Origin of the sequence: Christiangramia crocea (assembly GCF_022410465.1) — a bacterium.
GTDB classification, from domain to species: domain Bacteria; phylum Bacteroidota; class Bacteroidia; order Flavobacteriales; family Flavobacteriaceae; genus Christiangramia; species Christiangramia crocea.
This window is the reverse complement of sequence record NZ_JAJSON010000016.1, coordinates 57,672-115,342: the sequence shown is the minus strand read 5'-3', so window position 1 is coordinate 115,342 and position 57,671 is coordinate 57,672. Positions and strand designations below refer to the sequence as shown.

57 protein-coding genes (2 of these 57 cut by a window edge) are annotated in these 57,671 nt (G+C 40.5%); 27 read left to right on the top strand and 30 right to left on the bottom strand.

Going from position 1 to position 57,671, the window contains the following annotated elements; genetic code table 11:
- On the bottom strand, window positions 1-2,578 hold the 5' portion of the coding sequence (mfd, locus tag LU635_RS06500) for a transcription-repair coupling factor (RefSeq protein WP_240097384.1). Its footprint begins 803 nt before the window's first position; only the first 2,578 of its 3,381 coding nucleotides appear in the window; it begins with the start codon at window positions 2,576-2,578; its stop codon lies off the left edge, out of view.
- Between the two features lie 140 nt (window positions 2,579-2,718).
- Here mfd and LU635_RS06495 point away from each other — a divergent pair, with 140 nt between their 5' ends.
- On the top strand, window positions 2,719-4,074 hold the full coding sequence (locus LU635_RS06495) for a dihydrolipoyl dehydrogenase family protein (RefSeq protein ID WP_240097382.1): 1,356 nt from the start codon (window positions 2,719-2,721) through the stop codon (window positions 4,072-4,074).
- Here the strand turns inward: LU635_RS06495 and LU635_RS06490 are convergent.
- From LU635_RS06490 to LU635_RS06465, 6 genes are all read right to left on the bottom strand, one after another.
- The gene (locus LU635_RS06490) at window positions 4,071-4,868 is read right to left on the bottom strand and encodes a tryptophan-rich sensory protein (RefSeq protein ID WP_240097380.1); all 798 of its coding nucleotides are present in this window, start codon (window positions 4,866-4,868) and stop codon (window positions 4,071-4,073) included. The two genes, LU635_RS06495 and LU635_RS06490, sit on opposite strands and share 4 nt — an antisense overlap.
- A 12-nt stretch (window positions 4,869-4,880) precedes the next feature.
- Window positions 4,881-5,516 (bottom strand): ligase-associated DNA damage response endonuclease PdeM, encoded by a 636-nt coding sequence (gene pdeM / locus LU635_RS06485; RefSeq protein ID WP_240097378.1) that lies wholly within the window; start codon window positions 5,514-5,516, stop codon window positions 4,881-4,883.
- Window position 5,517: 1 nt separating this feature from the next.
- Window positions 5,518-6,675: a methionine aminotransferase gene (locus LU635_RS06480; protein WP_423738486.1), complete on the bottom strand. Its 1,158-nt coding sequence runs from the start codon at window positions 6,673-6,675 to the stop codon at window positions 5,518-5,520.
- Between the two features lie 79 nt (window positions 6,676-6,754).
- Complete coding sequence (locus LU635_RS06475; protein WP_240097376.1) at window positions 6,755-7,498, bottom strand: succinate dehydrogenase/fumarate reductase iron-sulfur subunit; 744 nt, start codon at window positions 7,496-7,498, stop codon at window positions 6,755-6,757.
- Between the two features lie 68 nt (window positions 7,499-7,566).
- Complete coding sequence (locus tag LU635_RS06470) at window positions 7,567-9,570, bottom strand: fumarate reductase/succinate dehydrogenase flavoprotein subunit (RefSeq protein WP_240097374.1); 2,004 nt, start codon at window positions 9,568-9,570, stop codon at window positions 7,567-7,569.
- A 3-nt stretch (window positions 9,571-9,573) separates the two neighbouring features.
- Window positions 9,574-10,290: a succinate dehydrogenase cytochrome b subunit gene (locus LU635_RS06465; protein WP_240097373.1), complete on the bottom strand. Its 717-nt coding sequence runs from the start codon at window positions 10,288-10,290 to the stop codon at window positions 9,574-9,576.
- A 266-nt stretch (window positions 10,291-10,556) separates the two neighbouring features.
- Between LU635_RS06465 and LU635_RS06460 the strand changes: the two genes are divergently transcribed.
- From LU635_RS06460 to LU635_RS06450, 3 genes are read left to right on the top strand one after another with little or no spacing between them, the layout of a single operon-like run.
- On the top strand, window positions 10,557-11,066 hold the full coding sequence (locus tag LU635_RS06460; RefSeq protein ID WP_240097370.1) for a DinB family protein: 510 nt from the start codon (window positions 10,557-10,559) through the stop codon (window positions 11,064-11,066).
- A 7-nt stretch (window positions 11,067-11,073) separates the two neighbouring features.
- Entirely contained in the window at window positions 11,074-11,997 is a 924-nt protein-coding gene (locus LU635_RS06455) for a DnaJ C-terminal domain-containing protein (protein WP_240097368.1), read from the top strand.
- Window positions 11,994-12,284, top strand: a complete 291-nt coding sequence (locus LU635_RS06450) for a chaperone modulator CbpM (RefSeq protein WP_240097366.1) — start codon at window positions 11,994-11,996, stop codon at window positions 12,282-12,284. Before LU635_RS06455 ends, LU635_RS06450 begins: the two co-directional genes overlap by 4 nt.
- Here the strand turns inward: LU635_RS06450 and LU635_RS06445 are convergent.
- From LU635_RS06445 to LU635_RS06435, 3 genes are read right to left on the bottom strand one after another with little or no spacing between them, the layout of a single operon-like run.
- A complete protein-coding gene (locus LU635_RS06445) occupies window positions 12,275-13,618 on the bottom strand; it encodes a GntP family permease (RefSeq protein ID WP_240097364.1) in 1,344 nt (447 codons plus the stop codon). The two genes, LU635_RS06450 and LU635_RS06445, sit on opposite strands and share 10 nt — an antisense overlap.
- Window positions 13,619-14,746, bottom strand: a complete 1,128-nt coding sequence (locus LU635_RS06440; RefSeq protein WP_240097362.1) for a glycerate kinase — start codon at window positions 14,744-14,746, stop codon at window positions 13,619-13,621.
- A gap of 13 nt (window positions 14,747-14,759) precedes the next feature.
- Window positions 14,760-17,678, bottom strand: a complete 2,919-nt coding sequence (locus LU635_RS06435) for a VPS10 domain-containing protein (protein WP_240097360.1) — start codon at window positions 17,676-17,678, stop codon at window positions 14,760-14,762.
- A gap of 119 nt (window positions 17,679-17,797) precedes the next feature.
- Between LU635_RS06435 and LU635_RS06430 the strand changes: the two genes are divergently transcribed.
- The 3 genes from LU635_RS06430 (at window position 17,798) to LU635_RS06420 (ending at window position 20,273) form a co-directional block, all read left to right on the top strand.
- Window positions 17,798-19,090, top strand: a complete 1,293-nt coding sequence (locus tag LU635_RS06430; RefSeq protein WP_240097358.1) for an aminopeptidase P family protein — start codon at window positions 17,798-17,800, stop codon at window positions 19,088-19,090.
- Between the two features lie 79 nt (window positions 19,091-19,169).
- A complete protein-coding gene (locus LU635_RS06425) occupies window positions 19,170-19,949 on the top strand; it encodes an alpha/beta fold hydrolase (protein ID WP_240097356.1) in 780 nt (259 codons plus the stop codon).
- Window positions 19,950-20,021: 72 nt separating this feature from the next.
- A complete protein-coding gene (locus LU635_RS06420) occupies window positions 20,022-20,273 on the top strand; it encodes a hypothetical protein (RefSeq protein WP_240097354.1) in 252 nt (83 codons plus the stop codon).
- Here the strand turns inward: LU635_RS06420 and thiL are convergent.
- Window positions 20,270-21,325, bottom strand: coding sequence for a thiamine-phosphate kinase (gene thiL / locus LU635_RS06415; protein ID WP_240097352.1), 1,056 nt, complete (start codon window positions 21,323-21,325; stop codon window positions 20,270-20,272). The genes LU635_RS06420 and thiL overlap by 4 nt on opposite strands.
- 224 nt (window positions 21,326-21,549) lie before the next feature.
- Between thiL and LU635_RS06410 the strand changes: the two genes are divergently transcribed.
- The 14 genes from LU635_RS06410 to LU635_RS06345 all read left to right on the top strand — a co-directional run bounded on the left by LU635_RS06410 (window position 21,550) and on the right by LU635_RS06345 (window position 32,829).
- Complete coding sequence (locus tag LU635_RS06410; RefSeq protein ID WP_240097350.1) at window positions 21,550-21,879, top strand: HesB/IscA family protein; 330 nt, start codon at window positions 21,550-21,552, stop codon at window positions 21,877-21,879.
- Between the two features lie 136 nt (window positions 21,880-22,015).
- A complete protein-coding gene (locus LU635_RS17260; RefSeq protein ID WP_341482119.1) occupies window positions 22,016-22,114 on the top strand; it encodes a four helix bundle protein in 99 nt (32 codons plus the stop codon).
- Between the two features lie 187 nt (window positions 22,115-22,301).
- Complete coding sequence (gene sufB / locus LU635_RS06400; protein ID WP_240097348.1) at window positions 22,302-23,747, top strand: Fe-S cluster assembly protein SufB; 1,446 nt, start codon at window positions 22,302-22,304, stop codon at window positions 23,745-23,747.
- A 22-nt stretch (window positions 23,748-23,769) separates the two neighbouring features.
- Window positions 23,770-24,156, top strand: a complete 387-nt coding sequence (locus LU635_RS06395; protein WP_240097346.1) for a hypothetical protein — start codon at window positions 23,770-23,772, stop codon at window positions 24,154-24,156.
- 49 nt (window positions 24,157-24,205) lie between these two features.
- Window positions 24,206-24,958: a Fe-S cluster assembly ATPase SufC gene (gene sufC / locus LU635_RS06390; RefSeq protein WP_240097775.1), complete on the top strand. Its 753-nt coding sequence runs from the start codon at window positions 24,206-24,208 to the stop codon at window positions 24,956-24,958.
- Window positions 24,959-25,048: 90 nt separating this feature from the next.
- Entirely contained in the window at window positions 25,049-26,362 is a 1,314-nt protein-coding gene (sufD, locus tag LU635_RS06385; protein ID WP_240097344.1) for a Fe-S cluster assembly protein SufD, read from the top strand.
- Between the two features lie 24 nt (window positions 26,363-26,386).
- On the top strand, window positions 26,387-27,625 hold the full coding sequence (locus tag LU635_RS06380; RefSeq protein ID WP_240097343.1) for an aminotransferase class V-fold PLP-dependent enzyme: 1,239 nt from the start codon (window positions 26,387-26,389) through the stop codon (window positions 27,623-27,625).
- Window positions 27,626-27,733: 108 nt separating this feature from the next.
- A complete protein-coding gene (locus LU635_RS06375) occupies window positions 27,734-28,156 on the top strand; it encodes a SufE family protein (protein WP_240097341.1) in 423 nt (140 codons plus the stop codon).
- A gap of 1 nt (window position 28,157) precedes the next feature.
- Window positions 28,158-28,481 carry a DUF59 domain-containing protein gene (locus tag LU635_RS06370; RefSeq protein ID WP_240097339.1) on the top strand — a complete coding sequence of 108 codons (324 nt, stop codon included), beginning with the start codon at window positions 28,158-28,160 and terminating at the stop codon, window positions 28,479-28,481.
- A gap of 9 nt (window positions 28,482-28,490) precedes the next feature.
- Window positions 28,491-29,009 (top strand): DUF2480 family protein, encoded by a 519-nt coding sequence (locus LU635_RS06365; RefSeq protein ID WP_240097337.1) that lies wholly within the window; start codon window positions 28,491-28,493, stop codon window positions 29,007-29,009.
- Window positions 29,006-29,908 carry a DUF3078 domain-containing protein gene (locus LU635_RS06360; RefSeq protein WP_240097336.1) on the top strand — a complete coding sequence of 301 codons (903 nt, stop codon included), beginning with the start codon at window positions 29,006-29,008 and terminating at the stop codon, window positions 29,906-29,908. Before LU635_RS06365 ends, LU635_RS06360 begins: the two co-directional genes overlap by 4 nt.
- A gap of 134 nt (window positions 29,909-30,042) precedes the next feature.
- Complete coding sequence (gene hflX, locus LU635_RS06355) at window positions 30,043-31,263, top strand: GTPase HflX (protein WP_240097334.1); 1,221 nt, start codon at window positions 30,043-30,045, stop codon at window positions 31,261-31,263.
- 69 nt (window positions 31,264-31,332) lie between these two features.
- Window positions 31,333-32,058 carry a hypothetical protein gene (locus tag LU635_RS06350; RefSeq protein WP_240097332.1) on the top strand — a complete coding sequence of 242 codons (726 nt, stop codon included), beginning with the start codon at window positions 31,333-31,335 and terminating at the stop codon, window positions 32,056-32,058.
- A gap of 162 nt (window positions 32,059-32,220) precedes the next feature.
- Window positions 32,221-32,829 carry a hypothetical protein gene (locus LU635_RS06345; protein WP_240097330.1) on the top strand — a complete coding sequence of 203 codons (609 nt, stop codon included), beginning with the start codon at window positions 32,221-32,223 and terminating at the stop codon, window positions 32,827-32,829.
- A 5-nt stretch (window positions 32,830-32,834) separates the two neighbouring features.
- On the opposite strand, the gene LU635_RS06340 is transcribed toward LU635_RS06345, so the two are convergent.
- Both LU635_RS06340 and LU635_RS06335 read right to left on the bottom strand, forming a co-directional pair.
- Window positions 32,835-33,638: an NAD(P)H-binding protein gene (locus tag LU635_RS06340; protein WP_240097328.1), complete on the bottom strand. Its 804-nt coding sequence runs from the start codon at window positions 33,636-33,638 to the stop codon at window positions 32,835-32,837.
- Between the two features lies 1 nt (window position 33,639).
- On the bottom strand, window positions 33,640-35,961 hold the full coding sequence (locus LU635_RS06335; RefSeq protein WP_240097326.1) for a M20/M25/M40 family metallo-hydrolase: 2,322 nt from the start codon (window positions 35,959-35,961) through the stop codon (window positions 33,640-33,642).
- A gap of 125 nt (window positions 35,962-36,086) precedes the next feature.
- Between LU635_RS06335 and LU635_RS06330 the strand changes: the two genes are divergently transcribed.
- The gene (locus LU635_RS06330) at window positions 36,087-36,551 is read left to right on the top strand and encodes a CBS domain-containing protein (RefSeq protein WP_240097324.1); all 465 of its coding nucleotides are present in this window, start codon (window positions 36,087-36,089) and stop codon (window positions 36,549-36,551) included.
- Window position 36,552: 1 nt separating this feature from the next.
- Here the strand turns inward: LU635_RS06330 and LU635_RS06325 are convergent, their stop codons facing one another.
- The 5 genes from LU635_RS06325 to LU635_RS06305 form a co-directional block, all read right to left on the bottom strand.
- Window positions 36,553-36,873, bottom strand: a complete 321-nt coding sequence (locus LU635_RS06325) for a gamma-glutamylcyclotransferase family protein (RefSeq protein ID WP_240097322.1) — start codon at window positions 36,871-36,873, stop codon at window positions 36,553-36,555.
- Between the two features lie 10 nt (window positions 36,874-36,883).
- On the bottom strand, window positions 36,884-37,231 hold the full coding sequence (locus LU635_RS06320; RefSeq protein ID WP_240097320.1) for a hypothetical protein: 348 nt from the start codon (window positions 37,229-37,231) through the stop codon (window positions 36,884-36,886).
- A 54-nt stretch (window positions 37,232-37,285) separates the two neighbouring features.
- On the bottom strand, window positions 37,286-37,699 hold the full coding sequence (locus LU635_RS06315; RefSeq protein WP_240097317.1) for a hypothetical protein: 414 nt from the start codon (window positions 37,697-37,699) through the stop codon (window positions 37,286-37,288).
- A gap of 76 nt (window positions 37,700-37,775) precedes the next feature.
- The gene (locus LU635_RS06310) at window positions 37,776-38,093 is read right to left on the bottom strand and encodes an antibiotic biosynthesis monooxygenase family protein (RefSeq protein ID WP_240097315.1); all 318 of its coding nucleotides are present in this window, start codon (window positions 38,091-38,093) and stop codon (window positions 37,776-37,778) included.
- Window positions 38,090-38,713, bottom strand: coding sequence for a class I SAM-dependent DNA methyltransferase (locus LU635_RS06305; RefSeq protein ID WP_240097313.1), 624 nt, complete (start codon window positions 38,711-38,713; stop codon window positions 38,090-38,092). Before LU635_RS06305 ends, LU635_RS06310 begins: the two co-directional genes overlap by 4 nt.
- A 211-nt stretch (window positions 38,714-38,924) precedes the next feature.
- Here LU635_RS06305 and LU635_RS06300 point away from each other — a divergent pair, with 211 nt between their 5' ends.
- Complete coding sequence (locus tag LU635_RS06300) at window positions 38,925-39,257, top strand: single-stranded DNA-binding protein (protein WP_240097312.1); 333 nt, start codon at window positions 38,925-38,927, stop codon at window positions 39,255-39,257.
- A gap of 66 nt (window positions 39,258-39,323) precedes the next feature.
- On the opposite strand, the gene LU635_RS06295 is transcribed toward LU635_RS06300, so the two are convergent.
- The 4 genes from LU635_RS06295 to metG form a co-directional block, all read right to left on the bottom strand.
- Window positions 39,324-41,093: a sodium:solute symporter family protein gene (locus LU635_RS06295; RefSeq protein ID WP_240097309.1), complete on the bottom strand. Its 1,770-nt coding sequence runs from the start codon at window positions 41,091-41,093 to the stop codon at window positions 39,324-39,326.
- Between the two features lie 26 nt (window positions 41,094-41,119).
- The gene (locus tag LU635_RS06290; RefSeq protein ID WP_240097307.1) at window positions 41,120-41,377 is read right to left on the bottom strand and encodes a DUF4212 domain-containing protein; all 258 of its coding nucleotides are present in this window, start codon (window positions 41,375-41,377) and stop codon (window positions 41,120-41,122) included.
- Window positions 41,378-41,471: 94 nt separating this feature from the next.
- Window positions 41,472-42,374 (bottom strand): histone deacetylase family protein, encoded by a 903-nt coding sequence (locus LU635_RS06285; protein WP_240097305.1) that lies wholly within the window; start codon window positions 42,372-42,374, stop codon window positions 41,472-41,474.
- Window positions 42,375-42,418: 44 nt separating this feature from the next.
- On the bottom strand, window positions 42,419-44,494 hold the full coding sequence (metG, locus tag LU635_RS06280) for a methionine--tRNA ligase (protein WP_240097303.1): 2,076 nt from the start codon (window positions 44,492-44,494) through the stop codon (window positions 42,419-42,421).
- 122 nt (window positions 44,495-44,616) lie between these two features.
- Here metG and LU635_RS06275 point away from each other — a divergent pair, with 122 nt between their 5' ends.
- Window positions 44,617-45,198, top strand: a complete 582-nt coding sequence (locus tag LU635_RS06275) for a hypothetical protein (protein WP_240097301.1) — start codon at window positions 44,617-44,619, stop codon at window positions 45,196-45,198.
- Between the two features lie 18 nt (window positions 45,199-45,216).
- Entirely contained in the window at window positions 45,217-45,576 is a 360-nt protein-coding gene (locus LU635_RS06270; RefSeq protein ID WP_240097299.1) for a YraN family protein, read from the top strand.
- A 166-nt stretch (window positions 45,577-45,742) separates the two neighbouring features.
- On the opposite strand, the gene LU635_RS06265 is transcribed toward LU635_RS06270, so the two are convergent.
- From LU635_RS06265 to LU635_RS06250, 4 genes are all read right to left on the bottom strand, one after another.
- Window positions 45,743-47,809: a M13 family metallopeptidase gene (locus tag LU635_RS06265; protein ID WP_240097297.1), complete on the bottom strand. Its 2,067-nt coding sequence runs from the start codon at window positions 47,807-47,809 to the stop codon at window positions 45,743-45,745.
- A 67-nt stretch (window positions 47,810-47,876) separates the two neighbouring features.
- Window positions 47,877-50,699 carry a S9 family peptidase gene (locus LU635_RS06260; protein ID WP_240097294.1) on the bottom strand — a complete coding sequence of 941 codons (2,823 nt, stop codon included), beginning with the start codon at window positions 50,697-50,699 and terminating at the stop codon, window positions 47,877-47,879.
- A gap of 47 nt (window positions 50,700-50,746) precedes the next feature.
- Entirely contained in the window at window positions 50,747-51,277 is a 531-nt protein-coding gene (locus LU635_RS06255; protein WP_240097292.1) for a nuclear transport factor 2 family protein, read from the bottom strand.
- Window positions 51,278-51,318: 41 nt separating this feature from the next.
- Window positions 51,319-51,876, bottom strand: a complete 558-nt coding sequence (locus LU635_RS06250; RefSeq protein WP_240097290.1) for a hypothetical protein — start codon at window positions 51,874-51,876, stop codon at window positions 51,319-51,321.
- Window positions 51,877-52,027: 151 nt separating this feature from the next.
- Here LU635_RS06250 and LU635_RS06245 point away from each other — a divergent pair, with 151 nt between their 5' ends.
- Entirely contained in the window at window positions 52,028-52,993 is a 966-nt protein-coding gene (locus LU635_RS06245) for an NAD-dependent epimerase/dehydratase family protein (RefSeq protein ID WP_240097288.1), read from the top strand.
- A 50-nt stretch (window positions 52,994-53,043) separates the two neighbouring features.
- Here the strand turns inward: LU635_RS06245 and LU635_RS06240 are convergent, their stop codons facing one another.
- From LU635_RS06240 to aspS, 4 genes are all read right to left on the bottom strand, one after another.
- Window positions 53,044-53,238 carry a cold-shock protein gene (locus LU635_RS06240; RefSeq protein ID WP_131397137.1) on the bottom strand — a complete coding sequence of 65 codons (195 nt, stop codon included), beginning with the start codon at window positions 53,236-53,238 and terminating at the stop codon, window positions 53,044-53,046.
- Window positions 53,239-53,333: 95 nt separating this feature from the next.
- Window positions 53,334-53,561 (bottom strand): hypothetical protein, encoded by a 228-nt coding sequence (locus LU635_RS06235; RefSeq protein WP_240097286.1) that lies wholly within the window; start codon window positions 53,559-53,561, stop codon window positions 53,334-53,336.
- 14 nt (window positions 53,562-53,575) lie between these two features.
- Complete coding sequence (locus LU635_RS06230) at window positions 53,576-55,366, bottom strand: chloride channel protein (RefSeq protein ID WP_240097284.1); 1,791 nt, start codon at window positions 55,364-55,366, stop codon at window positions 53,576-53,578.
- A gap of 60 nt (window positions 55,367-55,426) precedes the next feature.
- Window positions 55,427-57,175, bottom strand: a complete 1,749-nt coding sequence (aspS, locus tag LU635_RS06225) for an aspartate--tRNA ligase (protein WP_240097282.1) — start codon at window positions 57,173-57,175, stop codon at window positions 55,427-55,429.
- Between the two features lie 228 nt (window positions 57,176-57,403).
- Between aspS and LU635_RS06220 the strand changes: the two genes are divergently transcribed.
- Window positions 57,404-57,671, top strand: partial view of a toxin-antitoxin system YwqK family antitoxin gene (locus LU635_RS06220; RefSeq protein ID WP_341482117.1) — the 5' portion only. It continues 86 nt past the right edge of the window; only the first 268 of its 354 coding nucleotides appear in the window; its start codon is at window positions 57,404-57,406; its stop codon lies beyond the right edge, outside the window.

The following is a 57,671-nucleotide window of genomic DNA, read 5'->3' as shown; positions in this document are numbered from 1 at the left end:
CACGGCCACGCATCTGGTGAAGGTCTGACAGGCCAAAGTTATTGGCGTTGTTGATGAAAATGGTATTGGCATCTGAAACATCCAGGCCGCTTTCCACAATGGTTGTGGAAACCAGTACATCAAACTCGCCATTAATAAAGCTTAGCATTAATTTTTCCAGTTTCTTTCCTTCCATCTGCCCGTGGCCCACGCCTATCTTTGCATCGGGTACTAACCGCTGGATCATCCCGGCAACTTCCTTGATATTCTCTACCCGGTTATGAATGAAGAAGACCTGCCCGCCTCGTTGTATTTCATAAGAGATCGCGTCTCTGATGATCTCTTCTGAAAATCTGATCACATGTGATTCTATAGGATAACGGTTGGGAGGCGGAGTGGTGATGGTTGAAAGGTCTCGGGCCGCCATTAAACTAAACTGTAAAGTCCTTGGAATTGGTGTTGCAGTAAGTGTAAGTGTATCAACATTCTCTTTTATCGTTTTCAACTTATCCTTTACTGCCACTCCAAATTTCTGCTCTTCATCTACTATTAGTAAGCCAAGATCTTTGAATTTTACGGCTTTGTTAACCAGTTGATGTGTCCCTATGATTATATCTACCTTACCACTTTCCAGGTCTTGCAGGGTTTCCCTGCGCTCCCTGGCTGTTCTGAAACGATTCAGGTAATCTATCCGAACCGGGAAATCCTTCAGCCTTTCAGTAAAGGTCTGGTGATGCTGGAAGGCGAGAATAGTGGTTGGCACCAGAACGGCAACCTGTTTGTTATTGTCCACAGCTTTAAATGCCGCGCGAATGGCAACTTCGGTTTTTCCGAAACCTACATCCCCGCAAACCAGGCGATCCATGGGCTTCTCATTTTCCATATCTTTTTTCACCGCTTCGGTTGCCGAACTTTGATCGGGAGTATCTTCATACATGAACGACGCTTCCAGTTCATGCTGCAAGTAGGAATCCGGGTCATATTTGAAACCTTTTTCGAGTCGGCGTTTGGCGTAAAGTTTTATAAGGTCATAAGCGATATGCTTGACCCGTGCCTTGGTCTTCTTCTTAAGATTTTTCCAGGCATTACTTCCCAGTTTATAGATCTTCGGGGGCTTGCCGTCCTTCCCGTTGAACTTGGAGATTTTATGGAGGGAATGTATGCTCAGGTAAAGAATATCCCTTTCTCCGTAGATAAGTTTGATAGCTTCCTGTTTCTTTCCTTCAACATCTATCTTTTGAAGCCCGCCAAATTTTCCAATTCCGTGGTCAATATGAGTCACATAATCGCCGACCTCAAGATTGGTTAATTCCTTTAGAGTTATCGCCTGTTTTTTAGCGTAACCATTCTTCAGATGGAATTTATGATAACGTTCAAAGATCTGATGATCTGTATAACAAACCGTTTTGGAATCTTCATCGATAAAACCCTGGAACATTGAGAAAACAGGTGTCTGATATTTAACCTCCTTCTCCTGATCATCGAAAATATCGTGAAATCGCTTAGCCTGCTGCTCACTAACGCAACAAATGAAATTTGAGTAACCGGCTTCCTGGTTTTCAATAAGATCATCAATTAGTAGATCGAATTGCTTGTTAAATGAAGGCTGAGGTTTGGTATTGAACTTTATTTGTTTCTCCGGATTCAGAAAAGCCTGGTTGCTGAGTTCCACAATGGAGTAATCAAGGAATTGTTTTTTAAGCAATTCAGCATTGCAGAACAATTCTTTGGGTTCACTGTGTTTTACATCTTCTGAAAGTTCTTTGAAGGCTTCTTCGGCTTTTTGGAAGAGTTTATCAGCCTGGGCAGAAAGCAGATCCAGGTTTTTTATGAAAACTACCGTTTTTGCTGAAATATATTTAAGGAAACTTTCCCTTACCTCGTCCAGATGTTTGTTTTCAACATTCGGCATTACTGAAATCTTCTTCTTTTTGTCGGTAGATAGCTGGGTTTCAACATCAAAGGTCCTTATGCTGTCAACTTCATCTCCAAAAAATTCGATCCGGTAAGGCTCATCATGGCTGAAGGAAAAAACATCAATTATCCCCCCGCGAACGGAAAATTCACCCGGCTCGGTTACAAAATCCACCCTTTTGAACTGATATTCAAAAAGAACTTCGTTTACAAAGTCTATGGAAAGTTCATCGCCAATCGTGATCTTCAGAGTGCTTCTGTCCAGTTCCTTCCTGGTCACTACCTTTTCAAAAAGCGCATCCGGATAGGTGACAATTATGGCCGGTTTCTTTCGGGAGTTAATGCGGTTAAGTACTTCTGCCCTTAAAAGCACGTTAGCGTTGTCGGTTTCCTCAATTTGATAAGGTCTTCGATAGCTACCCGGATAAAAAAGTACGTTCTTTTCGCCAACGAGCTGTTCTAGGTCATTAAGGTAATAGGCCGCTTCTTCCTTATCGTTGAAAATGAGCAGGAAAGGTCGGTCTGACTCTTTAAAGGCATTTGAAATCACAAAAGACAAAGCCGATCCTACAAGGCCTTTTAAATGTGATTTTTCAGTTAGATTTTCAGAATTGGAAATAGCGTTCTGCAATTCCTGCTGTAGCGGGGATTGTGCAAAACTTTTGGCGATAAGATTTATACTCATTGCCACAAAGATAATTTCATACTCAAAGCCTTACAACCAAAAATTTCATTTTTAACGATTATATAGCATTTGTGAATTTTACCATTTCTCTAACGCAGAATCTGTTAAAGGATAATTACATTCATTCAAAACGGATTAATATGGGGATTGAAGAATTTGACGTTTTTGTGATAGGTACGGGAACCGCCGGAAAAAGTGTAGCCAGGGAATGTGCGGCAGAAGGCTTGAAAGTGGCCATTGCCGATAACCGGGAATTTGGAGGAACCTGCCCTAATCGTGGCTGTGACCCTAAAAAAGTTCTACTAGGACTAACAGAAATCATCGACAGGGCTGAAAAAATTAAAGGAAAGGGTATTACAAAAATGCCCGAATTCAGCTGGAGAGATCTTATGAATTTCAAAAAGACTTTTACCGATGCTGTTCCGGCAGCGACAGAAAAGAATCTTGAATCCCTTGGTATCAAAATGTATCATCAGTCTCCTAAATTCCTTGATGAAAACAGCCTTTCGGTAGAAGGGAAAACTGTGAATGCAAAAAAGATCGTTATTGCTACGGGAAACAAACCTCTGGAATTGCCTGTGCCGGGCGGACATCTTCCGATTATAAGCGATGATTTTCTTGAGCTGGAAGAACTACCGGAAAGTATCATTTTTATAGGAGCAGGATATGTAGGAATGGAATTCGCGCATATGGCTGCCCGGTGTGGCGTGGATGTTACAGTAATGGATGCTGAATCCAGATCACTTAATAACTTTGATGAGGATATGGTGAAATACCTTCAGCAGGCCTCAGAAGACATTGGTATCAAATTTATCTTCAACGCAAAGGTGGAGGAAATTGAAAAGCTTCAAACCAACTTCCGGGTTACTGCAGATCAGAACGGGAATGAAATTTCTGTTAAAGCCAAAATGGTGGTTAATGCTGCCGGTCGGGTTCCATCAATAGATGAACTGGATCTCGAAAAAGGGAATGTTGAATATTCAAAAAAAGGAATCACGGTAAATGAACATCTTCAGAACACAAGCAATAAAAGTGTATATGCCTGTGGTGACGTTTCAGCCAGCGAAGGTCTGCCTTTAACACCATTATCATCCCAGGAGGCCAGGATAGTCGCAGCTAATATCCTGAATAAGGACAGGGCAAAAACCGTTGATTTTCCCCCGCAGCCTTCGGTGGTATTTACCATTCCTAACCTGGCTTCAGTAGGATTGAATGAAAAGCAGGCCAGGGAAGAAGGATATGATTTTCATGTGGAGCAGAAGAATGTCCCGGATTGGTTCAATTCTAAAAGGATTAATGATAATTATTATGCTTTTAAAACCCTGGTTGATAAAAAAACAGGTCTGATCCTGGGGGCACACCTTGTAAGTGCGGAGGCCAGTGAAATGATAAATATGTTCGTCATGGCCATGTGTGGAAAACTGGATTGCGATACCTTAAAGAGGATGATATTTACTTATCCAACATGGGCCGGGGATATAAAGTCTATGGTTTAAATCTTATCACCATGCAGTAATCGATAGACCGGATTGGTTTTACGATTGATAAAGGCGTGGTATGTGATATTGAGTAATAACAGTATGGCGCCGCCCAGCGCGGTTTTTGCTATTAATTCTTCAGCCCCCTGATGCCGCACATAAATTGCAATTAAAGCCCAGATACCTACAGCAGCAAATTCACGCATATTTCTAAGATGTATCATAAGCAGGTTAATTATGGTTGCCACACCTATCATGATAACGGTCCACTCTACTTCAGAAAAAATAGCGCCATCCCAGCCAGTTTTTGAAAGATAGGAAGCCATATTTGCAATTACTGCCACACTTATCCAGCCTGAAAAAAGGCAGATAGGCCACCAGTAAAATGCAATAGTCTGGATAGGGGCATCCCATTTCTCCATATTATTATTAAGGATGATTTTCAATAGTTTCATCAGTATAAGGAACATAAAGATCACCGAAAGCCCAATGTATTCGTAAAGCCATGCAATTATCCAGCAGCTCATTGCTATGTTGGCAACTATAAACCAGCCCGATGTGTTCTTTATAAAACCGGTATATTTTCCATTGGAAAAAGCCTGGTAAACCATAAAACCTGAAAAAGCCAGTAAGCCTATAAATATTGGGCCCCAGATGACGAAAGCATAATCAGCTGGTGTGAAAAGGTTAGGGTATTTATCACTTATTTCGCCAATGGTCTTTCCATTGATCTGTCCGGTTTGTGCCAGGAAATTTATCCCAAGTGCAAGTACCACAGACAGAAAATTGAAAATGGCCAGTTTCTTTAACATGATCAGCGAAATTTAGGTTACTAAAATTACTTCTTTTCCGGTGATGGCAAAAACCCGGTCTTCCTCTTCCGGTTCCATAAAATAATTGCCTGTAAAATCTCCGAATGCGGGCAATATTAACTGGTTAGGTCCCTGGAAGAAACATGAAAGTTTCAATACTTGTTTGCCATCACCTCTCATTTTATAACCCGGATGAATATGACCACAAAGATTGAACAGATCATTTGTTTTTTGGGGATGGTGACTTAAAAGAAACCCATCTGCCTCAATTTCAGGAAAAAGTTTTATACCCAGTTTTTCATATTTAAGAGGCGAGATAATATCATGATTTCCAGCAATGAGATGTACCTGGTTGTCGAGTGTTGAATGCCATTCCTCAAACATATTCCACTCCATATTTAGGGAGCTATGGAAGAGATCTCCCAAAAAAACTATGTGTTCGGGATCAAACTCTTTGATAAGCTGATCCATTTTTCTAAAATTACCGGCTATGGCATTTGCGGGTACAGCACTCCCGTGTTTTCTGAAATGCGAAATTTTCCCCAGGTGTACATCGGCGATTAGTAATATTTCCTGTTCCGGCCAGTAAACAGCTCCGGAAGGATGTAATACAAAATCACGGTTTCTTATCCGTATGTTCAGGTTCATATTATAGTTTACACAATATTTCTGCGGCCCGTTCCAGGGTTTCATCAGTTTTGGCAAAACAGAATCGGAGTTGTTTATGGTCTTTCTGATCTATATTGAAGACTGAAACCGGAATTGCGGCCAGACCGTTTTCTTTAACCAGTTTTTCAGCAAAGGTCACATCATTTTCCTGGGTGATTTCAGAATAATTTAAAAGCTGAAAATAGGTGCCGGAAGATGGGGTATAGCTAAACCGGGATTGCTCTATTAAGTTCAGAAAGAGATCCCGTTTTTTCTGATAAAATGGAGAAAGTTCCAGGTAATGTTCCGGCTTCTTAATATATTCAGCGTAGGCCCTTTGCATCGGATGGTTCACCGAAAAAACCGTTACCTCATGTACCTTCCATATTTCTTTCATTAAATATTCGGGCGCAACACAGTAACCTGTTTTCCAGCCGGTATTATGAAAGGTTTTTCCGAAGGATGCACAAACGACGGCTCTTTCTGAAAGGCCTGGAAACTTTGAGGCACTTTGATGTTCCTTTCCATCAAAGATCAGATGCTCATAAACTTCATCGCTTAAAAGGATGATATCGGTTCCGTCTAAGATTTGTTCCAGATTTTTCATATCCTCCTCTGAAAGAATGGTTCCTGTTGGATTATGTGGGGTATTTATAACGATCATCCTCGTCCTTGGAGTAATAGCTTTATTAACTTCGTTCCAATCAACCTTATAATCTTCACCCTTTAGCTGAATAAGAACCGGTTTACCGCCGTTTATCCTGATGGTAGGCTCATAACTGTCATAAGCAGGTTTAAGAACAATAACTTCATCTCCAGGATGAATAAAGGCCGTAATTGCGCAGTACAAAGCCTGGGTTGCCCCGGCAGTAAGGGTTATTTCAGTTTCCGGATCGTATTCCTTATCGTAGAGATTGGCAATTTTGTTTATGATCTCTTCTCTTAGTTCTTCTACTCCATGTGATGGTGGATATTGATTGTAACCATTATTCATTGCCTTTGTCACCAGATCTTTCAACTTTTTGTCGGTTTCAAAATTCGGAAAACCCTGTGAAAGGTTAATGGCATTATATTCATTGGCCATCCCGCTCATCAGAGAAAAAATGCTCGGAGTGGTATCCGGTAATTTGGAGGAAATATTCCTAAGAACTGGCATCATAGAATTTTTAATCAAAATGCATAAAAAATCCCGGACTGCAAAGTCCGGGATCATCTATATCTAATTAAACGATTGTTAATTATTTTACACTGGCTTTCAGATACTCTCTGTTCATTCTTGCAATGTTTTCCAAAGAGATTCCTTTAGGACATTCAATTTCACAAGCTCCTGTATTGGTACAGTTACCAAAACCTTCCTTGTCCATTTGCTCGACCATCTGAAGTACCCGGCGATCTGCTTCAACCTCACCCTGTGGAAGCAATGAGAACTGACTTACCTTGGCAGCGGTGAATAACATAGCGCTTGCATTCTTGCATGCCGCAACACAGGCACCACAACCAATGCAGGTAGCTGCATAGAAAGACATATCTGCATGGTCCTTTTCAATTGGAATAGAGTTGGCATCCTGAGTGTTTCCAGAGGTGTTCACCGAAATATATCCACCGGCCTGCTGAATACGGTCAAAAGCACTGCGGTCTACCACAAGATCCTTTATAACAGGAAATGCCTTGGCGCGAAAAGGTTCAATAACGATGGTATCTCCATCTTTGAATTTTCTCATGTGCAGCTGGCAGGTAGTTACGCCACGGTCCGGGCCATGAGGCTCACCGTTGATCTGCAGGTTACAGGATCCGCAAATCCCTTCACGACAGTCGTGATCAAAAGCTACAGGTTCATCCCCCTTTTCGATAAGCTGCTCATTAAGAACGTCCATCATTTCAAGAAAAGACATATCAGGAGAGATGTCTGCAACTTGATAGGTTACTGCTTTTCCTTTAGTGTCGGCGTTCTTCTGACGCCATATTTTTAATGTAAGGTTCATATTCTACAGTATTGAGTGTTGAGAATTGAGTATTGAGCATCTAACCTCTCAACACTAAGATCTCAAATCTATTTATAGCTCCTTGTTTTTACTTCGATATCCTCGTATTCCAGTTCTTCTTTGTGAAGTATGGCTTCTCCGGGCTTACCTGTGTATTCCCAGGCCGCTACATACATAAAGTTTTCGTCATCACGAAGGGCTTCTCCTTCTTCGGTCTGGTATTCTTCTCTAAAGTGACCTCCACAGGATTCATTTCTGTGAAGTGCATCTTTCGCAAATAATTCTCCAAGTTCAAGAAAATCGGCCACCCTACCTGCTTTTTCGAGCTCGGCGTTCATTTCATTAGCACTCCCGGGAACTTTTACATCTTTCCAGAATTCCTCCCGAAGCTGGCTGATCTCTTGAATTGCCTCTTTGAGACCTTCAGCATTCCTGGCCATTCCAACCTTATTCCACATGATCTTACCTAAAAGTTTATGGAAGTGGTCTACAGATTTGGTTCCCTTATTATTGATGAATTTTTCTATCCTTTCACGAGCTTCAGCTTCAGCTGCTTCAAATTCCGGAGAATCAGTTGGTATTGCACCGGTCCTGATGTCGTTAGAAAGATAATTACCAATGGTATAAGGCAACACGAAATATCCGTCAGCAAGACCCTGCATCAGGGCAGAAGCTCCAAGCCTGTTGGCGCCGTGATCTGAGAAGTTGGCTTCCCCGATGGCGTAGCAACCCGGAATGGTAGTTTGTAAATCATAATCTACCCAAACACCTCCCATAGTGTAGTGGACTGCAGGATAGATCATCATTGGAGTTTCGTATGGATTCTCATCAACGATCTTTTCATACATCTGGAAGAGGTTACCATATTTGGCTTCTACAACCTCTTTTCCTAACTGTTTTATTTTTTCGTCTGAAGGATTGTCTATTTTCTGAGTGGTTGCAGCTTCCTTACCATAACGCATGATAGCTGAACTGAAATCAAGATAAACGGCCTCTCCGGTCTTATTCACTCCAAAACCTGCATCACAACGCTCTTTTGCTGCCCTGGAGGCAACATCACGTGGCACAAGGTTTCCAAATGCCGGATACCTTCTCTCTAAGTAATAATCTCTTTCTTCTTCTGAAAGCTCGGTCGGCTTTTTCTTGCCGTTCCTAATGGCTTCAGCATCTTCTTTTTTCTTCGGAACCCAGATTCTACCATCATTACGAAGGGATTCGGACATCAGCGTAAGTTTAGACTGATGATCTCCTGATACCGGAATACAGGTAGGGTGTATCTGGGTGAAACAAGGATTGGCAAAGTAAGCCCCCTTTTTATGTATTTTCCAGCTGGCCGTTACGTTACTTCCCATTGCATTAGTTGAAAGGAAGAAAACATTTCCGTAACCTCCTGAAGCGATAACCACGGCATGAGCTGAATGTCTTTCAAGTTCTCCTGTTACAAGGTCTCTGGCGATAATTCCACGAGCCTTACCATCAACCTTTACGATCTCAAGCATCTCATGCCTGTTAAACGACTGGATCTTTCCGCGATTGATTTGACGGTTCATAGCAGAATAAGCTCCAAGCAATAACTGCTGACCTGTCTGTCCTTTAGCGTAGAATGTTCTTGATACGAGAACTCCTCCAAAAGAACGGTTATCCAGAAGGCCACCATATTCACGGGCAAAAGGAACTCCCTGTGCCACGCACTGGTCTATGATGTTTCCTGAAACTTCCGCAAGTCTATATACGTTGGATTCTCTTGAGCGGTAGTCACCACCTTTGATAGTATCGTAGAAGAGACGGTAAATAGAATCACCATCTCCCTGGTAGTTCTTGGCTGCATTGATACCTCCCTGGGCCGCAATTGAGTGAGCCCTTCGTGGAGAATCCTGGTAGCAAAATGTCTTTACATTATAACCCAGCTCGGCCAGAGTTGCAGCAGCACTTCCGCCAGCAAGACCGGTACCAACGACGATAATATCAATATTACGTTTGTTGGCCGGGTTAACAAGATTTATATCATTTTTGTGATTGGTCCACTTATCTGCCAATGGGCCTTTAGGTGTTTTAGATTCAAATATTCCCATAGCTTAAATTTTTTCTAATACAAAGTGAATATAAAAAGGGATCACGGCGAATGCCAGCGGAATAAGAATGGCGAAGGCCAAACCGAACTTCCTTATAAACCCATTGTATTTTGGATGGTTAATACCAAGTGACTGAAAACCGCTTGAAAAACCATGAGAAAGGTGAAAAGCGATAGCGATCATTGCCACAGCATAAGCAATAGCCCAAAGCAATCCATACTGGGCATCCTGAAAAGTCTTGATGGTTAAAGTGTACAGATCTTCTACTTGCTCGCCATTTGCTGTGGTGTAAATTGTATCATCTAGTCCGCCAAATTTCATTTGTCCCCAGAACATGGCCATATGAACAATAATAAATGCAAGAATAACCGTGCCAAGAATCCCCATATTTCTGGAGGACCACATACTGTTGGTTGAAGGTTTAAAACTTACATAGCCCTGAGGCCTGGCCTTTCGGTTGTTAATGGTAAGCAAGATTCCGTCGATAGCATGAAAGATGATACTTAAATAAGTGAGATAAGATAATACCTTAACTGCCGGGTTGGTCGTCATGAACAGTGCATATTCATTGAACTGGTCCCGGGCGCCTTCACCCACGGGGATAAGTAATTGTAGATTTCCGAAAAGATGTCCTACTAAAAACAGGCACAGAAAAAGGCCGGTGAAAGCCATCCAGTATTTTTTCGCAAGAGATGACTTTAAAAGCGCAGATTTCGCCATAAATGTTTTGAATTATTTGATAGAGTGAAGCAAAAATACGCTTCATATTGATTTTTAACAAACTTTGGCAATCTTTTTAAGGTCTATTTAGAACTAGTTTAAAGTACTTTATGATTTGTTAATTCTTTTGAATTTAAAAGGGCTGAGAGGTTTGGGGTATAAAATTTCTAAAATGGCCTAGTAGCCTTGTAATAAACGGTTTTTGGCAAAAGCTTAACGGCCCTTAAAGGTCAATTTTCGTAATTTTCATATTCATCCGCTACCAAATGAAGAATAGAATAAATGAACTTGTAAGATCCATGTCGGAAATATTCGAGGGAGAAGCGTGGTACGGACATTCGGTTATGAGGAAGCTGGAGAACGTACCTTATAAAATTGGATATAAGACCTGTGTTCCGGAATCTCATAGTTGTGCAGAAATCGTGGCACATCTCATCGCATGGAAAACTTTTGCGATCGAAAAACTAAAATCGAACGATGAGTATGCCATAGAACCGGATTCTGAAGATGACTGGCCTGAAATCGAAATAACTTCTGCTCAGGAATGGGAGGTCTTAAAGCGAAAACTGGTAGCAGCTCAAAGCGAAATATATAGGCTTTTGGAGGAAATGAAAGACGATTCATTTCTGGACGAAAAAGTAAAAGGCGAGGATTATGATTTTGAATATCTGCTTCGTGGTATAATCCAGCATGATATTTACCATCTCGGCCAAATTGGGCTAATAGAAAGTCAGTTTAAGAAAAAGGAACAGGACTCAGGTGTCTTTAAAGCTTAAGCTCTAAATGGAATTTATAGACTACTACAAACTTTTAGAACTGGATAAATCGGCTTCACAGGCTGATATCAAGAAGGCGTATCGCAAGCTAGCCCGAAAATATCATCCAGACCTTAATCCTAATGACAAAGATGCACAACTTCGTTTTCAGCAGATCAATGAGGCTAATGAAGTTCTGAGTGATCCCGAGAAAAGGAAAAAATATGACGAATATGGCAAAGACTGGAAGCATGCAGACCAGTTCGAAGAGGCCAGAAGGCAACAGGCTGCTAGCGGTGGCGGATTTGGAGGCGGATTTGGTGGAGGAGGGCAGTCCTATACATATTCAGGAAGTTTTGATGATGACACCTTTTCAGATTTCTTTGAACAGATGTTTGGAGGCCGTGCCCGGGCCAGGGGCTCACATCGCGGAGGCCATTTTAAGGGCCAGGACTATAATGCCGAACTTCAACTAAAGTTAAGCGAGGTTTATAAAAGTAAGAAGCACACACTTACCGTAAACGGAAAGAACATCCGCCTTACTATTCCGGCCGGGGTGGAAAACGGCCAGACCATTAAGATAAGAGGTCACGGTGGGCCTGGCGTCCAGGGTGGACCTAAGGGTGATCTTTACATCACTTTCAATATACTTAACGATACCGGTTTCCGCAGAGAAAGGGAAAACCTTTATTCTACTGAAGAGATAGATCTTACCACCGCTGTTCTTGGGGGAGAGATTCATGTAAGGACCTTTGATGGTAAAGTGAAACTGAAGGTGAAACCCGGAACTCAGAATGGAACTAAAGTGAAACTAAAAGGCAAAGGTTTTCCAAAATATAAGAAAGAAGGCCAATTTGGTGATCTTTTCATAACTTATAAGGTGAAATTGCCAAAGCATCTAAATAATGACCAAGAACGGTTATTCAGGGAACTTCAAAAAACAGGATTATGAAGAAAGATAATTTAATTCCTGCGGAAGAGATTTGTATACGTTATAAAGTGGAGCGAAAGTTTGTGAGTTACCTTTTTGAAAGCGGTATTATAGAGATCGTGAAAATAGAAGAAACTGAATATATTCCTGATGAACATCTTAGTGAATTTGAAAGAATGATTCGCCTTTCACGGGACCTGGAGATCAATCTGGAAGGGCTGGAAGCAATTCATCATCTGTTACAGCAAATAGATAAACTTCAGCAAGATAACCGAAGGTTAAGGAACCGCCTTGGCCTTTATGAATAAAAAACCTGCCACATCGCATGCCCTGCGAGAATAATTATTAGCCCGGTTATTCCCTGAATCAGGGTGGCCAGGGTATGAGTTTTGTAAGCCTGCTTCACAGGTAATTCCCCCATCTGACTAACGATCCAGAAATAAGAATCATTGGCATGTGAGACGGTCACAGCTCCAGCACCAACGGCAAGAATAACCCATACTTTGCCCATTTCGCTATCCAAACCTAATACTCCAAGCAAAGGAAACATGAGGGAAGAAACGGTAATTATAGCCACGGTTGAAGATCCCTGTGCTGATTTTAACAAGGCCGATAAGAGGAAGGGCAATGCCAGTCCCCAGCTGTTTTGGAACATGTCCAGGCCAAGATTATCTGTTAGGGAGGCATAGCCTATAATTTTTCCCAGGGCGCCACCCATGGCGGTGATAAGTAAAATAGGAGCGGCCTGTAAAATCCCTTTTTCAATGATCTTATAAAGGTTGGTGCCATGTTTGAAGCACATCCAGAATCCGGCTACTGCTCCCAGAAGTAATGCTATAGTTGGAGAGCCCAGAAAACTGATGATCTGTAAAAAGATATTTTTCTCATCAATCATTAAAGGAACTATCGATTGAAGTGCCATTAAAAAGATTGGGATTAAGAGGGGCAAAATTGCCATTCTGAAAGAAGGCAGGCTGGGTGTGGATTCATATTCTGGTGATGGAACAGGATCTTCTGCCTGTAATTCTTCCTCATTTTTACCAGACATAAAATAAGCAAAGGTAGCTCCGCTAAGCATAAGCAGAAAAGCGAGTAAACCACCAAACAATAGTAGTAATGAAATGTTTTTTAACTGGAGATTAGCTGCTGCGGCAAGCGGACCAGGAGTAGGAGGTACCAAAACGTGAGATGAAAATAGTCCGGTGGAAAGGGCAACTACCAGAGCATTTTTATACTTTTTGCTTCCCCTGCTTAATTTTTTGGCAATAGGGGCCAGGATCACAAAGGCAGCATCACAGAAAACCGGAATCGAAACCAGATATCCTAGAAACCCCAGTACGTATTGCATTGGAAGTCGGGACAAAGCTTTAAGAATTCCTCTTGCAATGGCAGTAGTACCATTCGTTGCTTCAAGAGAAACTCCAATCCAGGAACCAAACAGGATCAATAAGCCAATAGCGGCGAACATATTTCCGAATCCCTCGCTGATGACCCCGGGAACTTCGGTCGCCGGAATTCCCAATAGAAAAGCGAGGCCTATAGCCGCGAGGAGTAATACTATAAATGGGTGCCACTTAAGGTAACTGGTCCCTATTATAATCCAGATAATAATACCGGCAATTGCTATAAGTTCAGGTCCCATTTAGGTTTGGTTTTCTTTAAAGAGGAGAGCAGTCTTCTCTTTAAGCAGTTCGAATGCTCTGGCTTTAGCTTCCTCCAGAGGCATGTTTTCGGTTTTTATAGCGGCTATTTTAGTAAAGCCAACAGCATGAAGTTCTTCTTTTTTTGCAGTAATACTTCCGGCAAGAAGCCATACCGGTTTATTGTGTTTTTTCGCAAGCTCGGCAATCTTAAACGGAAGTTTACCATGTTTGCTCTGGGCATCGGTTTTTCCTTCCCCGGTAATGATGAGATCTGCTTTTTTGATCTTTTCTTCCAGAGAGGCCAGATCACTTAAAATTTCAAATCCCGGTTTAAGCTTTGCTGCGGCAATGGCTTTCATTCCTGCCGAAACACCTCCCGCCGCACCTCCGCCTTGAATTTCTTTAATCTCGCAATGAAATTCTTTTTCCAGAAGATCGGCAAATTTCCTGGTGGCTTTTTCCAGTTTTTCAATGGTTTTCAAATCGGCTCCTTTTTGAGCGGCATAGGTACGTGCGGCACCATTTTCTCCCAGCAGCGAATTGGTTACATCGCATGCAACCGTTATTTCGCATTCTTTTAAAGCCAGAAGTAGATCATCTGTCTCAATAGAAGCGCATTTGATAAGTGCTTCCCCCGATGCTGAAAGTTCCTTACCATTTTTATCCAGTAACTTGCCACCCAAAGCAGAAAATATTCCTGAGGCAATATCATGCGTTGCGCTTCCGCCAATACCGAGAAAGATTTGACGAACACCATTTTCTATAGCATGTTTCAATTGAAGTCCGGTGCCGTAAGTGGAAGTTTTTAAAGGATTTTGTTCCTTTTCTTGCAGAAGCATCAGTCCGGAAGCCTGTGAAAGTTCAATCCAGGCTTTTTTTCCATCCTCAAATAAAAAGTACGGGGCTTTCAGTTTTCTTCCTAAAGGATCCTGGCAATCAACATTTAGAGTTTTGCCCAGATCAAGAGCTTCTAATAGATCAAAAGCTCCTTCGCCACCATCTGAAAATGGCACCTGTTCTATTTCCAGTTCGTCCCGAACCGAAAGAAAGCCTTCCGCAATCGCTTTCGCTACTTTTTTGGCGGAAAGGCTTTCTTTAAACGAATCGGGAACGATGAGGATTTTCAAAATATTTTAATTTTTAATCGAATTCCATATCAGGTTCTCCTTTGGCTTCAGGAACCGGATTCTCTCGATTTGGATTGCCGGTGACTTCAAATTTGGTCTCAGCGCTTTTACCTCCAATTTCCAACTTGATGCTATATTTTCCCCTGGGGATATAAAACTTCTCGTTGGCCGCCTTTTTCATATTTAGTTTTTCATCCTCCTTCTCCAGTTTTTTTGAAGCATCCTCGGTAATTGTAAGGTCATATTTGGTGGTGTTAAAGCCTTTATCAGCATCCACCTGGAATTGTTGTAGCTGCAACCCAGATTCAGATTGTATTGTAACAGTTGCTTTTCCTTCTTTAGCAGAATAGAAAGTAATTGGTAATTCAGGTACAAACGGATCTATCCACTTGCTATAAGAATTTCCCCATCTGGAAGAAAAGCGGATTGATTCGGCTGAAGAAACCGTCAGTGCATCTTTCAATTCTTCGGTCTTTAAAGCAGATACCGCAGCGATATCTACAATATATATAGACCGGCCATGAGTTCCTACCACAAGATCCATCTCTTTAGGATGAACTCTTAGATCGTGTACAGCAACATGAGGGAAATTAGTGCTGAACGGCTGCCAGCTTTCGCCCCGGTCTAGTGATACAAATACCCCATTATCGGTTCCCAGGTAAAGTACATTTTCGTTATCTGGATCTTCCCTTATAACATTTACAGGAGATAATGGCAGGTTTGAACTAATGTCCGTCCATGATTCTCCATAATTGTCTGAAACATAAACATAAGGTTTGAAATCGTCCCATCTATAGCCATTTAGCGTTGCATAAACTCTTTCTTTAGAATGCTCTGAAGCGATCACTCTTGAAATCCATAGATCTTCGGGAAGATCTTCTCCAATACTGGTCCAGCTAGCACCTCCATTTTTTGTGATATGAATAAAACCGTCATCGCTTCCGGTATAGATCAATCCGAACTGAAATGGAGATTCGCTAACGGTGGCCAGGGTCCCATAGGGTACATCTCCTTTTTTGCCGCCTCCCGTAAGATCTTCAGAGATAGCGGTCCAGTTCTCCCCCTGATCCATACTTCGCATTAGTTTATTTCCACCCATATAGAGAATATCCTGGTTATGTGGAGAAAGCAGGACTGGAGTTTGCCAGTTATAGCGATACGGGCTTTCACCTAATTCATGTTTAGGATGAATATATAATCTCTCACCGGTCTTGCGGTTTATTCTGAAATAATTTCCAAACTGGAATCCGGTGTATACAATATCAGAGTTGCGGCTGTCTATCTCTACCTGCATTCCATCCCCGCCAAGAAGTCGGTCATAATCATAATCACCGGAAGCTGCCCAGCCCACGCTTTCTTCATTGTTATGTGGGCCAACCCACACCCCGTTGTCCTGTAAACCTCCATATACGTGATATGGGCTCTGATTGTCAATATTGATTGCATAAAACTGTCCAACTGAAGGGGAGTTGTTCTTGATCCAGTTTTCACCATCATCGTAGGAAATATTGATCCCGCCGTCATTTCCATCGATAAGATGGCCGCTTCGATTTGGGTTTATCCAAAGGGCGTGATGATCGGCATGAACATTTTCGGCATCTATAGATTTGAAGGTTTTTCCACCATCCTTAGATTTCAGAATTGGTACACCGTAAATATAAATGGCGTCCTTATTTTGAGGATCAACATGTATCATCCCGAAATAATATCCATAACTGTAGTAGACATCGTCCAGGTAATCGTCATGGGTTATATTCCAGGTCTTGCCGCCATCAGTACTTTTATAGACCTGTGCCCCGATCACCGGAGTATCAAACAGAAGGGAGTTGGCGTCTTCCAGGTAAAGAGAAAGGTCTTCAGGTTTTGCCTTGTCTTCTCTGATCATATTTTTTACAGAGCTGGCTGTATATTTTTTCTGAAAATCATTGTCTCTTAGAAAAGCTTCAAGTTCTTCATCATCTAGTTTTAGGAACTCAGATTTTTTCATGTTTTTGAAATCATCTTTCTGAAGATCTTCCTCTTCTTTTTCATCTTCGGTTTTTTCTCTTCTGTCCTGGTTGTCTAAAATAGCATAAACGGTATTTGCATCATAAACGGCCAGACCTATTCGCCCTACTCCGTCGCCGGTTGGAAAACCAGAGTTTTTGGTAGAGATTTTGGTCCACGTATTACCTGCATCGGTACTTTTGTAGATACCGCTGTTCTCGCCGCTTTCCCTGAAATTCCAGGCTTTGCGATCCTTGTCCCAGGCTGCAGCATACATTTCGTTGAAATTATCCGGATTTACGGCAACATCTATAATTCCGGTCTCTTCAATTATAAATAGTTTATTGCCCCAGGTTTTTCCGCCGTCAGTGGTTTTGTAGATCCCTCTTTCCTTGTTTGGAGAATATAAATGGCCGGTTACGCCCACCACGATCTCTTCAGGATCATCGGGATTGATAAGAATTCTGCTGATATGATGGGAATCTGGCAGACCCATAAATTGCCAGGTCTGGCCTTTGTCTTCAGATTTCAGTATACCTATTCCTGCATAAGAAGATCTGGACGCATTCACTTCTCCGGTTCCAACCCAGATAGTACCATTTTTCCAGTCCACGGCAATATCTCCAATGTTCTGCGTAGGAGAGTTATCCATTACGGGAGTAAAAGTGGTCCCGTTATTATTCGTGTACCAGAGTCCGCCGGAAGCGTAGGCTGCATAGAATTCTGTTGGGTCATCCGGATTTACTGCGAAATCGGTTATCCGGCCACTCATGACGGTGGGGCCAATATTCTTTAGGGGAATGTTCCTAACAATTGAACTTTGGGTAAGTTCTTCTTTTTTCTCAATAGCAGCCTTCAGGGCAGAGCCGGAAGTCGCAGATTGTTGTGAAAGAACAGTTGAAAAAGAAAGAAGAATTAAACTGAGAAATGTGTAGTTGTATTTCATGATTTTATAAAGTGAGAGCCTAAAAATAGCAAAACCTTGTATTATTAGAAATTTTAAATCGCTTTTATAGCAATTGCATTTAATTCCTTTAATTTTGAAAAAAACGAAAAGATTTATTTATGAAATACGATAGAATCGACTCAAACCTCTTTATAAAGAACCGTGAAAACTTCATGCGGCAGATGAAGTCCAAGAGCCTTGCGGTTTTTAATTCTAACGATATTTTTCCCATAGGAGCTGATAGTACGATGCCTTTTCAGCAAAATAGGGATATTTTCTATTTAAGCGGTGTAGATCAGGAGGAAAGTATATTGGTGTTGTTCCCGGATGCGCCAGAGGAAAAACACCGTGAGATTCTCTTTCTGACTGAAACCAATGAGCATATTGCTGTTTGGGAGGGTGCGAAATTAACCAAAGAGGATGCCTTAGAAGTTAGCGGGATAAAGACCGTATACTGGATGAAGGATTTCGAAAAAATCTTCTTTGAGGTAATGACCCAATGCGAAACCGTTTATTTTAATACAAATGAGCATTATCGTGCGGCCCATAAAACTGAAACCAGGGATGACCGTTTCATAAAATGGTGTAAGGAGAAATATCCTGCGCACCAGGTGGCCAAAGCCAATCCTATTCTTCAACGATTGAGATCTGTAAAGGATCCTATAGAGCTTGAACTGATGCAGAAGGCCTGTGATATTACCGAAAAGGCCTTCAGGCGAACACTAAATTTCGTGAAGCCCGGGGTCTGGGAATATGAAATCGAGGCAGAATATTACCATGAAATGATAAGGAACCGTTCCAGAGGCTTTGCGTATACACCAATTATCGCCAGCGGGAAGAACGCTTGTGTACTTCACTATATCGAGAATAATCAGCAGTGTAAGGATGGAGAGCTCATTTTGCTAGATACCGGAGCTGAATATGCCAATTACTCCAGTGATCTTAGTAGAACCATCCCGGTTTCAGGAAGATTTACTGAGAGGCAGAAGCAGGTGTATAACGCGGTAAATAAAGTGAAAAAAGAAGCTACAAAATTGTTAGTTCCTGGAGCTATGTGGAAGGAATATCATGTTGAGGTTGGTAAAATGATGACTTCAGAATTGCTGGATCTTGGACTACTGGATAAGGCAGATGTGAAGAATGAAGATCCGGAATGGCCTGCCTATAAGAAATACTTCATGCATGGAACATCCCATCATATAGGTCTGGATACTCATGATTATGGGATCCTGACTGAACCAATGAAGGCAAACCAGGTGTTTACCGTGGAGCCGGGAATCTATATTCCTGACGAAGGTTTTGGGATAAGACTTGAGGACGATGTGGTAATTCAGGAAAAAGGAGAGCCTTTTAATTTAATGAGAAATATACCCATAGAGGTAGAGGAGATTGAGGAGATCATGAATTCCTGATCTGGAATAATCCCTAAAATTAATACTGGCCGTGAATTTCTGGATTACCTTCTGGATTCGCGGTCTTTTTTTATATGCTATGAGCAGTATAATATATAATGGTGCTAAAATCCACTTTGAAAAACACGGGGTGGGGAAAAAAGTACCACTCGTTTTACTCCACGGATTTCTGGAGGATTCAGATATCTGGGAATCAATTGTTAAGGATTTGCAAAAAGAACGGCAAATTATTTGCATAGATCTACCCGGTCACGGAAAGTCTGAAGGAATTGCAGAAATCCATTCCATGCAACTGATGGCAGATGTGGTCAAAGACGTGTTGTTATCACTTCAACTGTCTGAGATTAGTATTGCTGGCCATAGCATGGGGGGGTATGTAAGTTTGGAATTTCTAAAAAATTTTCCTATGATAGTAAAGAGCGTGATGTTGATAAATTCAACACCGGTTGAAGATTCTGTTGAGAAGCGGAAAATTCGTGAAAGATCTGTTAAACTGGTCGGAGAAAATAAGAAGGCTTATGTGAGAATGGCTATCTCAAATCTTTATTCGGAAAATAGTAAGAGGGAATTTGCTACAGAAATAGAAGATTTGAAATGCCGGGCTGTTAAAATGAAGGGAAAAAATATACAAGCTGCTTTAGTAGGTATGAAAATTCGTACAAATTATCTTGAAGTGCTTAAAAGCTTTGACGGCCAGAAGATCATAGTAGCTTCCGAAGAGGATCCAATACTGGAAATCAATGATATAGAAAGGATTTCAAGAGAGACCGAGTGTGCGTTTTACAGGATGAGAAATGGTCATAATTCGTATATGGAAGACTCATCAAATTTAGTACAAACGATGCATTTTATCGATTAATTAACGCTTTTTGTCTGACTATTAACTTTTTTTTATAATTTAGAAACCTAGAAACCAGAAATTTAACCTACCATGAAAAAAGTAAACCCTAAAATATTTTCATTTGCGAAGGTTCATTGTAGTATTTTCGGTCATAAATTAAGAGTGTCAAAAAACATTACCAATCACGTACATGAATATAAATGTAAAACGTGCGGGATGGAGATGACAGATACTGCGGATGGTCTTCTGGCAAGGCTAACCCCTAAATTTAAGGAGACCAATGCTTATCTTGCCAAGATCCATAAGAAACGTAAGCGTTTATTCCTGGCAAAAGCTTCTTAATCTTCCTTGTTGCCCATAGAATTCCAGCCCCTTGCAATTAGCGGAAGTTTTTGAGCGGCCCGTGTGATAAGGTGCATACCTTCCTTTTCCTCGGTCATATGGCCAATAACTGTTAAATGCGGATTCCCTTTTATCTTATCGTAATCATTTTGTGAGATTGTGAACAATAATTCATAGTCCTCACCACCACTTAACGCAATAGTTGTGCTGTCCAATTGAAATTCTTCGCAAACAGAGATCACGGCAGGGTCTAGCGGAATCTTTTCTTCAAACAGGTTTGCTCCAACCTTAGAACTTTTGCATAAGTGGATTATTTCAGAAGAGAGTCCATCACTTATATCGATCATGGAAGTTGGTTTTACTTCAAGTTTTTTCAGCAATGGCGGGATGTCTTTCCTTGCCTCGGGTTTAAGCTGTCTTTCAATTAAGTAAGTGTACTGGTCAAGGTCGGGCTGTGCATTTGGATTGGCTTTAAAAACTTCCTTTTCGCGTTCCAGTACCTGTAATCCCATATAGGCAGCTCCAAGATCCCCGGTTAGGACCAGCAGATCATTTGGATTTGCTCCTTCGCGGTATACCACTTCATCTTTTTCTGCGACTCCAAGTGCAGTAACACTAATAAATAAGCCTGAAGTGGAAGAGGTGGTGTCGCCACCAACCACATCTACGTTATATATTTTTGAGGCAAGGTGTATCCCCGAATATAATTCTTCAAGAGCTTCTACTGGAAAACGGTTGGAAACAGCAATCGAAACAGTTATTTGTGTTGCTGTTCCATTCATTGCATAGATGTCAGAAAGATTTACCATCACAGCTTTATAACCTAGATGCTTTAGAGGCGTATATGAAAGATCAAAATGAACCCCTTCTACTAGAAGATCAGTGCTTATAAGGGTTTGCTCATTTTCAAAATCCAATACGGCTGCATCATCGCCAATAGCCTTTATTGTGGACTTTAGCCTGGGGCTAAAGTTCTTGGTAAGATGATCAATAAGTCCAAATTCTCCTAATTCTGAAAGGTTTGTTCTGCTTTCCTGACTATTCTCAAACATGTTCCTGCATTTAAAATGCAAAAGTAAGCATATAAATTTCAAAGAAGAATAAACATGACAAAGCTTTTAAGGAACAGTAATTGATCAGTATTTTATTGGTAAAAAACAGAATTTTTTGATTGGCGGACTCTATAATTCAATTCTTAAAACATATGCTTAGTCTATGGTAAAACACATGCTTTGTAGTATATTTGTCCCCAATTTAGAATTAATCTTTATAACTTATGATTAAAGTTAGCGAAGAGGCTAAAAAGAAAATTTCAGCTTTGATGAGTGAAGAGGGCTTCAGTGTTGAGGCAGACTACGTTCGCGTGGGTGTGAAGAGCGGGGGTTGCTCTGGCTTGTCATACGAATTGAAGTTCGATAAGGCCCAAAGCGAAGGAGATAAGCTTTTTGAAGATAACAATGTGAAGATCGTTGTTGATAAGCGCAGTGTGCTCTATCTGGCCGGTACCATCCTTGAATATTCGGGAGGTTTAAACGGTAAGGGGTTTGTGTTCAATAATCCGAATGCACAGAGAACCTGCGGATGTGGAGAGAGTTTTTCGTTGTAAGTCCAACGAGGAAAGTGAAAAAGTTCATGGCAAAATTTAATTCTTTTGAAGAAACTATTTGTAGGCTAACAAGAAGGGAATTAAATTCTGAAATATACAATTTAACAATTAACGGCCAATTCAAAAGTGATTTTGAATAAAGAGGCCAAATGAGAGGTCCAGTATTTCGATTTCTTCAAATATCGCAGGAGTTTTCGAAAGAGGGACAATAAAAGAGTTTATACGTTTTTTATGAATGGTAAAGACATTAGCTGGAGAATTGAGGTATCAACTTATCAGGTTTTGGATTAAGCTACATATAAAACGATGAATTTGAAAGGTTGAATTTAATAGCGAATGAAATTTCTAAACTCCTTAGCGGGTTGATCAAAAACCTTCATTCAACTTTATAACATTTAACCTTCCAACTTTAAAAACAAATTATGGCATATACTGAAGACGATTTAAAGAAAGAGCTCGAGACCAAAGAGTATGAGTATGGATTTTATACCGATATAGAATCTGATACCTTTCCTGTTGGTTTAAATGAAGATATCGTTCGGGCAATTTCAAAAAAGAAAAATGAACCGGAATGGATGACTGAATGGAGACTGGAGGCATATCGTGCCTGGGAAGAAATGACCGAGCCGGAATGGGCGAACGTTAATTATCCGAAGCCGGACTTTCAGAATATTTCATATTATTCGGCACCAAATAAAAAACCGAAATATGATAGTTTGGATGAGGTGGATCCTGAATTACTGGATACTTTTAAAAAACTCGGTATTTCTCTGGATGAACAGAAGAAACTGGCCGGAGTAGCGGTAGATGTTGTAATGGACTCAGTTTCTGTTACTACTACCTTTAAAAAGACCCTGGCTGAAAAGGGAATTATATTCTGTTCGATATCTGAAGCTATTCAGGAACATCCTGAACTGGTAAAGAAATATCTTGGTACGGTAGTTCCTAAAAAGGACAATTTTTATGCAGCGCTGAATTCTGCAGTATTTAGTGACGGATCTTTCTGTTATATTCCTAAGGGTGTAAGATGCCCAATGGAACTATCAACTTATTTTAGAATCAATCAGGCGGGTACAGGACAGTTCGAAAGAACACTTGTGATTGCTGAGCCAGGAAGTTACGTGAGTTATCTGGAAGGTTGTACGGCTCCAACCCGTGATGAAAACCAGCTTCACGCGGCTGTTGTAGAGTTAATTGCTCTTGATGATGCCGAAATTAAATACAGTACCGTTCAAAACTGGTACCCCGGGAATAAAGAAGGTAAGGGTGGAGTTTTCAACTTTGTGACAAAAAGAGGACTTTGCGAGAAGAATGCCAAGATATCCTGGACACAGGTGGAAACGGGTTCTGCAGTTACATGGAAATACCCAAGTTGTATTTTGAAAGGTGATAATTCTGTGGGAGAATTCTACTCCATTGCAGTAACGAATAACTTTCAGCAGGCTGATACAGGAACAAAAATGATTCATCTTGGAAAAAATACCAGGAGTACCATTATTTCAAAAGGTATATCTGCCGGAAATTCTCAGAATTCATATCGCGGTTTGGTACAAATAAATCCACGTGCAGAAAATGCAAGGAATTTTTCACAATGTGATTCCCTGCTTATGGGCAATAAATGTGGGGCTCATACTTTCCCGTACATCGAGGTTAAAAATAAATCTGCACAGGTAGAGCACGAGGCTACTACCAGTAAGATAGGGGAAGATCAGATTTTTTACTGTAACCAGAGAGGGATAGATACCGAAAAGGCGATCGCCCTTATCGTAAATGGTTTCAGTAAAGAAGTTCTTAATAAACTCCCTATGGAATTTGCAGTAGAAGCACAGAAATTACTTGAAATTTCACTCGAAGGTTCGGTAGGATAATTAAGTTGTCGGTGAAATTGATATGAAGAGATTATTTGGAGTATTATTAATAACACTGGTTTTTTTCTCCTGTCAGAATGAAGAAAGAAAGGAACTGATGGAGCAACCTGAGGTCGAAAAAGTACCGGATAGTATACAGGTGTTAACAGGAGAGATCGTTTACGGAACTGATGCAGCGGTAATAAGGGGTGATAATTTTGTCTATGGGGTGACTATGGATTCCCTCTCGAAAATACTGGCCAGTAAAGTGGCTCCGTTAAAATCAGATGATTTTGATATGATACCGGTAACAGTAAAAGCTAAGATACTCCCAAACCCTGAACGAGAGGGATGGGAAGAAGTTATTGAGATCAGGGAAATTATAGAAATTCCCAGTGCAGAAACTGTTTCAGACACTATAAAAGAATAATAAAAGAAAATTTTAACTTCTGCCATTGGCAGATTCAGAATCGATAGAAATGCTTAAAATAAAGAATTTACACGCCAGCATAGAAGATAAGGAAATACTTAAAGGAATAGACCTTGAGATCAAACCGGGAGAGGTTCATGCGATCATGGGGCCCAACGGTTCAGGGAAAAGTACTTTGTCTTCTGTGATTGCCGGCAGGGAAGAATACGAAATGACTGATGGAGAAATGTTTTTTGAAGGTGAAGATCTTACCGAGCTTGATCCGGAAGAAAGAGCTCATAGAGGTATTTTCCTTTCTTTTCAATATCCGGTGGAAATTCCGGGAGTATCGGTGACAAATTTCATCAAAACGGCAATCAATGCACAGCGCAAGGCACATGGCAAAGAAGATATGCCTGCAAATGAAATGTTGAAAGCAATAAGGGAAAAATCAGAGATGCTGGCGATAGACCGAAAGTTTCTTTCACGTTCACTGAATGAAGGTTTTTCAGGAGGAGAAAAGAAACGTAATGAGATCTTTCAAATGGCAATGCTGGACCCTAAGTTATCTATTCTGGATGAAACAGATTCCGGTTTGGATATCGATGCACTTAGAGTGGTTGCAGATGGAGTGAATAAACTTCGCAGGGAAGACAATGCAGTATTGCTTATTACTCACTACCAGAGATTGCTTAATTATATAGTTCCGGATGTGGTGCATGTGATGGTGGATGGTAAAATTGTAAAATCTGGAGGGAAAGAACTCGCCTACGAACTGGAAGAAAGAGGTTACGACTGGGTGAAGAAAGAAAAAACAGTTTAATCAATTTGAGAATTTGAAGATTCGTCAATTTGATATTTGAATAAGTTTAAGGAGAGTTTGTTATAAACCTTGAATTTGAAATTGAACAAAATGGAATTAAAAGATAAACTTATCTCATCGTTTTTCGCTTTTGAAGAAAGTTTGGATACAGAGAATGGTATCGATGATATCAGGAACCAGGCTATTAAAGATTTTGAAAGCCTTGGTTTTCCAAACCGAAAAGATGAGAATTGGAAATATACTTCGCTTAACTCTGTCTTAAAGCATGATTACAGCATTTTTCCTAAAAAAGAAGATGCGATAGAATATCGTGATATCAAGAAGTATTTTATTCATGATATAGACACGTACGATTTGGTTTTTATAGATGGGATCTTTTCTTCTCATCTGTCACAAACCACTCATGATAAGATTGACGTATGCCTTATGTCATCTGCGCTTAGCAATGAGAAATACCGGCCTGTAATTGAGAATTACTTCAACCGCGTGGCACCAAAATCAGGATTGAATTCTCTTAATACTGCTTTTGCCAGAGAAGGAGCGTTTATTCATATTCATAAGAATAAACTGGCAGATAAGCCAATTCAGATCATCAATTTTGCTACCGGAAATGAATCGGCCCTGCTTCTGCAGCCACGAAATCTTGTTGTAGTGGATGAGAATTCTCATGTTCAGATCATCGAGAGACATCAGAGCCTTACAGATCATCCTGTTCTCACTAACTCATTAACTGAGATCTATGCAGACAGGAGAGCAATAGTGGACTATTATAAGATTCAGAACGACAAAGACTCAGCTTCACTTATTGACAATACTTTTATAGAACAAAAGGATGAAAGCGCAGTTTCGGTTCATACATTTTCTTTTGGTGGAAAACTAACCCGGAACAATCTGAATTTCTATCAGAAGGGAGAGCGTATAGATTCAACCATGAAAGGCGTGACTATTATTGAAGATAAGCAGCACGTAGATCATAATACCCTTGTTCATCATATTGAACCGAACTGTGAAAGCCATCAGGATTATAAAGGAATCTATGGAGACAGGTCTACCGGTGTTTTTAACGGAAAGGTAGTGGTTGAAAAGGAAGCACAAAAGACAAATGCCTATCAGTCTAACAATAATATTCTTGCAGATGATAAGGCTACCATTAATTCTAAGCCTCAGCTGGAGATTTTTGCAGATGATGTGAGATGTAGTCATGGCTGTACCATTGGTCAGCTGGATGAAGAAGCTTTGTTCTATCTTCAGTCAAGAGGGATTCCGCGTAAGGAAGCTCGTGGTCTTTTAATGTACGCTTTTGCCAACAATGTGCTGGAAAGCGTTAAGATCCCGGAAGTTAAGAAAAGGATCAACAAACTTATCGCTTCAAAACTTGAAGTTGATCTTGGATTTAATCTATAACTTTAATATCTAAAACCATTTAGGATGCGTCATCAAACTCAGGCAAAGACTTTTGAGGTTGAAAAAATCCGCAAGGATTTTCCAATTCTTAACCGCAAGGTTAATGGCTATCCTTTAGTTTATTTTGATAATGCCGCAACCTCTCAGACCCCACAGCAGGTTATAGACGTTATAGTGGATTATTATTCCAATTATAATGCGAACATACATCGCGGGGTTCATTCGCTTTCTCAAGAAGCTACAGATAAGTATGAGCAGGCCAGGATAAAGCTTCAGAAGCATTTCAATGCTGAAAAACCTTATGAGATTATCTTTACTTCTGGAACCACCCACGGAATTAACCTTGTGGCCAGTGGTTTTTCGGAATTTTTGAAAGAGGGTGATGAGATCCTTGTTTCAGCGATGGAGCATCATTCTAATATAGTGCCGTGGCAGATGTTATGTGAACGCACCGGAGCCATTCTTAAGGTAATCCCTATCAATCTTAAAGGTGAGCTTATCTATTCGGAATATGAAAAGCTTATTAATGAAAATACGAAGCTGGTATTCGTGAATCATGTATCCAATGCGCTTGGAAGTGTGAATCCGATAAAAGAGATTATTGAAAAAGCCCATGCGAATAACGCAGCCGTGCTGATAGATGGAGCTCAGGCTGCTCCGCATATAAAAGCTGATGTTCAGGCACTGGATGTAGACTTTTATGTGGCTTCGGCGCATAAAATGTGCGGCCCAACCGGAGTTGGGATCTTATATGGAAAAGAAGCCTGGCTTGAGAAACTGCCGCCCTATCAGGGAGGAGGTGAGATGATCGCTACGGTATCTTTTGAGAAAACTACTTATGCTGGTTTACCTCATAAATTTGAGGCCGGCACTCCTAATATATGTGGAGGTATAGCCTTTGGCGCCGCAATAGATTATATGAACCAGATAGGTTTTGATGAGATCGCTGCTTATGAACATGAGCTCCTAGAGTATGCCACCGGTAAACTCAAAGAGATTGAGGGAATGAAGATTTACGGTGAAGCGGAAGAAAAAACTGCTGTTATCTCTTTCAATATTGAAGGTCTTCACCCTTATGATATAGGAACTTTGCTGGATAAGATGGGAATAGCTGTTCGTACCGGTCATCATTGTGCCCAGCCTGTCATGGATTTCTTCAAAATTCCGGGGACCGTAAGAGCATCTTTCTCCTTTTATAATAGCCATGATGAGATAGATAGCTTTATTGAAGCTGTGAAGAAGGCAAAGATGATGCTTCAATAGAACAGAGTTAATCACTCTCAGGCTTTTAATCGATAGCCGTTATCTTAGGATTTATAGAAAATGTTGAATAGCAGTAGTGGTTATTGTACTTTTGCTTAAAATTGATATATGACGATACAGGAGAAACAAAAGGAGGTTATAGAAGAGTTTTCCATGTTTGATGACTGGATGCAGCGGTATGAGTATATGATAGAACTGGGAAAGTCGTTGCCTCTGATAGATGAGAAATATAAAATTGACGAAAACCTTATTAAAGGTTGTCAAAGCAAGGTTTGGGTTCATGCTGAACTGGAGGGGGATAAACTGGTATTTACGGCAGATAGCGACGCTATTATCACGAAAGGGATAGTAGCTATCTTAATTCGGGTATTCTCGAATCAGCACCCTTCCGAGATCATTGAGGCAGATACTGCCTTTATCGATGAAATCGGGCTGAAGGAACACTTATCTCCAACCAGGGCCAACGGACTTGTAAGCATGATAAAACAACTTAAAATGTATGCTGTGGCATACCAAACTCAATTGAATTAAAATGGAACAGGAAATAAATACACAGGAACTGGGAGAAAAGATCGTTACCGTTCTTAAAACGATCTATGACCCGGAGATTCCGGTAGACATCTATGAATTAGGGCTTATCTATGATGTAATGGTAAGTACAGATTATGATGTGAAAATTCTAATGACCCTTACCACTCCTAATTGCCCTGTTGCAGAATCTCTTCCTATGGAAGTTGAAGAGAAAGTGAAATCCCTGGATATGGTGAAGGATTGTGAGGTTGAAATAACCTTTGATCCACCCTGGAGTCAGGATTTGATGAGTGAAGGAGCAAAACTGGAACTTGGACTTTTATAATTTTAGAAAATGTCTGAAGGAATAATCAATCGGGTAGCAGAAAGTAAGCTGGTAACCTTTAACCTGGAAGACTATTATCCTAAAGGTGAACGGATAGTCTTTGACCTGAGTGAGTGGTTATATGAAGGTTTCGTACTGCGTGAAAAGGATTTCAGGGAGCATGCAAAAGAACATGACTGGTCCGGGTATAAAGATCATTATGTGGCCTTGACCTGTTCTACAGATGCGATAGTTCCTGCATGGGCATATATGCTGGTTACAACTTATCTTCATCCTTATGCCAAAAAAGTAGTAATCGGGGATCTTGAGAATCTTGAAAGTCACTTGTATCAGGAGGTAATTGATAAACTTGATGTTTCAGACTTAAAGGACAAACCGGTTATTGTTAAAGGTTGCTCAAATAAACCAGTGCCTAAGAATGCCTATTTATTCATCATAAAAAAACTTCAACCCGTAGTAAAAAGTCTTATGTATGGAGAAGCCTGTTCATCAGTTCCTTTATACAAACAACCAAAAAAACAACCATGAAGAAATTTCTACTCGTTGCTTTCTTCCTCTTATCTGTAGGAATTGTGAAGGCCCAGGATGAAAAAGAAAATGATTCTATACCTCCAAACGGATGGAATACTGAAGGAAATATCCAGCTTCTTTTCAATCAATCTGCGTTTAATAAAGAGTGGACCGGTGGGGGAACTTCCAGCATTGCCGGGAATCTCAATTTTAATTATAAATTCAATTTGCGTAAGGATGATTTTACCTGGGATAATACAATCCTTGGTAATTATGGTCTTACCAAAGTAAAGGGCGATGATTTTGCCAGAAAGACCAGCGACAGGATTGAGCTTAATTCCATTGCCGGAAAACAGATTAAAGAAACCAACTTCTATTATTCCTGGTTTCTGAATTTCAGGACACAGTTCGATAAAGGTTATGAGTTCAGTGAAGATCCCGATACAGGGGGAACAATCCGTACTGAAACCACTCATTTTCTTTCTCCTGCCTATCTGCAAACAGGACCGGGCATTATGTGGAAGAAGAGTGATGATTTCATGATAAATCTCGCTCCGGCTACGGCAAGACTCATAATCGTTGATGATAAATTCACCACTGGTGCAGGTTATGTAGATGGTGATTATTTTGGAGTGGACGCAGGGGAAACCACCAGATTTGAATTTGGAGCTTCTTTAAGTGCGCTGGCAAATTTTGAGTTACTTGAAAATGTGAATATGCAGAATTCTCTGAGCCTTTATTCGAATTATCTTGAAGAACCAGGCAATGTGGATATAGATTATTTGATGAATCTTGAAATGGGGATCAATGATTACCTGTCTGCAAATTTACTGTTCCAGGCTATTTATGATGATAACGCCGTAGGCGCTTTTCAAATAAGAGAAGTTTTCGGGCTTGGAATTAATTACGGATTCTAGAAATACACATATTTAAAATTTCATATGATGCCTGCAAACTTATAAATTTTGCAGGCTTTTGCTTTTCAGTTAAATTTTTGTTGAAGTAGGGAAGGCTGGAGTGCAATAGCTATCTATTGATTACCTTTGTATTTATGATCGAAAAAACCGACTTATCCTTTGAAAGAGCCGTTCTTATAGGTATTGTGACCAGGGAACAGGATGAAGATAAACTTGATGAATATCTGGATGAACTTGAGTTTTTAACCTATACTGCCGGTGGTGAGGTTATCAAACGTTTTACCCAGAAAATGGACGTTCCTAACCCGAAGACCTTCATAGGATCGGGTAAGATGGAAGACGTGCACCAGTTTGTGAAAGAGGAGGAAATAGGTGCAGTGATCTTCGATGATGAACTTTCTCCTGCCCAGCAAAAGAACATAGAAAAGATCCTGAAATGTAAGATCCTGGACAGGACCGGTCTTATCCTTGATATTTTTGCGCAGAGAGCCAAGACCAGTTATGCCAGAACACAGGTAGAGCTGGCTCAGTATGAATATCTTCTCCCAAGACTTGCCGGAATGTGGACCCACCTCGAAAGACAGCGTGGTGGTATTGGAATGCGTGGTCCCGGTGAGACCGAGATCGAGACCGACCGTAGGATAGTTCGTGATAAGATTAGTTTGCTGAAAAAGAAACTGGCTACCATAGATAAGCAAATGGAAGTTCAAAGGGGGAACCGCGGTCAGTTGGTAAGGGTTGCCCTTGTAGGATATACCAATGTGGGTAAATCCACATTAATGAACGTAATAAGTAAAAGCGATGTCTTTGCGGAGAATAAACTTTTTGCAACACTCGATACCACGGTTAGAAAGGTCGTAATACGTAATTTACCGTTCCTGCTAAGTGATACGGTTGGATTTATCAGAAAGCTGCCCACACAGCTTGTAGAATCCTTTAAATCTACCCTTGATGAGGTAAGGGAAGCCGATTTGCTATTGCATGTGGTAGATATTTCCCACCCGAATTTTGAGGAACATATAGATTCTGTGAATCAGATTCTCACTGAAATTGAGGCTATTGGAAAACCTACTTTGATGGTCTTCAATAAAATAGATGCCTATAAACCAGAGAAGCTGGATGAAGATGATTTGATCACTGAAAAAACTTCAGCTCATTATTCCTTAAAAGAATGGAAAAAGACCTGGATGAACAGGCTTGGCGACAATGTGCTTTTCATTTCAGCTTTAAATAAGGAAAATCTCGAGGATTTCCGAAGAAAAGTATACGAAGCCGTAAGGGAGATACACATCACCCGTTTCCCATACAATAACTTCCTGTATCCTGAATACGATAAATACGGAGAGAAAAAGTAGCTTAATAAAGCTTTAACGATATTTGAAGCTATTCTTTTTAAATTTATAAGAATCAAATACTTATAAATCATGAAAAGAATAATCCTATTATTAGTTTTCCTATTTAGTACCGTGATCTATGCCCAGTCACTGGAAGGTTCCTGGAAGCTTATTGAGAAAAATGGAAAAAAGATAGCCGATAAGGAAGTTGTAAGAATCTATCAGGATGGATATTTTGCTGAGGGAGCCAAGAAATTGGGCTCTAATGAATTCTTATGGGCGCTGGGAGGCGAATATGAGATGGGGGATTATACTGAAACTCTGGATTTTGATACCAAGAACCCTGAGACGATTGGAGAAACTCTGGATCCCAAGCTCACTTTTATGGAGGGAAATAATAAGATCGAGATCAATGATGTTACCCAGGATGAAATATGGGAGCGAATTTCAGATAATGAAACTGACCTGAGCGGTAACTGGGTAATCACGGGAAGAAAAAGAGATGGAGAACTGAACCGTATGACGCCCGGGGATAGAAGGACCATCAAGATCCTTGGAGGAGACCGTTTCCAGTGGGTTGCCTTTAATTCAGAGACACGTGAATTCTTTGGTACTGGTGGAGGAACTTATATGGCTAAGGATGGTAAGTATACCGAAAATATTGAATTCTTTTCCAGAGACAATAGCAGGGTAGGAGCCAGTCTTGGTTTTGATTATGAAGTTAAAGACGGAGAGTGGCATCATTCAGGAAAAAGCTCAAAGGGAGACCCCATGTACGAGATCTGGTCACCCTATGATGAAGCTTATAATCCATAAATAAGTAAGAAAAATTTGAACTCTTTAAGGATCAGCTTCACTTGGGGCTGATTTTTTTAGGATTTTATCGAAAAAACTTATAAAACATTGAAAATCAACATGTAAAGTTTTATCTTAATATTCTTAAGACCCTGCAGTTTGTTCAATCTAAACTCTAGGGTTATGTATTTTTATTACAGATTATCTGTCTTTTTTCTTCTTCTTCTTATGGTTTTGTCATGCCAGTCTGAAGATATATCTTCTGAATTAGAAACAGGATCGGAAGTTATAGAAACACCGGTTAATAATACTGAAGAAAATTCTAACCAGACTGATCCTAACACTAAGCCTGCGACAGGCTTTGAAGAATATTTCTATTCAGTGGTTGGTGGAGTACAGTTTAATGCTTATAACCCCGAATTTATTGAAGCATATATAAAGGTCAATCCTAAAAGTGGAGTTACTTCACTTTTTTTCTTCGCTTATCCTGAAAAGGATTCAGATCAGGTGTTTGGTTTTCAACTCTGTTTCTATAATGGAACGGGTGAATATTATACTGGAGATGGCTTGACTAACAGCTGGTGCTATTACTGGGATGATGTAACCGCGTGGTATTCAGATATTAAAATGGATGGAGATCCCGCAATGGGGACTTATACGATTACAAATGTTTCAGATGAGATTATTGAAGGAGAATTTGTGCTTACGGCCTATAATCTAGATGATCACAATTCATTGATTGAAATTTCCGGAAAATTCGGGGCATTTCTTGAAGACCCAATTGAAAATTAAACTTATCAAATTGGAGTGGTAAATTTATAATCCAGTTCATTTATGAGTTTTTCTGAACTTATCTTTTTTCCTATTGATGTTTTGGAATGGTCGAATTCCGGTTTTGGCAATCCTTTTTCTAAGGCGATATTCGAATAATATTCTTCTTTTGATGGATGTTCCGGATAAACCACGTTCCAGACCGAATTGTCCTCTTGTTTTTCCATCAATTTCAGAATAGCCGAAATACAGTCTTCCTGATGAACCAGGTTTATTGGGGAATCCGGATTTTTGATTTTCTTCCTACCCGAAAGATGTTTTATCGGATGTCTTTTATTCCCAATTAAGCCACCAAACCTTAGAATGGAGGCGTCAAAGTTTTCGTTGTTCAAAAAAAGCAGCTCGGTGTTTCGAAGTTGTATGGCAGTATTGTTCGAATTATCGGTTTTATCTTCTTCAGTATACACGGGAAAGTCTTCGGTATCCTCATAGACCGATGTAGAACTTGTAAAAATCACTTTTTGCACATTTGACTTTTCAATATAGGGAATAAGATTCCTGATCTTCTTTACAAAATCGATCTCAGGGTTTTTCCGAAGCCCGGGGGGGATATCCACTATAAGAATACTAACTCCTGAAAGAAAAGAACGAATATCTCCCTGCACGCCCTTTTCGTAAAGTTTTATTGAGTAAGGTATGAGTCCGGCAGTTCTTAATTCTCCCATTCTCTCCATTCTTGTCACCGAACCTTTTACTTGGTGGTTCTTTTCTCTCAATCTTTTTCCCAGCTCCAGTCCAAGCCATCCACATCCCAGTATTGCAATTTTCATCCTAATTTTTTAAGCTTATTATTTTCTTTAAAATTGTGGCATCGTTCAGAACAAATGGCTTTGGGATCATATCTTCCGGCCGCTCCGAAACCTTTAATTCTTTATTTGCTATGAGATCGTATGCCGATTCGTAAAGTACAAATTCTGGTTTGTCTTCTTTACCTATAGTGAATTCAATTCTCAGGGTATCCTGGTTAGCGGCATAATAGGTGAGTAATCTTTCCTTCCAACGTCTTTTGAATATATGAAATGCATTCTCCCCAAGATAAATTTCCCCGGCTTCAAGTTGGTTGACCCGGAAATCCTTAAAATCTACATCCTTTATTTCATATAAATCTATTCGGTTAATGGGTCTATTTGGTGCTATCTTCAGCGAGTATTTTTGATTTTGAAGACTGTCTTTACCTTGCTTTTCAAGAATTATTCCGGGTTCGGGAATGGGGATTAGAGGTGCCTCATTCCTGAATTTGAAGCCACTTCGATATTTACTACTAAAATTCGGCTCAGTAGAAGATTTCACAACAGGATCCTCACCAAAAAAGTCTGCGGTCCATTCATCTATAAGCTGATCGTAAGAATACCATGTAGCAGCGTTTTTATCGAGGTCTTTCAAATAAACCAGACTGTTCGGCTTAGGACGTTCTGTATTGAAATCTGAATAGAAATGGGCAGTAAAAACGAGAATATTAAAAATCAGAAAGCAAAGCACAGCAAAAGGCCTGAGTTTCCTAAAATAGGTGAAGACAGGGATAAACAAAGAGAATAATAAACAAACCAGGATAGCGGTTACAAAAAGCATTTTCAATCCTAATGCCACCGGCAGGCTCCAGATAAAGGGCAGGAGTAAAAATATGGCCGGAGCCGATAATAATGCCATTAGGAGACGGTTCGGCTTCTTCTGCCTTATCATTACAAACAACTGTAGCAATCCGAAGTAAACCGGGATAATGAAATAGGAAGCTCCCTTCAAATATACGGCGATAAGCGCGCAAAGGAACAGCCAGAGGAATAGGGGAGCTATAAAAACAGAGGCTCCTTTTACTTTTTTTCTAAAAACATGATAAAGTAAAAAGCTTATTGAAAGCGCCAGAAAAATGGAAACCCCAATGTACCAGTACCCGTTATAGGTAAAGCCCTGTTCCATTTCGGAATATTCAGGATAAATATACAGGCAGAATTGCCAGAAGGCCCACATTAACAAACCTGAAATCGCAAGGTTCAGGATTAGTGGAAGGAAGCCAAGCAAAATTGCTTTCAGTTTAAGTCTTTCTCTTTTGAAACCATAGACGATAAGTCCCAGGAAAATGATAATTGCCAGGACCACCATTGGCATGATCCAGTCAAATGGATACGTAAAAAACTCTCCGAATGGCAGACTCAAATAAATGAGGTCTCTGTCGCTCGAGAGATTGTTAAGATCATGATTGCTAAAGTAACTAAGAAGAGGCATCAAATAACTCCCCTGATGAGCCAGGGTTTCCATATCCAGGTTTTCGGGAATATCGTTAGCTGTATGATAATCATAATGATCGTCTATAAAAGCAAAATTATAGCCATTGATATCGGCTTTTTCACTCAATACGGTAAGGTCTGTATCGTTTGGAAGCATTTTATAGATACTATAGGCAAGGGAATTAGTGACTGGATAATCAGGGTCTGCTTCTTTAAAAGCCTCGATCAGCCTGGCATTCTTTCCATTGGTTTCCAATAGCATAAATGGGTTGCCTCCGCTCCCGCGGGCTTCAAAGTTCAGTGCCAGTTTTGCATCTTTGGCCCAGGGATGATCCTCGATAAACAAAGCAGCTCCATTGAGACCTAATTCTTCAGCATCGGTAAAAAGCAGGATAATATCATTCCTGTGTGTGGAATTTTTTGCCATGAAAGCCCTTATTCCCTCCAGAATGGTAGCAACCCCGCTACCTGCATCACTGGCGCCAAACGAAGAGTGAGTAGCACTGTCGTAATGGCTCATTAGCACCAGGGCATCTCCTTCTCCTGTACCTTCCATTCGTGCAAGGATATTTTGAGGTTTTGCCAGTACACCTGTCGCGTTAAGGTTATACCCCTCCTGCGTTTGAACTTCAAGACCCATTTTCTGTAGTTGCTCTACGATATAATTTCTAACCTTGCTATGGGCAGGACTGCCAAGGTAATGCGGTTCTTCAGCAATAGCCTTTACATGTTCAAAGGCGCGGGAAGTGGAAAAATGGGTTTGAGAAATATTTTTATCGGGTTCAAAGTCTGGCTGATCGAAATTGAAATTTAACCAAACCAGAATAATGATAAGTAGGAAGGCGAATAAGCCGGTAAACTTGTTATTCATGCAATTAGATTCAGAGTCTTAAAGTTAACCAAGTTTTTTGATTATTCCGGTTATCAAAATTAGCAGACTAAGCATAAACTAAAAATTAGTATATTTAAGTAATTAAGAATAAAAAGCTTGAAAAAATGGGAATAAAGAGTTTCACAGGAAAAAGGGCAGAGCCGGAGAAGCCTGCTGAAGTGCCAATTTCAGTAAAGGATTATATGACTTCAGACCTGGTTACCTTCAGGGAAAATGAGAATATTATGGATGTTATGGAAAAGCTTATCAAACATGGTATTTCCGGAGGCTGCGTGGTGAATGAAAGGCATGAATTGCTTGGAATAATCTCTGAAGGAGACTGCATGAAACAGATCTCAGACAGTCGCTATTATAATATGCCTATGACTGATCTTACCGCAGGAAAACGAATGAATTGTAAGGTGGAGACTATCGATGGTAATATGAACGTTCTTGATGCCGCTAAAAAATTCATCGAATTGAAGTTCCGTCGATTCCCAATTGTGGAAAATGGAAAGCTTATAGGGCAGATAAGTCAGAGAGATGTTCTGAAGGCCGCATTGCTGCTCAAGGGTCAGAACTGGCATTAATTTATTTTTTACCAATATATGCCCAGGCAATAATTCCTGATTGCAGTTTGAGCTTTTCACGGAAATAAGAGTTCCCTTCATAGCTGTCTGCCATGGATAACTCTTCTTCCTTTAGCCGTAATACCATACCCTTTACTGTACTTTTCTCTTTTTTGGAGGGTCTTATTGCGGGGTAGAAATTGCCCGAGGAATTGTCCGGTATTCTGATGCTGTATTTTTCATAGCCGGCTAACAGGTCTTCCCGGCCTTTTATTCGTCTCCCAAAAATGTTTTGCCGAATCTTCTCATCCCGAAGAGTTCCATAAACAAAAAGGTTTTCCATGGTTCTGTGGTTAATTTCTTTTCACCAGCGCATAAAAATCATGGTCAAGCTTAAGATATCCCTGATCATATACAAAGTAATACTGGTTACCAGTTTTGGTGGTGTAGATACTGGTAAAATGTTCAAAATCGAAACCTTTTGAAAGCAGCTTGCTTTTAGGCACTGAGGTTTTACCTGTTGGATTTAGTTCTTCCAGGATACGGTGATTACGACGAAGTAGATTATTGATATTCCTAACCAGATTGGAGGTTTCCTTGTTAGCTTTATTGTGGTGGGAATTGCGGCAGTAGTCGCTACAGAATTTTTTATCGGTTCTGCCTCTTATTTTTTCACCGCATTCCAGACAGGTTTTTTCCATTTCTAAATATAAATAAAAAATGGAATTATGCCGCTGAAAACCAGTATGGAGGAGTTATTCGGTTACCTGTATGTTGATGGTAATCAATTCTGTAGTAGAAGATCTAAAATTAAATTCGTAGACTCCTGTAGATTCTGGGGTGAATTCATAGGTTTTAGTATCTTCTATTATTGCCTGACCGCAGGTACAGCCAAAGTAATCAACCAGTACTTCAATGATCTTTCCTTCTTCGGTTGAACTTTCCTTAAATTTCGCAAAGCTGCCACAGGTGTTTTTCATAGAGAATGTGACATCTATAGATACTACCTCGCCAACTTTTGCCGTTTCGGGAGCCTCCACTTCATTGATAACGGCTACCTCGCCGGTAATACAATCTACTTCTACATCATCGTCATTACAGGAAGCATTTAGCAGTGTAAATAGAATGGCAAATAATAAGTTTATGTAGGCTCTCATTTTTATTTTCATTTTAACCGGGTTTACAATCTTTTTCCTCTGCCTGTTACTAAGATGGCTTAAATGGTTAATGGTTGCGTGCAGATTCCTAATTGGTATAGGCATAATCTCTTTCTACCTTTGCGATTCTTATCTTATAAGCTCTGTACCAATGCTTTCTCCCAGTTTCCTGAGCTATGAGATGTTCAGAATTTTCTTTCCAGTTTTTGATGCTTTCCAGGTCTTTCCAGTAAGAAATGCTGATGCCCAGTTCTTCCCTGGCTGATTCGAATCCTAAATAACCCGGTTGCTCTTTAGCCAGTTCTTCCATTTTCATTGCCATTTCTTCATAGCCCGAATCATTTTCTTTTTTTACTGAAGTGAAGATCACTACATAATAAGGAGGTCTGGGGGTTTTTGCGATCATTTTTTATAGAATAAGAAGCTTATTAATCTTGGTGTTTCCTGCTGGTCTTTATCAAACCATTCGTTGAGTTGCTGAAGCTTAAAGCCAGCCCTGATTGCTGCCGTTGTGAATTCAGAAATGTGGTGGGTATAGGTTTGCAGTTCTATCTTTTTATCCTGATTTTCAAACCTGGCTTTGGTTCCTTTATATTGCTTAAAAGGATGTAATTCTGAGACAAAGAAGTATCCACCAGGTTCCAAGCTTGAGAAAGCCCGCTGAAAGATGAAATCCAGGTTTTCTATATGTTCCAGGATTAGGTTACAGGTAACGAGATCATATTTTTCCGAGGTCCATACCCAGCTTTTTGTTATATCAGCCCTTTGAAACCTTACATCAGGACTGCTGAACTTTTCTCTGGCGATTTTAAGCATTTTCTCAGAAAAATCTACGGCAAGGATCTTCTCTGCCCGATGTAGAAGCCATTCGGTATTCTTTCCCGTGCCACAGCCCAGTTCAAGCACCTTATTGAAAGGTATATCCCTAAGGACATTTTGTGTTGCAAGTTTGTCCAGGTCTCTTGTCCGGTTCTTATTCGTATCATACTGGGCAGACCATTCATCATATGCTTTTTCAATGCTCATATCCTGAAAATATTCAGGAATGAATTTAAGGAATATGTAGGAATTAATTCTTTGGCCTGCCCAATTTTAGGCACATTAATCGTTTACAAACGCTTACAAACGCAAGTAAACGTAAACAAATACTTTTTATACGAATACGGCCGGAGCTCTGTATCACATTTGTCCTGTTGAAATGAACGAATGATTTTCAACTGCAATAAATTCTATAGTTATGAGCACTTTAAGAAACACAGTACAATTGATCGGACACGTAGGTAATGAGCCTGAGATCGTAAACCTTGAATCTGGAAAGAAACTGGCAAAATTTTCAATCGCCACCAATGAGAGCTATAAAAACTCCAAAGGAGAGAAGATCACAGATACACAATGGCACAATATCGTGGCCTGGGGTAAGACCGCTGAACTTGTTGAGAATTATGTTCCAAAAGGAAAGGAAGTCGGGATCGAAGGAAAACTAACCAGCAGGAGTTATGAGGATAAGGACGGGAATAAAAGATATATTACCGAGGTCGTTTGTAATGAGCTGCTACTATTGGGTAAGTAATGGATGTTGTGGTTGGAAAAGAACACTCTGGTATGGCCGGAGTGTTCTTTTTATTTTTAACAACCATTAATGATTAGAAGCTTTGCCGACTCCTGACGGGATCCGGATATCTTCCACAATATTTTGGACTTCTTCTGGAGGAGGTGAAGTAAGTCTTGAAACAACAACCGCGATGATGATATTTAAACTCATGGCAATGACACCGAATCCTTCGGGAGAAGTTCCAAACCACCATTCGGATTCAGGACGTGGATCTATTCCGTAAAATCCGGTTTTAAATCTAATCATATAGAAGAGCATCAAGCTAATTCCAACGACCATTCCACTAATAGCTCCCTCTTTGTTCATTCTCTTGTCGAATATTCCCAGAACAATGGCAGGAAAAAATGAAGCCGCAGCAAGTCCGAATGCCAAGGCTACTACTGCCGCCACAAAACCTGGAGGATAGATGCCAAATAAGCCTGCTACTAATACTGCTAGAAGTATACTGATACGTGCTGCCAGGAGCTCCTGATTGTCTGTGATATTAGGTTTTAATTGCTTTTTTAATAGATCATGAGAAATAGAGGTGGAAATAACCAGGAGTAAACCTGCTGCCGTAGATAAAGCAGCTGCAAGTCCACCTGCCGCTACAAGGGCAATTACCCAGTTAGGTAAATTGGCAATTTCTGGATTAGCTAGCACCATGATATCCCGGTCAACATATAATTCGTTTTTAGCTGATGAGGGATTAGAGATCACTCTTTCTCCATATGCGCCCCTGGCTTCTGTAAATTCGGGTGTACCATCCACTGCTTCAGAATTCGCATACTGAATTTTTCCGTCATTATTTTTATCGGTCCAGGAAATAAGACCGGTGTTTTCCCAGTTCTTGAACCAGGGCGGAAGGCTTGTATACGCTTTGTTTTGTACTGTTTCGATTAAATTGGTTCTTGCAAATACCGAAACGGCAGGGGCGGTAGTATATAAAACAGCTATCAGCAAAAGGGCATACCCGGCAGATTTACGTGCATCCCTGACTTTTGGAACTGTGAAAAACCTTACTATCACATGAGGTAAGCCTGAGGTTCCGGCCATAAGTGCCAGGGTAATTGCAAAAACATCCCAGGTAGATTTAGATCCATCGGTATATTCTTTAAAACCTAATTGAGTATGAAGGTTATCCAGTTTATCCAGTAAAAAAGTTCCATCCGGTAATTTTTCACCCATTCCAATTTGCGGGATGGGATTTCCTGTCATCTGAATGGAAATAAAAATGGCGGGCACCATAAAGGCAAAAATCAGAACGCAGTATTGTGCGACCTGTGTATAGGTAATCCCCTTCATTCCGCCTAATAAGGCAAAAACCAGAACTACCACCATACCTATTATAACCCCATAGGTGATCTCTACCTGAAGGAACTGAGAGAAAACAATTCCTACTCCTCGCATCTGTCCGGCCACATAAGTAAAAGAAACTATGAGGGCACAGATGATGGCCACTGTTCTTGCGGCATTAGAATAATAGCGATCTCCAATGAAATCGGGAACCGTAAATTTTCCAAATTTCCTAAGATAAGGAGCCAGGAGAAGGGCCAGTAAGACATACCCCCCGGTCCAGCCCATGAGATATACCGATCCGTCGTAGCCAATAAAGGAAATAATCCCGGCCATGGAAATAAAAGAGGCAGCACTCATCCAGTCGGCTGCGGTGGCCATACCATTGGCAATGGGGGAAACCCCGCTTCCTGCTACATAAAAATCTTTTGTTGAAGAGGCTCTTGCCCAGATGGCTATTCCAAAATAAAGCGCAAAGCTTAATCCAACCAGGATCCAGGTCCATATTTGTACATCCATAAAATGGGGCTTAACAGGTAAATTATTTATTCACTATATCCATGCTTTTTATCCAGTTTGTTCATAAGGCGGATATATATAAAAATCAAACTCACAAAAACATAGATAGAACCCTGCTGTGCAAACCAGAAGCCGAGTTTAAACCCGCCAAGGCGAAATTGGTTTAGAAAATCCTTGAACAGGATACCTGCTCCAAAAGAAACAGCAAACCAGACAGAAAGAAGAATCAGGAGATATTTGAGATTTGCTCTCCAATAGGCCCTGGCATTTGATCTGGATTTCATCCGTAAAAAATAAATGTAGTTTTTACGAATATAATAGTAATATTATTAAAAAATTAAAATTATATATAATTCAATCTAAAAATAGTGAAAAATCCTAGAAATAGATATCCTGGGCAAGTCGGTAAGTATTTGCATGAGCTTCAATAATAAGTCGGATATCTTTGGAATATCCGCCCCCCATGCTACATTCAACTGGAATACCAAGTTCATGACAGGTTTGAAGTACGAATTTATCGCGTTCCTTACACCCGGAAATTGTACATGAAAGCCTTCCAAGTTTATCGGTCTCCAGAATATCTACCCCGCACAGGTAGAAAATAAAATCGGGCTGAACCTCCTCTATCAGGTTTGGGAGTACGGACTTTAGTTTATTCAGGTAAGCATCGTCACTGGTCCCGTCTTCAAGCTCTATATCCAGATCAGAACTTTCCTTTTTGAATGGGTAATTTCCTTTCCCGTGCATCGAAAATGTGAATACGGAAGGATCATTCTGAAATATCTCTGCCGTTCCATTTCCCTGATGAACGTCCAGGTCTACAATAAGGATTTGTTTTGCCAGTTTTTGATTTTGAAGATATCTGGCTCCTATGGCCTGGTCATTCAAAAGGCAGAAAGCCTCGGCACTGTTGGTATAGGCATGATGCGTTCCACCGGCAATATTCATAGCTATTCCATATTCAAGAGCATAATGACAGGATTTGATGGTTCCGTCTGCGATTATTAGTTCGCGTTCTACTAACTCCTGGGACAGCGGGAAGCCGGATTTACGGATCTCTTTTCTATCCAGTTTTAAAGCTTTCAGCCTTTCAAAATAGTCTTTTTCGTGAGCAAAGAGTATATAATCCTCTTCAGGGAAGCCGGGTTCAAAGAAATTGTTTTTATCACAGGTTCCCTCATGCAATAGCTGTTTTGGTAATAGCTCATATTTTTCCATCGGGAACCGATGCCCCTCCGGGAGGGGATGTTTATAAATAGGATGATAGGCGATCTTTAGCATGAAGCCTGAAACCTCACAGGTTTAAAAACCCGTGAGGCTTACTCTTAATTTATAGTAGTACCATTATTCACATTCGCTTCGTCGGGATTCACAAATACCAGTTTTCCCTCTGCATTTTCCGTCATCAGGATCATACCTTCACTTTCCACTCCGCGTAGTTTCCTTGGAGCAAGGTTAACCAGAACGGTAACTTTTTTGCCAATAATATCTTCAGCTTTAAAATGCTCTGCAATTCCTGAAACAATCGTTCTTTGATCCAGCCCTGTGTCTACCTTAAGAACCATTAATTTCTTGGTTTTGGGCATTTTTTTGGCTTCGATTATCGTCCCGACGCGCATGTCCATTTTAGTGAAATCTTCAAAACTTGCGGTCTCTTTCTGAGGTTCGGCCTTTTGGTTTTCCATTTCGTTTGCGGTTTTCGTCGCCTTCAGTTTTTCGAGTTGATGTTCTATTTGTTGATCATCTATTTTGCTGAAAAGTAATTCGCCTTTTCCAATCTGATGACCCGCTTCTATCAGAGCCTCTTTTGTTCCAATAATATCCCATTCCGGAGTAGCTCCTGAAGCTTCTTCCGTTTGGTTGAGCATTCTCTTTAGCTTTTCCGAAGTGAACGGAAGGAAGGGTTCGCTTATGATTGAAAGTGCTGAAGCTATCTGAAGCGCCACATACATAATGGTTTTAACTCTTTCTTGATCGGTCTTGATCAGTTTCCAGGGTTCCTCATCGGCCAGGTATTTATTCCCTAATCGGGCAAGATTCATTAATTCTCCCTGGGCTTCTCTAAAACGATATTTTTCTATAGAGCTGGCAATCACTGATGGATACGCCTTCAGCTCTTCGATGGTTTTTCTATCTACTTCTGAATATTCTCCCGGCTGGGGAACTATTCCATTGTAATACTTGTTAGTAAGTACAACTACCCGGTTAATGAAATTGCCAAAAATGGCAACCAGTTCATTATTGTTTCTCGCCTGGAAATCCTTCCAGGTGAAATCGTTGTCCTTGGTTTCAGGAGCATTAGCAGTTAGAACATATCTCAAAACGTCCTGCTGTTCAGGGAAGTCCTCAAGATATTCATGTAGCCATACTGCCCAGTTCTTTGAAGTGGAAAGCTTTTTGCCTTCCAGGTTCAAAAATTCATTGGCGGGGACGTTTTCAGGTAGGATATAATCTCCATGAGCTTTGAGCATCACCGGGAAAATGATACAGTGAAATACGATATTGTCTTTCCCTATAAAATGTATAAGCTTGGTGTTCTCATCTTTCCAGTAAGGCTCCCAGTCTTTACCTTCTCTGGCCGCCCATTCTTTGGTTGATGAAATGTAACCTATAGGAGCATCAAACCATACATAAAGAACTTTTCCTTCGCCTCCTTCAACAGGAACAGGAATACCCCAATCCAGGTCTCTGGTAACAGCTCTTGGTCTGAGTCCGTCATCTATCCAGCTTTTCACCTGGCCATAAACATTACTTTTCCAGTCGGCTTTATGCCCTTTAAGTATCCACTCTTTAAGCCAGTCTTCATACTGATCTAAAGGAAGAAACCAGTGTCTGGTCTCTTTCAAAGTTGGAACAGCTCCGGTTAATGTTGATTTCGGATTTATCAGGTCGGTGGCATTAAGAGAAGTTCCGCAGCTTTCACACTGGTCTCCATATGCTTCTTCATTTCCACATTTCGGGCATGTCCCGGTCACGAAACGATCTGCCAGGAACTGACCAGCCTCTGCGTCATATAACTGTTTGGTAGTTTCTTCAATAAATTTACCATCTTCAAACATCTTTTTGAAGAAAGCAGAAGCGGTTTCATGGTGAGTTTTTCCTGAAGTACGTGAGTAATTGTCAAAACTAACCCCAAATTCCTCAAAAGATTTCTTGATGATCGCATCGTATTTATCAACTACATCCTGAGGGCTCACCCCTTCCTTTTTAGCTTTGATGGTAATTGGTACTCCGTGCTCATCACTCCCACAAACAAAAGCCACATCATGCCCCTGCATTCGCAGAAAACGGGAATAGATGTCTGCCGGTACATATACACCGGCCAAATGTCCAATATGTATAGGCCCGTTGGTGTAAGGTAAGGCCGCCGTGATCGTAAATCTCTGAGGATTTTTGTTCATTATTCTGTCTACTTTTTAAGAGCCGTAAAGTTAAGCAAAGGTGTGCTAATACGCGTTAAATTCTTGCAAAAGGCAAAAGCTATGAACAATAACTTTCTACTTTTACCTAAAACCTAATCGAGATGCGTAAGATTCTTATCATATCTGCAATAATTTTACTGGCAGGGTGTAATAGTGCAAAAAAAGGAACTTCCGGGAGTACTGCCAAGTATACTATAGAAAATCTTAGGAAAATGGATGCCCAGGATATTGAAAGGAATTATCCTGATGCAAATATTAAGGAGGGAACCGACCTTTTTGAAGAAGGAACAGATGAAAGGCCTTATACTATTCTCTATCCGGGTACTCCCGATGAATTGCATATCACCTGGCAGGATGAGGCGCGAAGCAGGATCCATGATCTTCGTTATGCCAGCAATGGAAAATGGAAATCTGAAACTGGTGTGAAAATTGGTACCAGCTATGACGAACTTACCAGACTTAATGCTAAGCCTGTTTCCTTCTACGGATTCGGTTGGGATTACAGCGGGGCTGTTGTGTGGAACGACGGGAAACTGGAAAATAGCGGCCTGCGGGTTTTCCTTGCTCCGCAGAATGAGCACGAAAATAAATTCTACGGGGATCATATTATTGAAGCTACCCCTGAAGAGATAGAAGCGCTGGACCTGGAAGTGACTTCTATTATGATTAATTACGCTATTTAAACAAAAAGATCGAGATCTATGGCAGAGCATAATAAACTTGGAAAGAAAGGCGAGAACCTTGCTGCCGAATATCTTATGCTAAAAGAATATGAGATCCTGGAGCGAAATTACCGTTATCAGAAAGCTGAAATAGATATTATTGCGAAAAGAGGTAACCTTCTCATAGCGGCTGAGGTCAAAACCAGAAGCACACCCGAATTTGGCAATCCCCAGGATTTTGTAAAACCTAAACAGATCAAACAGCTGGTGAAGGCGATGAATCATTTTGTGGAAGAAAAGGAACTGGATGTAGATGTACGTTTTGATATTATTGGGATCGTAAAGAACAAGGCAGGAACAAGGATTGAACACATTCAGGATGCTTTTTTATATTTTTAGAGGAGGATAGGAATAGTCTGTACTGAGCGTAGTCTAGGAGTTGGGGATGACAAATATTAGAAATTAAAGGTGTGTCAGGTCGAGGGAAGGATAGACTCAATAAAGAATAAAAAAGACCGGCTATTAATAACCGGCCTTTTTTTTTAAATATCAATTTTATTCTTCTTTACCAGATCCTTACTCTTTCTTCAGGCTTTACATACATTGGATCTCCTTCTTCGATAAGAAAGGCATCATACCAGGCATCGATATTTTGAAGAGGCACATAGGCTCTGTACATTCCAGGAGAATGAGGATCGGTCTTGATCCTATTCTTAAGTGCTTCATCCCTCATTTTAGTTCTCCATACGGTAGCCCATGAAAGGAAGAATCTTTGCTCCGGTGTGAATCCGTCAATTTTTCCAGGGTTTCCGTGTTCTGCAAGGTGTATCTGTAGTCCGTCATAAGCAGCATTCACTCCGCCAAGATCACCTATGTTCTCCCCAAGGGTGAACTTTCCGTTGATATAGATGCTATCAAGTACTTCTATATTGCTGTACATTTCGGCAAGATCTCCTCCAAGATCTTCAAACTGCTCAAGATCTTCGTCTGTCCACCAGTTGTTGAGGTTCCCTTCGGCATCGAAACGAGCCCCGCTATCATCAAACCCGTGCGAGATCTCATGACCAATAACAGCTCCGATTCCACCATAATTTACGGCAGCATCGGCCTTGTAGTCATAGAACGGAGGCTGCAGGATAGCTGCCGGAAATACGATCTCATTAAAGCTTGGGTTATAGTATGCATTCACCGTTTGCGGTGGCATATACCATTCGGTTTTGTCAACCGGTTGTCCAAGGTCGGCAAGATTTTCAGATACTCTCCATTTTTGAGCATTCAGCATATTCTGAAAATATGAACCTCCCTCTTCAGGTGCTTTCACTTCAAGATCACTGTAATCTTTCCATTTATCAGGATATCCCACTTTAACTGTAAAGGTGCTTAATTTTTCCTGGGCTTTTTTCTTTGTGTCCTCGCTCATCCAGCTAAGATCATTTATCCTTTTTTCGTAGGCCTTTACAATATTAGCGATCATTTCTCGGGCTTTTTGCTTGGCCTCTGCCGGAAAATGTTCTTCTACATAAAGTTTTCCAAGAGCTTCACCTATGGTGTGATTTACTGTAGCTAAAGCTCTTTCCTTTCTTGGACGTTGTTCCTGTGCTCCCTGAAGGGTTTTGTCATAGAACTCCCAGTTCTTGTATTCAAGCTCGGTGGTTAGAGCCGGAGCCGCATCATTAAAAAGGTTCCATTTAAGATATGATTTCCAGTCCTCTACCGAATTTTCAGCGATAATATCCTGAAGAGCCTTCATGTATTCTGGCTGGGAAACAATTATCGTATCCAGATCTTTGGCACCTATTCCTTCAAAATATTCGTTCCATTGCATCGATGGAACGGTGTTTTGCAGTTCTGCCACCGTCATTGGGTTATAGGTTTTTCTCGCATCCCTTCTGTCTACCTTGTCAAGCTGAGGTTCTGCAAGGCTGGTCTCAAAATCAAGGATGGTTTCAGCTTCCTTTTCGGCTTCTTCTTCAGAATAGTCAAGATACTGAAGCATCTCAGCGATATATGTCTTATACTTCTCTCTTTTTTCCTTTGAATCTGAATCATCAGCTACATAATAATCCCTGTCTGGTAAACCTAACCCGGAGGGATATAGATATGCGGCGTTCATATTACTGTTTTTTCTGTCTGCACGAACACCAAATCCAAAGAAGCCGGCGCTTCCATATTCGTTCATTTCAACGAGGAAGTTCTGGAGGTCTTCTTTGGTCTCGATAGCATCGATTTTTTTCAGGTAAGGTTTTACCGGCTCAATTCCCTGCTGGTTACGTGTCACTGTATCCATGATGCTTTTATAAAGGAATACTGCTTTTGCCTGATCACTTGAGGCATTAAGACTATCGCTTTTTGAAGCACCTTCAAGAAGAGCCAAAGCATCTTCATCGGTTCTCTGCCTTAACTCCTGAAAACTTCCCCAGGTTGTTCTGTCACTGGGGATTTCAGTAGAATCTAACCAAGTACCGTTAACATATCTGAAAAAGTCTTCCTGAGGACTTGTAGTTGTGTCCATATAGGCCAGATTGATGCCATGCACCTCTTCTTTTTCAATTTTCTTATCATCATCGCCACAGGCAGATAAAAGCCCCAATCCGACAAGGGATAAGATCACTAAACTATTTATTTTCTTCATTTTTTTAATTATATAAGTTTAAAAACTCGCTTGCTAATTTATTAAAAGAACTCAAATGAAAAACAAATTATTCATCTTCCAGATCATACTGCAGATCCTTTCCTTTCATTACTGCCGGTACGCCCTGAGTCATCCAAACTGGTGCGGGTTCGTCCTTTAAATAATGGTCGAAGAACTGCATCATTCTTATTGAAAGATCCTGGCGATTCTTCATCTTTCGAAGGTTATGGGCCTCGTTATTGTATACCAGAAGCCAGGCTGGTTTGTTCAGCCTTCTCATTCCCATGAACATTTCAATGCCCTGGTAATATGGAACGGCGCCATCTTCATCGTTATGCATCATCAAGAGCGGGGTCTCAATTTCGGGAATTCCAAATAGCGGTGAATTCTCCAGGTAAAGGTCAAGGCCTTCCCATAGATTCTTTCCTATACGACTCTGGGTCTTCTCGTACTGGAAGGCACGACTGAGCCCGCTTCCCCATCTTATTCCTCCATAGGCCGAGGTCATGTTACTAACCGGCGCACCAGCCATAGCCGCTGCGAATTTATCGGTTTTGGTCACCAGGTAAGCGACCTGGTAACCTCCCCAGCTCTGGCCTTGTATAGCCATATTCTCTGGATCTATATACCCAAGTTCTTCAACCGCTTCAACACCCGAAACTATACAGTTATACGCACTTTCACCAGGTTTTCCCTCAGTATAGATAATATCGGGCACAAATACCACATAATCGTTGCTCACGAGGTAAGACATGTTTACTATAGAGGCGCTGGGTTGAGGTGAATAGTAATTGTTCAGATTGTCACTTCTTTTTTCATAGAAATACGTGATCAATGGGTATTGTTTATCCGGGTCAAAATTATCGGGTTTATAGATAATTCCTTCCAGCTCTGTCCCATCGTAAGCTTTCCAGCTGAATGCTTCTGAAGTTCCCCATTTAAAATCTTTTTGCTGCGGGTTCGCATTGGTAAGCTTGATAGAATTTCCTGTTCTCCCTTCATAAAGATAAAGATCCGGATAGGTTGTAAAGTTCTCCTTTCTGTAAAGGAGGCTGTTAGCATCTTCGGCAAGAAGATAGCCGTACAGGATCATTCCTTCGGGATCTAAAATGGCCTCTTTTTTACCATTTTTCGGATTCAATAAGAAAAGACTTTCGGTTTTGTCTTTCTTATCAAAGGCATTTATTAGCAGTCGGTTCTTAAAATAAGAAGCTTCATCCCTGTTTTCCGGGTTAAGACGCAGGCTTCTGTATACAATTTTATTCTCTCTTCCATTCTCTGTGATGTTTTCAGGCTGTGAGCTTTTATCAAGATCTGCCATCCAGATATCATACTGGTCGAAAAGAAGTGCTTTTCCATCCTCAGTAAAACCTCCATTACCGTATGCCCAGGGCGCTGCAGGAACATCATTTTCCACATCGTAGAAAGGAACTTCAAGGCCAGCTGTAAGATTTCTCTTTTCGTTTTTTTCCAGATTAAGTACCCACCAGTCCTGACTTTCGGTGTCGAAGTAAATGGCATATTTTCCATCAGGAGAGAGTTCGGGCCTGGCTGCAGTTTCCTTTAAGGCCAGTCTTTTTTCTCCTGTTTCCGTGTCAACTATATAAAAATCCCTGAGCCACGGGTATCGCCAGGAACGGGATACGTCATAAGGAGAAGTTGTATAACCCAGAACATATCTTTGTTCAGCATCTTTGTCAAGATCTATATATTCAAGTTTATCATCGTGAAGGGGAACCACCTTTTTGGTTTCGGTATTTAAATAGGAAAGATATGCTTTGTTCTCCAGTTCTTTCAGATTTACCTTCTGTTCCGGTTGTATTAGTTTGTCTTTGTAGGTCCACACGTCTACATCAGGAATTTCTTCTTCCAGTAAAGTAGTGTCTATATCGAAGTTTCTTGATGGCCTGGAATAATAATAAAGCCTTTTTCCATTTTCTGAAAAGAATGGCGCCTGGGCGGCACTCAATTCCCAGTTTTTTCGAAGATTTTTTCCAAGCGTATCAGTAACCTGGCTGAGTTTCCCTTCCTGGAGATGAAAAAGTTCAAACTTAAGGCTGTCGGTTTCAATGGAATCTCTGGCCGAAACATATGCCATTTGATCTCCATGTTTGCTCACAGATAGTTTCTCATAGGCAAATCTGCCGGTATCGATTACTTGCTGCGAATGGTTTCTCAGGTCGAATTCAAAGACTCCGATATCTCCTTTTTTCTCACCTTTTGTTTTAGAGAAGTAGAGAGCTGGCTCATTTTCAGCAATTTTGAATTCCTTGATCTGGAAAATAGTGTCTGAATTTCCTGACTTCAGGTCGTAAACCAGCGCATAGTCTGCTTCCAGGGCAAGATTTTTATCTGCTTTCAGAGAATCTTTTGACTTCTCCTCAAGTTTTGCAGAGTCTTTTTCTTTTTCGGGTTTTAAGTCCTTTAATTTTTCGATCAATACCCACCCGGAATATTCTTCAGGTGCCTTAAAACTTTTTACCCTGGCTATACTGTCAGTTAATACGTGGGCTTTTATATCAAAAATGAAAAAATCATCTTTAGACTGTTTCTCCTTTTTTACATCTTCCTTTTTCTCCTGGCGGGTAACTTCATAATCAGGTTTTCGCAGGAAGAATACATGCTCCTCATTGGCAGAGATGTTGGCCCGGTACCCATTATGGAACTGGGCGCTTTTCCCAGTCTTTTTATTGAAAATCTTCAGGTAGCCATCCCCACGACCTGTGGTAGTGGTCACTTCGGTTACTATCAGATCTCCTGAACCGGATATTTGAGGATTCTGGATCATTTTCCATAAGTCATAATCTTCGTGAGTAAGAACTTTTTTTTCCTGTGATAATCCTGAGATAGAAATTATTAAAAACAGTAGTAGGGCAATACGTGTATGCATATTGTTCAGTTTGGTTTATAAGTTTGATAAGAAAACAGGGAAAAGGTTTAATTGTCGCGAAGCCTGGAGATAAGTTCTTCCTCAAATTCCTTTTTCAGAAGGGTTATTTCGTCCACATTTTCGTTGGGAATGGTGATTGAAAGTACATAATGCTGAACTTTCCATTTTCCGTTTTCCTTGACCATTACCCCGGAACCACGACAAATCCCCATATGGGTATCAAGTAGTTCATCGAACCAGGCGAATCTTCGGTTCTCTATATGATACACATTCCGTTCTATAGCCTTAAAACTCCAGGCTTTGCCTGAATCAAAGTATGGGCGGGAGAATTCTTTGAACTCCTGCAGATTCCAGTTTTCGGTAGGATCTGTTCCAATGAAAACTGCATCATCGGTCATAAGATTAAAATAATCTTTAAAATTCGCTTTGGCAGCAGCTTTATGCCAGGCATCAAGATTTTTGATGATGTTCCGTTTGGTGGAAAGTATATTTTGCTCGGTATTTTTAACCTGTGCATTCATAGCTGGAAACAGAAACAATCCAGTTAAGAAAAGACTTATTAGAGCTATTTTCTTCATTGATTGGAAATTTGCATTAAGTTACAATTTTTAAAGCTTGGTTAAAAGTCGTTAGATGTAGAGTCCTGCTCTTTTTCCTGTTGTTCAAATTCATCCAGTTCCTTTTCAAAATCCTCCAGGCTTTTCAGGAAAATTTCATTCATCTGTAACTTAAGATTATTAAATTCCTGATGTAATTCTTTTGTTGTTTTTGTGATCACTTCCGCATCGGGTTCCTGTTTGCCTGCATATTGTTTTAATAGCTGGGCTTTTGTACTCACTACATTTAGTCTGGCCTCTACAGGAACCGATCTTAAACTGTCTGGTGCCGAATTCTTTAATGATTCCATGATCTGGGCAATGGCCCCGGCATTATTCATCACCTCATTTACGGTAGAATTGTTGAGGTTCTCTATTTCATTCTGGGCAGTGATAAATTCTACCCATCCCAGTGCATAATCCCTGGCTTCGGGTCTCAGGCTAAGGTCGCGATCATCGATCGTTATTTTTGCCTGGAATGCCGTGGTGTCTACAGCTTCCTCGGCCGAATTTTCCGCATCCTGTTCTGTTTTACAACAAACAAATGCAAGAATAGATATGAAAAGGATGAATTTCTTCATAATTTGAATCGCTATCTTACAAAGTTATTGATATTTTACCGTAATTCCGGGAGAAAAATGCATTGAAGAATCCTTAAAAAGTAATGCTATTAAAATACTTATATTACGATTTCCTCTATATAATTAAATATATTTGCAAAAAATATAATCTATGGTCGGAAGGATTTTGATCATTGGTGCCTGTGGACAGATAGGTACCGAGCTTACTTTGAAGTTGAGGGAGATTCACGGGAACGATGAGGTTGTTGCCAGTGATATACGCGAAGGTGCCAAAGAATTAATGCAATCGGGGCCTTTTGAAATATTGAATGCTACCGATGAATCTCGAATTAAGGAGGTTATTGAAAAACACGAAATAAAAGAGGTTTACCTTATGGCGGCCATGCTTAGCGCAACGGCTGAAAAGGCTCCTATGAAGGCCTGGGACCTTAATATGGACTCTCTATTTCATATTCTTAATCTTGGGAAGGAAGGAAAAATAGAGAAGATTTTCTGGCCTTCCAGCATAGCAGTTTTTGGGCCTACAACGCCAAAAGACAATACCCCGCAAACCACTATCATGGAACCTACCACGGTTTATGGAATAAGTAAACAAACCGGGGAAAGATGGTGCGAGTATTTTCACAGGAAATTCGGAGTAGACGTGCGCAGTATAAGGTATCCCGGAATAATCAGTTATAAAACCCTGCCGGGAGGCGGAACCACAGATTATGCCATCGAGATATTTCACGAGGCTTTAAAGAATTCAGAATATACCAGTTTCCTTGCCAGTGATGCAGCCCTTCCCATGATGTACATGGATGATGCAATAAAGGCTACTATAGATATCATGGAAGCACCGGCTGAAAATATAAAAATAAGATCTTCTTATAATCTAGGAGCGATAAGTTTTACTCCTGAAATCCTGGCCCGGGAGATAGGCAAACATATTGATAATTTTAAGATCTCCTATAAACCCGATTTCAGACAAAGCATTGCCGAATCATGGCCTTCCAGTATAGACGACTCTGCGGCCAGAGAAGACTGGGGTTGGAAGTATGAGTTCGATCTGGAGAAGATGACAAAGACTATGCTTAAGGGCGTAGAAGATACACTGAAAGAAAATGCCAATAAATAAGAAAAGCCGCTTTTTAGCGGCTTTTTTACTTCGTACTCAGAAAAAATATGTTATTCGATCACGCGTACTTCAGTAGCGTTCACTCCTTTTCTTCCTTCTGTTTCTTCGTATTCAACTCTGTCACCTTCCTGGATTGTTTCACCATTCAGGCCGGTTACGTGTACAAAGATGTCTCTTTTGGTTTCGTCGTTGGTAATGAATCCATAACCTTTAGATTCATTGAAAAATTTAACTGTGCCTTGCATAAAAAATAATAATTAATAAAGAACAAACATAATAGATAAAAATTTAGAATTGGTTGAAAATCAGAATTTTTTGTGATTTTTTTATGTTAAGATTTCTAATCGATCCCGCGATCCCGCATCTTTTTCATGTTCTCTTCAGATAGTGTATAGTCTTTTAGTCTTTTGCCTTTCCATCGCACATAAAGGAAGACTGGCATTAGAATAAAGGCACTTACAAGTACAGAAATTCCTATGATCCTGTCGCCGGTTAACACCTCACCAGTGAGTCGAAAATAAAAACCAACAGCGATGGCTATAAGGATGAGAATTCCTAATATTTTCATAAATAAATTCATAGCTATACGGTAACTTCTATTAATTTTTGTCGGTAGGCAGTTAAGAGTTTGGACTTTGAAATGAATCCGATGTACTTGCCTTCTTTAACCACCGGCAGGTTCCATGCCTCGCTATCCTGGAATTTTTTCATGATCTCCTTCATTCGATCATTCTCAATATCAATAATTTCAGGGGCCTGCTGCATTATATCCTGCACCTTTACTTCATTATATAATTTTTCATCGAACATTATCGGCCTGATATCATCCAGTAAAATGATTCCCATGAAGTTACGATTTTCATCTATCACAGGAAAAATATTACGTGATGATTTCACCACTCCCTGATGAATCACATCGCCCAGATTCATGTCTATTTCAATAGGTATGAAATTCTTTTCGATCACCCGGGTTATATTCATGAGGGTAAGAACTGTATGATCTTTGTCATGTGTAAGTAGGTCCCCGCGCTGTGCAAGTTCCATAGTATATACCGAATGCGGTTGAAATTTGGAAGTGATCATAAATGAAATTGCAGAAGTAATCATCAGTGGAATAAAGAGTTCATAACCATGAGTAAGCTCGGCGATAAGGAAAATTGCCGTTAGGGGTGCATGCAGTACTCCGGCCATTAATCCTGCCATACCCACTAAAGTGAAATTACTAACTGAAATGGTATTTTTAAAGAGCCCCAGGTTATTAAGAATCAGGGCAAAACAATGTCCCATTGCGCTACCCATAAACATAACGGGAGCGAAGATTCCTCCAACTCCTCCAGCACTAAATGTGAGGGAAGAAGCAATGATCTTAAAGACTACAAGTCCTGCCAGTAAAAGGATAACCACCCATATGTTATCCAGATAAGCATTAAACAGGTTGTTGCCCAAAGCCTGTAAATAATTTTCATGTAGCAGGTTGTTCACTACATTATAACCCTCCCCATAGAGTGGGGGAATAAAATAGATCAAAACTCCCAGTGCAAGTCCGGCGATAATCAACCTGGCAAATGGTGATGTTATCTTAGCCAGGATACGCGTGAAATTAAAATAGATCTTTGAAAAATAAAGGGAACAGGCAGAGGCTAAAATTCCGAGTAATATGTAATAGGGGACCTCAGAAATATTAAAAGCATCTTTTAGTTCAAATGGTAAAATTATTTCACTACCAAAAAAGAAGTAGGAGGTAAGTATTGCTGAAACCGAAGCGATAAGTAAAGGTAGAAGCGAAGCTATGGTCAGGTCCAGGCTAAAGACTTCAATTGCAAAAATAATCGCGGCAATTGGTGCTTTAAAAATGGAAGACATGGCTCCTGCCGCCGCACAACCTATAAGGAGAGTCCTTGAGGTCTGGTTCATCATGAATATCCGGGAAATATTAGATCCAAGAGAAGCACCGGTTGCTACGGTGGGTCCCTCCAGTCCTACCGATCCTCCAAAACCTACCGTAATGGGAGCAGTTATAACAGAGGCATACATCTGGAAACGTTTCATTATCCCCTTCTGCCTTGAGATTGCATAAAGTGTGGTAGGGATACCGTGGCCTACTTTTCTTTTAAAAACAAATTTTATGATGAAGTAGACTATTAAAAGGCCTATTACCGGAAATATAAAATAAAAGGCGTCGTGGTAGTTCGCAATAAACTTGCCCTCCAGCAATGATTGGATTAGATGGGTGAGGTTTTTTATAATTACCGCGAATATGCCCGATACAAAACCTATTACCGCACTGAGCATCATCAAAAACTGGCGATGGGAAAGGTTTCTGGACTTCCAGTTCAAAAACCTGTGCAAGAAGGAATTCCTGAATTTCGCCACCGTCCCGAGATATTATTCTGTGAAGATATAAAATCCCGCATTATGCGGGATTTTACAGTTTTATAATTTCAATCTAAGATGTAATTCATCAAGTTGTTCTTCATCCAGCTTTGCCGGAGCATCTATCATCACATCCCTGCCTGCATTATTTTTAGGGAAGGCAATGAAATCCCTGATACTTTCCTGGCCTCCAAGAATAGCTACAAGCCGGTCAAATCCAAAAGCGATCCCTCCATGTGGGGGGGCACCATACTGGAATGCGTCCATCAAAAAGCCGAATTGTTCTTTAGCCTCTTCCGGGGTGAAACCAAGATATTTGAACATTTGGGATTGTGTCTCTTTATCATGAATTCTTATTGATCCTCCACCAATCTCATTTCCATTCAGTACAAGGTCATAAGCATTGGCCCTGACTTTACCCGGTTCTGTTTCAAGAAGGGCAAAGTCTTCTTTTTTTGGAGAGGTGAATGGATGGTGCATCGCGTGGAATCTTTCTGTCTCTTCATCCCATTCCAGAAGCGGGAAATCCACTACCCATAAAGGCGCGAACTCATCAGCCTTCCTCAATCCAAGCTCATTGCCAAGATGCATTCGTAGAGCGCTAAGCTGAGTTCTGGTTTTATCGGCATTGCCAGCCATTACAAGTATAAGGTCTCCGGGCTTTGCTCCCGTTTTATCTGCCCAGGCTTTAAGGTCATCCTGAGAATAGAATTTATCTACAGAGGATTTTAAGCTTCCGTCTTCGTTATATTTTGCCCAAACAAGCCCGTTGGCTCCAACCTGAGGTCTTTTAACCCAGGAGATCAAATTATCAATTTCCTTTCTGGTAAAACTGGCGGCATTTGGAACCGCGATACCAACTACCAGTTCCTGTTGATCAAAAACATTAAAGCCTTTATCCTTTGCAAGTTCATTGAGTTCGGCGAATTCCATTCCAAAGCGAATATCAGGCTTGTCATTCCCATACTTCCGCATAGCTTCATCAAAGGTCATCCTTGGGAATTTATCTACTTCAACAGCCTTGATCTCTTTAAGAAGATGGCGGGTTAGACCTTCGAAGATATTCAGAATATCTTCCTGGTCCACAAAAGCCATCTCGCAGTCTACCTGAGTAAATTCGGGCTGTCTGTCAGCTCTGAGATCTTCATCCCTGAAACATTTTACAATCTGAAAGTACTTATCCATTCCTCCAACCATCAATAGCTGCTTAAAGGTCTGTGGAGACTGGGGCAAGGCATAGAACTGGCCTTCGTTCATTCTGCTTGGCACCACAAAGTCACGGGCACCTTCAGGAGTTGATTTGATAAGATAAGGGGTTTCAACCTCGATAAAACCTTCCTGCGAAAGATAGTTTCTAACCTGCATAGCCACTTTATGGCGAAAGATCAGTTTATTCTTTACCGGATTTCGACGAATATCAAGGTATCGGTATTTCATTCTAAGGTCTTCACCGCCGTCAGTTTCATCTTCAATAGTGAAGGGGGGAGTTACAGAAGAATTAAGGATCTTGAAATCCTCTACGAGAACTTCAATTTCCCCGGTAGGGAGATTAGGATTTTTGGATTCCCTTTCTATCACACTACCTTCTACCTGGATCACGAATTCACGTGCCAGATTCTCAGCTTTTTCCATTAAATCTTTTGAAGATCTTTCCTCGTCAAAGATCAGCTGGGTAAGGCCGTAGCGATCGCGAAGATCTACCCAGATCATGAATCCTTTATTCCTTACTTTTTGAACCCAGCCGGAAAGGCTTACTTTTTCACCTATATGTTTAGCGTTTAGTTCACCACAGGTATGACTTCTGTACATTTTATCCTTCAGTTTAGAATGGGCACAAAAGTAAGAAGTTCTTATGTTTTCTATAAGTAATATGAATTAAAATTAATACATAATCTACCTAATGCATTGACAAAGCAAAGGGGTGAATAGCAACCCGTAATAGCTTTCAATGTTAACTTAAGGTTACCTTAATATTGATTTAATGTAAACTTTGGTTATTTTTGTTATGTTAGACATTACTAGAAAAGCGCTATGAAAATGGTGAAAAATATAGCATTAGTGACATTATTTCTTGCAGGAAGTGTTGCTATTGCCCAGGATAAAGACCCTGAACCTGAGTTTAAAAAACAGGGAGAATTAATTAAAGGAACTTTTTATTATGAAGATGGAAGTATTAGACAGGAAGGTACGTACAAGGACGGAAAGCTCCACGGGCAATGGGTTTCTTACGACCAAAACGGTGAAAAGACAACCATCGCATATTACAACAAGGGAGAAAAAGAAGGGAAATGGTTTTTTTGGAATG

What these genes read in the sequence shown, in the direction of transcription:
- LU635_RS06425 (WP_240097356.1), top strand. Translation starts at nt 19,170, where the DNA reads ATGAGCAGTATAATATATAATGGTGCTAAAATCCACTTTGAAAAACAC.
- aspS (WP_240097282.1), bottom strand. Translation starts at nt 57,175, where the DNA reads ATGTACAGAAGTCATACCTGTGGTGAACTAAACGCTAAACATATAGGT.
- LU635_RS06260 (WP_240097294.1), bottom strand. Translation starts at nt 50,699, where the DNA reads ATGCATACACGTATTGCCCTACTACTGTTTTTAATAATTTCTATCTCA.
- LU635_RS06250 (WP_240097290.1), bottom strand. Translation starts at nt 51,876, where the DNA reads ATGAAGAAATTCATCCTTTTCATATCTATTCTTGCATTTGTTTGTTGT.
- LU635_RS06375 (WP_240097341.1), top strand. Translation starts at nt 27,734, where the DNA reads ATGACGATACAGGAGAAACAAAAGGAGGTTATAGAAGAGTTTTCCATG.
- LU635_RS06310 (WP_240097315.1), bottom strand. Translation starts at nt 38,093, where the DNA reads ATGATCGCAAAAACCCCCAGACCTCCTTATTATGTAGTGATCTTCACT.
- LU635_RS06255 (WP_240097292.1), bottom strand. Translation starts at nt 51,277, where the DNA reads ATGAAGAAAATAGCTCTAATAAGTCTTTTCTTAACTGGATTGTTTCTG.
- LU635_RS06330 (WP_240097324.1), top strand. Translation starts at nt 36,087, where the DNA reads ATGGGAATAAAGAGTTTCACAGGAAAAAGGGCAGAGCCGGAGAAGCCT.
- LU635_RS06420 (WP_240097354.1), top strand. Translation starts at nt 20,022, where the DNA reads ATGAAAAAAGTAAACCCTAAAATATTTTCATTTGCGAAGGTTCATTGT.
- pdeM (WP_240097378.1), bottom strand. Translation starts at nt 5,516, where the DNA reads ATGAACCTGAACATACGGATAAGAAACCGTGATTTTGTATTACATCCT.
- LU635_RS06340 (WP_240097328.1), bottom strand. Translation starts at nt 33,638, where the DNA reads ATGAAAATTGCAATACTGGGATGTGGATGGCTTGGACTGGAGCTGGGA.
- LU635_RS06490 (WP_240097380.1), bottom strand. Translation starts at nt 4,868, where the DNA reads ATGTTAAAGAAACTGGCCATTTTCAATTTTCTGTCTGTGGTACTTGCA.
- LU635_RS06240 (WP_131397137.1), bottom strand. Translation starts at nt 53,238, where the DNA reads ATGCAAGGCACAGTTAAATTTTTCAATGAATCTAAAGGTTATGGATTC.
- metG (WP_240097303.1), bottom strand. Translation starts at nt 44,494, where the DNA reads ATGAACAAAAATCCTCAGAGATTTACGATCACGGCGGCCTTACCTTAC.
- LU635_RS06300 (WP_240097312.1), top strand. Translation starts at nt 38,925, where the DNA reads ATGAGCACTTTAAGAAACACAGTACAATTGATCGGACACGTAGGTAAT.
- LU635_RS06320 (WP_240097320.1), bottom strand. Translation starts at nt 37,231, where the DNA reads ATGGAAAAAACCTGTCTGGAATGCGGTGAAAAAATAAGAGGCAGAACC.
- LU635_RS06305 (WP_240097313.1), bottom strand. Translation starts at nt 38,713, where the DNA reads ATGAGCATTGAAAAAGCATATGATGAATGGTCTGCCCAGTATGATACG.
- LU635_RS06315 (WP_240097317.1), bottom strand. Translation starts at nt 37,699, where the DNA reads ATGAAAATAAAAATGAGAGCCTACATAAACTTATTATTTGCCATTCTA.
- LU635_RS06275 (WP_240097301.1), top strand. Translation starts at nt 44,617, where the DNA reads ATGCGTAAGATTCTTATCATATCTGCAATAATTTTACTGGCAGGGTGT.
- LU635_RS06380 (WP_240097343.1), top strand. Translation starts at nt 26,387, where the DNA reads ATGCGTCATCAAACTCAGGCAAAGACTTTTGAGGTTGAAAAAATCCGC.
- thiL (WP_240097352.1), bottom strand. Translation starts at nt 21,325, where the DNA reads ATGTTTGAGAATAGTCAGGAAAGCAGAACAAACCTTTCAGAATTAGGA.
- LU635_RS06245 (WP_240097288.1), top strand. Translation starts at nt 52,028, where the DNA reads ATGGTCGGAAGGATTTTGATCATTGGTGCCTGTGGACAGATAGGTACC.
- LU635_RS06295 (WP_240097309.1), bottom strand. Translation starts at nt 41,093, where the DNA reads ATGGATGTACAAATATGGACCTGGATCCTGGTTGGATTAAGCTTTGCG.
- LU635_RS06395 (WP_240097346.1), top strand. Translation starts at nt 23,770, where the DNA reads ATGAAGAGATTATTTGGAGTATTATTAATAACACTGGTTTTTTTCTCC.
- LU635_RS06365 (WP_240097337.1), top strand. Translation starts at nt 28,491, where the DNA reads ATGTCTGAAGGAATAATCAATCGGGTAGCAGAAAGTAAGCTGGTAACC.
- LU635_RS06430 (WP_240097358.1), top strand. Translation starts at nt 17,798, where the DNA reads ATGAAATACGATAGAATCGACTCAAACCTCTTTATAAAGAACCGTGAA.
- LU635_RS06465 (WP_240097373.1), bottom strand. Translation starts at nt 10,290, where the DNA reads ATGGCGAAATCTGCGCTTTTAAAGTCATCTCTTGCGAAAAAATACTGG.
- LU635_RS06470 (WP_240097374.1), bottom strand. Translation starts at nt 9,570, where the DNA reads ATGGGAATATTTGAATCTAAAACACCTAAAGGCCCATTGGCAGATAAG.
- LU635_RS06285 (WP_240097305.1), bottom strand. Translation starts at nt 42,374, where the DNA reads ATGCTAAAGATCGCCTATCATCCTATTTATAAACATCCCCTCCCGGAG.
- LU635_RS06335 (WP_240097326.1), bottom strand. Translation starts at nt 35,961, where the DNA reads ATGAATAACAAGTTTACCGGCTTATTCGCCTTCCTACTTATCATTATT.
- LU635_RS06480 (WP_423738486.1), bottom strand. Translation starts at nt 6,675, where the DNA reads ATGATGCCAGTTCTTAGGAATATTTCCTCCAAATTACCGGATACCACT.
- LU635_RS06435 (WP_240097360.1), bottom strand. Translation starts at nt 17,678, where the DNA reads ATGAAATACAACTACACATTTCTCAGTTTAATTCTTCTTTCTTTTTCA.
- LU635_RS06370 (WP_240097339.1), top strand. Translation starts at nt 28,158, where the DNA reads ATGGAACAGGAAATAAATACACAGGAACTGGGAGAAAAGATCGTTACC.
- LU635_RS06235 (WP_240097286.1), bottom strand. Translation starts at nt 53,561, where the DNA reads ATGAAAATATTAGGAATTCTCATCCTTATAGCCATCGCTGTTGGTTTT.
- LU635_RS06455 (WP_240097368.1), top strand. Translation starts at nt 11,074, where the DNA reads ATGGAATTTATAGACTACTACAAACTTTTAGAACTGGATAAATCGGCT.
- LU635_RS06360 (WP_240097336.1), top strand. Translation starts at nt 29,006, where the DNA reads ATGAAGAAATTTCTACTCGTTGCTTTCTTCCTCTTATCTGTAGGAATT.
- LU635_RS06445 (WP_240097364.1), bottom strand. Translation starts at nt 13,618, where the DNA reads ATGGGACCTGAACTTATAGCAATTGCCGGTATTATTATCTGGATTATA.
- LU635_RS06410 (WP_240097350.1), top strand. Translation starts at nt 21,550, where the DNA reads ATGATTAAAGTTAGCGAAGAGGCTAAAAAGAAAATTTCAGCTTTGATG.
- LU635_RS06290 (WP_240097307.1), bottom strand. Translation starts at nt 41,377, where the DNA reads ATGAAATCCAGATCAAATGCCAGGGCCTATTGGAGAGCAAATCTCAAA.
- LU635_RS06475 (WP_240097376.1), bottom strand. Translation starts at nt 7,498, where the DNA reads ATGAACCTTACATTAAAAATATGGCGTCAGAAGAACGCCGACACTAAA.
- LU635_RS06345 (WP_240097330.1), top strand. Translation starts at nt 32,221, where the DNA reads ATGTATTTTTATTACAGATTATCTGTCTTTTTTCTTCTTCTTCTTATG.
- sufC (WP_240097775.1), top strand. Translation starts at nt 24,206, where the DNA reads ATGCTTAAAATAAAGAATTTACACGCCAGCATAGAAGATAAGGAAATA.
- LU635_RS06450 (WP_240097366.1), top strand. Translation starts at nt 11,994, where the DNA reads ATGAAGAAAGATAATTTAATTCCTGCGGAAGAGATTTGTATACGTTAT.
- LU635_RS06460 (WP_240097370.1), top strand. Translation starts at nt 10,557, where the DNA reads ATGAAGAATAGAATAAATGAACTTGTAAGATCCATGTCGGAAATATTC.
- LU635_RS06495 (WP_240097382.1), top strand. Translation starts at nt 2,719, where the DNA reads ATGGGGATTGAAGAATTTGACGTTTTTGTGATAGGTACGGGAACCGCC.
- LU635_RS06265 (WP_240097297.1), bottom strand. Translation starts at nt 47,809, where the DNA reads ATGAAGAAAATAAATAGTTTAGTGATCTTATCCCTTGTCGGATTGGGG.
- LU635_RS06350 (WP_240097332.1), top strand. Translation starts at nt 31,333, where the DNA reads ATGAAAAGAATAATCCTATTATTAGTTTTCCTATTTAGTACCGTGATC.
- LU635_RS06325 (WP_240097322.1), bottom strand. Translation starts at nt 36,873, where the DNA reads ATGGAAAACCTTTTTGTTTATGGAACTCTTCGGGATGAGAAGATTCGG.
- LU635_RS06270 (WP_240097299.1), top strand. Translation starts at nt 45,217, where the DNA reads ATGGCAGAGCATAATAAACTTGGAAAGAAAGGCGAGAACCTTGCTGCC.
- sufB (WP_240097348.1), top strand. Translation starts at nt 22,302, where the DNA reads ATGGCATATACTGAAGACGATTTAAAGAAAGAGCTCGAGACCAAAGAG.
- hflX (WP_240097334.1), top strand. Translation starts at nt 30,043, where the DNA reads ATGATCGAAAAAACCGACTTATCCTTTGAAAGAGCCGTTCTTATAGGT.
- sufD (WP_240097344.1), top strand. Translation starts at nt 25,049, where the DNA reads ATGGAATTAAAAGATAAACTTATCTCATCGTTTTTCGCTTTTGAAGAA.